The following is a 57671-nucleotide window of genomic DNA, read 5'->3' on the forward strand; positions in this document are numbered from 1 at the left end:
TGAACACCGAAGGGCAGGACTGCGGCCAAAACGGAGGCGAAATGTCGCTGTCACTGGCAGATCGCTGGATTCTGGCAGAGTTCAACCAGACCGTTAAAACCTATCGTGAAGCGCTGGATACTTACCGTTTCGACATCGCCGCGAACATTCTTTACGAATTCACGTGGAACCAATTCTGTGACTGGTATCTGGAATTGTCCAAACCCGCTATCAATAAAGGTTCGGAAGCGGAAGTCCGCGCAGCCCGCCATACTTTAGTTGAAGTTTTGGAAGGTTTGCTGCGTCTGGCACACCCCATCATTCCATTCATCACCGAAACTATCTGGCAGCGCGTGAAAGTCGTCAAAGGCATTGATGCGGATACCATCATGCTGCAATCTTTCCCTGAATTCGATCAGGAGAAAGTAGATGAACTGACACTGAACGATCTGGAATGGATCAAAGAGGCAATTATTGCAGTACGCAACATTCGTGCAGAAATGAACATCGCGCCAAGTAAACCGCTGGAAGTTCTGCTGCGTGATGCCAATGACGATGCACAACGCCGCGTCACTGAAAACCTCAACTTCATTCAGGCAATGGGCCGTCTTTCTTCTGTTATCATATTGGCGGCAGGAGAAGACGCCCCTGTTTCTGTCACCAAATTGATCAATGGTGCAGAAGTGCTGATCCCAATGGCAGGCTTGGTAGATAAAGAGGCAGAACTGGCGCGTCTGGATAAAGAAATCGAGAAGCTGGATAAAGAGATCAGCAGCATTGAAGGCAAACTGGCTAACGAAGGCTTTGTCAGCCGTGCGCCAGAAGCTGTTGTTGCAAAAGAGCGTGAGCGTCTGGTAACTAACAACGCCGCGAAAGAAAAATTATTGGCGCAGAAAGAAACTATCGCTGCCCTGTAATTTTGTTTAATTGATATTTATTACATAAGCCACTGCACTAGCAGTGGCTTTTTTCATGCGATATTTTGCATGCCACATAATTGTCAGCTTAACAGCCAGCATATCAAAATAAAAAATGTCAAAGAAAACCCCAAGCTTTTCAACATGGAATGAGTATATTTACTGATAAAATAAGCCAATACGACAGTGGACAATGCGAGTGCATATTGAATATCAAATTGCTCTATTAATTCACTCAGGGATAAATTATTCAGGGAAATATTGACGATAATGGTTCCCAGAATAAAACAGATGGCATAATCCAGCGCAGTGATCAGTAAACTCTTTTCCTTAAATAATCGGTTATTTATCAGAAAAGGAGCGACCCTTAATACAAAACTGATCAATCCCATTAATACGATCAGCAACATCATGGCTTATAATCCTTTCTGGTTTTCTGCTCCATAAGTGCAATCACGAACCCACATAAAACAGGAATAATCAATTCCATGAGTGTCATATTTATTTCATTCAATAACGGTGCACATACTCCTCCTATTATGGTAGCCAATACAGACATATTCTTACCGGAACTCTTGGCAGTCAAAGAAGCGAAGTGTATGGGAACCAGCATCACTAAAAACAGCGAAACAGATTTATAATTCAGATGTTCTGCTGAAATATATCCTAACAACGTAGCACAAAAAGTAATGAAAAAACAGGGTATTGCGACACCCAGATAAAAATGGAACTGGGATTTCCCATCTGTGATACTTTCCGCAGAGATATGTGAATGCGTCACCGTATAAGTACTGGTACAGAATCCCAACATCGACAGCAAAACATTTCGTTTTGGAATACCATGAAAATATTGCGACATTACCATTGCCATTAGAAAAAAACGAAAATTGATCAGCAAGGCCAGAATAATAACAGAAAGTACCGCACCATCAGCCAGATAACCTACCGCAGCCACTTGTAACGGTGCAGCATAGATTAACAATGAGCCAACCAATGTTTCCATTAATGGAACACCATGACTCTGATAAAGTGCACCAATCGAAGTGAAAATAAGGAAAAACGAGATACAGACAGGTAAAGAATGAACCATGCCTTTTCTAAAGAACGGATTCAACACTTGGCTCCTATATTTAGCGTTATATTTTAAATTGCGTAACAATAAATAGAATATCGGGCGCTCATACAGAAAAAATGAAGATATAACAGACCCTATATCATAGCAATGACTTCAAGAATATTTATGGAGTATTTCTCTTGGTTAATATGACTTGATTAATAATAAATATAATTTATGGTAATCAATTGTATGTAATAGTTCCAATATGATATAACTTTATTTTATATATAAGGTTTTTGATATTCTCGTATAGTGAGAGTCATTTTAAATATAAGCATTTCCTCTCGGAGAAATAGAATGAAAACCATACTAACAATCTTATTAGCAGGTATTGTGCAGTTTGGTCTCCCTTATCCCGCATATGCACGATCTACTCTTGATAAGATCCAATCCACAGGAATATTCAAAATTGGAACAGAAGGTGCTTATGCTCCATTCAGTTATCATGATGCTTCCGGAAAATTGACCGGATTCGACGTAGAAATCGGCCGTGAAATCACACTGCGCATGAAAGTGAAGCCTGAATTTATTGAAGGTAAATGGGATGGTTTGATTGGTGGCCTTGATGCCGGACGTTCCGATGCGGTAGTGAACCAAATCGCCATTACGCCGGAGCGTGAAAAAAAGTACAGCTTCTCCCTGCCCTATGTTATTTCAGAAGCGGTACTGATTACCCGCACAGATAACAACGATATTAAAAGGTTCAGCGATCTAAAAGGGAAAAGATCAGCGCACACCCTGACCAATAATTTTGCCCAGATCGCCAGACATTACGGTGCAGACATTATTGGCACCAATGGTTTTAATCAGGAAGTCGATCTGGTGAGCACAGGCCGTGCAGATGCAACAATCAACGATAAACTTTCTTATCTCGATTACAAAAAACATCGTCCGGATGCGCCGGTAAAAATTGTTGCCGTTGATACTCAGGCATCACAAACCGCTGTACTGCTCCGTAAAAATGATACTGAATTAAAAGCCGCAGTAGATAAAGCTATTACTGAAATAAAAGCAGATGGGACTTATCAGAAAATTTGGGATAGATATTTCTCTGAAGAAAATGCTGAATAATTAGAAAAAGAGCCTTACAGAGCAGGCTCTTAGATTATATTCTGAAAGCACAATCTTGCTGTTTTCTCGCCTGTTCATAAAACCTATCAATAACACCACAAAAACCGAACATATTTGTTATTACTGAATTTAAAAACAAACCATCAGTTATACAAATATAAAAAATAATTACAATATTATAAACAAATAAAACAGTGAAACCCTCTCTATTCTTTTATTTATTAGAATGGAACATACCAACAAACTGTGATAATAAAGTAATATTTATAGTGAAAATCAGCAACCGAACCCATTATTAACAGTATGAAATAACTGGATTTTATTGGAAGTAATACGAGATAAAAAAGAATCTCATAACATATTTAGTAGACAAAACAGCACTCAAAAAAATGATTAAATAATCATTTAATTTCTCCATATTCAATATATGAATGACTGGATATTGATATGGGAAATGATTGTTATATTCACAATATAGGAAATATTATTAATGAAAATTAACTTAATTACTTTAAGTATTATTGGATTGACTGCCACCCAAGCAGCAAATGCCAGCCCGATTAATTTTAACTCAAGCAGTATATCAGCCAATGCTTCATTGGGTGTACTTTCAGGTCAGTCAGATGAATATATCTATGATCCAAACACAGGGCATAGGAACAGTGAATTGAATTGGAAAATTAAGCATACTGCAATTATTAAAGGTGAGCTATTCTGGGACGCTCTGCCATATTTAACCCTGAACACACGCGGCTGGTTCGCATCACCATCCAACAGCGGAAAAATGGACGATTATGATTGGACAAACCCCAATCAATCTAAATGGACTCACTACTCGCATCACGAAAACACCAAACTGAACAGTGCCAGCGAATTTGATATTAATTTAAAAGGTTGGATACTGAAACAGCCAAATTACAAGCTCGGTGGTGTTCTTGGTTATCAACAAACTAAATTCAGTTGGGTGGCAAAAGGAGGACGAGCAATTTATCAAAATAAATCCTCTGAATTCGAAAACAAACCCGTAATCACTTACAAACAGAAATTCAGCACACCCTATATGGGGCTGGCCGGACAATATCGTTATCAGAACTTTGAGTTTAATGCGTTGCTGAAATTCAGCCCATGGATTCAGGCAAGAGACACTGATGAACATATCCTGCGTAATGAAACTTACAAAGCAAAAATCAACAAATCACGTTATTATTCTATTGCCGTTGATGCCGGATATTATATTACTCCGAGTGTAAAAGTATTCGGTGAACTGAGTTGGAATAAATTTGCCAATAATAAAAAGGGAGATTTAAACGTTACTGATCATAGCAACCGTCGTTCCGATACCTATAACAATGTCGGAGGTATGAGCAATACTAGCTATACTATTTCGGCCGGCGTTCAATATCGCTTTTAATCAGGCAAAAAAATCAGGCGCCATCGGCGCCTGCTCAGTGGTTATCTTACATGTATATTACCAACCAACTGCAACCCCTGCCCCCATTACCGCACCTTCAGCATTATTCCAGCTTGTAGAAGCCTTAATATTTACATTTTCAGTTAGTTTAGCCTGAGCACCAACTGCAATCGCACTCCCATTATGATATTGTCCCAATCCAACACCAACACTAAAACGATTGGAATTACTGAAAGGGATATTGGTCATTGCGGCAACACTGGCAATACCGGCATTAGCGCGTTTCTCTACCCGATTAATTTTAATATCTAATTGATGAACACTTTGACGAATTTCAGCTTCCAATGCGTTAAAGCGTTTTTCAGAGTTAATATAGTAACCTTCAGATTTTGCGTCTAAATCCTTAGCGTATTTATACAATTCATTGGCTTTATTATCGATTTTCTTTTCTACCTGCTTTGTCTTCTCTTCTACTTTTTTATCTAATTGTTCCATTTTTTCTTTTACGTCTTTAACTGACTCTTTGCTTGCTTTTTGCGCAGATAAGTTAATTTTTTTATCCATCTCTGTTGCGGTTTTTTCAGCTCTATCTGCTGCATTTTCAGCTATATTTGCATTTTTTTCTGCGGTTGTTGCTGAATTGTCTGCTACTGTTGCAGATATCTTCGCTGATTGTGCGGATGTCACTGCCTCCTGTTTTGCTGTCTTAGCTTCTTGAGCTGACTTTGCGGCCGTCAGTTGCGATGCTTTCGCATCTGTCGCTGACTGCGCTGCCGCCCGTTGCGAGACCTTGGCATCTGTCGCTGACTGCGTTGCCGCCTGTTGCGAGACCTTGGCATCTGTCGCAGATTGCACTGCCGCCCGTTGCGAGACCTTCGCATCTGTCGCTGACTGTGATGCCGCCAATTCCGACGCTTTAGCATTTATCACTGAACTTGTAGCCGCTGCTTTTATTGATTTCATTGCCAATTGAGTTGAAGTTTCCAGATTCTTCAGCTGGCCATAAGTGGCCGCATCCTGATCTTTAGTACCATTCGCAATATTTGTTAGCTGTTTATTTTTATCTGGGTCATTCTCATCACCAAATGAGACACTATCTTCTCTGTCTGTTTTGGCATATGCTCCTATAGCAGCCGCATTCTCATGTTCAGATTTAGAATCAAGACCTATTGCAATACCTTGTTTTTTAGTCACTCTACCTTTTGCCAGAGCAACACTAAATGCTGCATTATAAGAAATATGAGATTCGCCCATAGCAATACTGTGAGGAGAATTCCTTCCAATAAATGATTTCCCCATAGCAATACTGTGATTAGTATTTTTTTCAATCACTGAACGACCCAACGCGACACTATTAGAGGCAAAAAGCCCTATAGTTGATGTCCCGAGAGCTAAAGAATTGAGAGTCTTACAACCCCCCGGTTCATTTGTAAAGCAAATATTTGAAGACCCTATTGGTTCAAGAGTGTATATTTTTGAATCTGACGAAGAAATATTTGTACCTTCTAATGTTATTGTATTATCACTATTTAAATTCGCCAAAGCCACTGATATATTATTAATTAATACTACCAAGATAGTTATTTTAAAAAACAAAATTTTCATTTTCTCACCACAATATAAAAACATAAATTCATTTACCAAGAAAATCATCCAAACAAAATAAAAAAGATATATTTACTTCAAGGAGATTGTTTTCTACGGATATGAGTCGTTATAAATAAAGATTAAAAATCCTCCATTCATTTACAGATTTATTGATTATATAAATAAATTAAATAGATATTATTTATAATTTTAAAAACCCAAAAATTAATCTCATACAGCACAATAACTGATATTATCCCATGGATTAATAAGTAGTCTTTATAGATGTTGACATTTAAGTAATAAAGCTCAGATGATCACATCATGGTTTCTTTAAAAGAAAGGAGTTTAGGAAGTAAATATTAAATTAAAATAGAAGGCAATATTTTTTATATATAGATTTTATATTCCAATGAGTTTATCAAATTAGCCCTATCATTATATCTTCTCTGTCATCTCTAATTTTCTGATTTTACTAACCATTTATAATATATTTAAGATTACTCCGATAAAATGCCCTAAATTAACAATTAGACATACCATTATAACTCACGTTGATTTATCAATTTACTTCTATAATGAAACTTATTAAGAGATAATTAAAAGATAATAAATAAATAAATAAATTTATTTATTTATTTATTTATTTATTTATTTATTTATTTATTTATTTATTTATTTATTTTAAATATACATTTAGAATAAAAATAACATTGTTATTTATTATAATTCTATTTCTTACCACATTTATCAATATAACCAAATCTACCTAAAGTTCTAAGCTATAACTTTCTTGTATATAGCGTTCACCTTTTCTTGCCATATCATCATTAAAACAACCCAATAAAAAATAAACATATTCTTGATATCAATCGATTAGGAAGGTTCTATGATCCCATCATGGCTCAGTTTAGCGCTGGATTCCCTGTGGCCGATGCTTTACGCTGGCCTGACATTCACCATTCCCCTCACTCTAATTACATTCGCACTTGGGATCTCGTTGGGGTTTATCGTTGCTTTAATCAGGCTATATGGTCCTAAGCCTCTGGTTGCAGTAGTGCGGTTTTATGTCTGGCTGGTTCGCGGCACACCGTTGTTGGTGCAACTATTTTTGATTTTCTACGCCCTGCCCAGCGTGGGCATTACTTTAGAAGCATTCACCTCTGCCGTTATCGGTTTTACCCTGAATGTCGGTGCTTATACTTCCGAAGTGATCCGCGCCGCGTTGATTTCTGTTCCCAAAGGACAATGGGAAGCCTCCCACTCTATCGGCATGAGTTGGTGGCAATCACTGCGTCGGATTGTTCTGCCACAAGCAGCTCGGGTTTCTATTCCTCCTTTGTCCAATACCTTTATTTCGCTGGTCAAAGATACTTCTCTGGCTTCCGTCATTACCGTGCCAGAAATGTTTCTGGCGGCACAGCGCATTGCCGCTGTCACTTATCAACCACTTATTTTGTATACCGAAGCGGCTATTCTCTATCTGCTCCTGAGTTCGGTGTTGTCCGCGCTGCAAGTCCGGTTGGAAAAGAAATTCGCCCAGCAAAATAACAATAAGGAAGTCAAAGATGATTCAGCTCACCAACATTGAAAAAAGTTTCGACGGGCAAAAAGTGCTGAAAAACATCAGACTGACAATTAAGGAAGGCAGTCTGACAGCACTGATTGGTCCTTCCGGTAGTGGTAAAAGTACTTTGCTGCGTTGCATTAATCTGTTGGAAATCCCGCAGGCGGGTAAGCTGGAGCTTGGCAAAGAAAAAATTATGTTTAATGGTAAGGAGCGGCTGCCACATCGTGAAATCCAGCGCTTTAGCCTGCAAACGGGCATGGTATTCCAGAACTTCCAGCTTTTCCCGCATCTAACAGTAATTGAAAACATTATGGAAGGGCTGATTTGGGTACAGAAATGGCCACGTGAACACGCCAGGGTGCGCGCTATGGAATTGCTGAAAAAAGTCGATATGTCCCACAAAACCGATGTTTGGCCAAGCACACTATCGGGCGGTCAGCAACAACGCGTGGCCATCGCCAGAGCAATGGCGCCATCACCCAAGGTACTGTTATGTGATGAACCGACTTCAGCACTTGATCCTGAATTATCCAAAGAAGTGGTTTCGGTTTTGAAACATTTGGCCGAAGAAGGCACAACCATGTTAATGGCAACGCATGATTTACGATTGGCGGCTAATCTTGCCCATGATGTCGTCTTTCTGGAATCCGGTGAGATTATTGAATCCGGCCCGGCAAAAACTATCTTCACTCGTCCCAATAAGGTGCGTACTGTCGAATTTATCTCAACCCTGACAGAAACCTTACCGGATTGGGAAATATAGCAAGCAGTCACGTTTAATATCAGCAACATTATTTATGCGGAGAAACACAATTTATGCGGAAAAACATAGCGAAAAAACTTTTAAGTCTGTTACTCGCAGGCGCGACTGCCCTGGCTATTTCTACTCCAAGCTATGCCGGCAAGGATTTTGACGCTATAAAAGCCTCCGGCGTCTTTAAGATTGGTACGGAAGGGACTTACCCTCCTTTTACCTATCACGATACCAGTAACAAACTGACCGGCTTTGATGTGGATATTGCACAGGAGATCGCTAAGCGTCTGAACGTCAAACCTGTATTTATGGAAGTAAAATGGGATGGATTAATCGCAGGGCTGGATGCAAAACGTTTTGATGCTGTGATCAACCAAGTAGGCGTAACCCCGGAACGCGCGGCGAAATACAGTTTTTCTATTCCTTACACAACCTCTCAAGTGGCGTTGATCACCCGTAATAATAACGATGCGATTAAGACCTTCGCGGATATTAAAGGGAAACGCTCAGCCCAATCCCTGACCAGTAACTACGGACAATTGGCAACTTCTTACGGCGCTAATTTAGTCAGTACAGATGGGTTTAATCAAGCAATTGATCTGGTCGTTACCGGACGCGCTGACGCCACATTGAATGATCGCCTGTCATTCCTCGACTTCAAAAAACAGCGCCCTGATGCCCCCGTGAAAATCGTCGCTCAGCAAGCAGATGCCAGTAAATCGGCTGTACTGGTGCGCAAAGGAGATGCTGAATTGGTAGAGGCTATCAATAAAGCCCTGCAAGAAATGAAAGATGACGGCACCTATGCCCGCATCTCCGAGAAGTATTTTGGCGTGGATATTTCTAAGTAAAAACAACTTTCAATTTATAATATATAGACTACATATCTATAGATTGTAGTCTATATACTCGAACAATCCGGGCATTTTTCTCATTTGATCCAGAACGTCAGGCTTTTGTTTTTTGTGCAGGAAATAAAGCAGGGAGAAATCAAAAGTCATTCTATCGGGATATGATTGAGGTTGCTGACAAACAATTCAGAATCCATCTAAACAATTTGGATAAATGACATGGCTACTTTAAAAGAACTGATAGCAAAACGTAGCCCAGAAAGTCAAGCCAAAATAGAAGAAAAAGCAGCCAAAATGTTGCTTGTGAACATCCCCGACTTTATTTACTTCAGTAAGTAGCTAAACAATACCTTTATAAATCTATTTATTTGAAATAAATAGATTTAATTGAGAAATCATCTTATAAAGTAATTACGACACAGAAAAAACAAAATACTTTCAGCATTGATAATCCATTAATATAACAATAGAATTCAACTAGCCTATTAATTTTAAATAACGTTGTTTTTATCCAGTTATTTTAAGAATAAAACCCGACGAACTAATAATTATTTTTTATTTAGTTAAAATTATATTTTATGGATATAATATCCCCACCTTAAATAATGATATGATATGAATAAAATAATAGAAATTGATGTAAAATCCTTAAAATGTCATCATTTTCATGCACTCTGCACTGGTGATTCATTAGCTATAATAATACCTAATTTTGTTCAACATGAAGCTATCGATAGAGCAAAAGGAATTAGCGAATGAGTGAATCTGTAACGACAACTCGAAAATATGCTGGATTAGCCGGAATATGTATCGCAAGTTTCCTTGGGTGTATAGATCTCACTGTGGTGAATACGATTATTCCTGCCATTGGGCGTGAATTTAATACCCCGTTGAGAGAAACACAGTGGGTGACTTCTGTATTTATGATTGCTCTCTCGGCTTTTATGGTTCCCGCAGGAACATTAGCTGACAGCCGTGGACGTAAAAAAATATTGATGTGGGGATTACTTCTATTTGGAGCCGCATCATTATTTGTTGGCCTTGCAACAAACTTTACCGCTATGACAGCGTTTAGATTCATCCAAGGTATTGGTTGTGCCATTCTCTATACTGTTTCAGGTGCCATTATTTCCTATTTACTTGATGAAAATGAACAAGGAAAAGCACTTGGTATCCTATTTGGCATCAATGGGCTTGGTCTGGCAATAGGACCAATTATTGGTGGGTTATTTGCAGGTATTGTAAATTGGCGCTACGCCTTCTTGATAAATATTCCGTTTATCATAATTAGTATTATTCTATGTTCTTGGTCTGTGCCAGAATATAAAGCCCCAAAAGCGAAAAAATTGGATGTACTCGGTTGTATTTTCCTAATCATTTTTCTGATGAGTTTAGTCAGCTATTTCTCTTTGGATGGAAATACCAAGCAACAATGGAGTTTATTATCCATTTCAATGATCGCTTTATTTCTCTTCATAAAGTATGAGCTGAAAACACCAGAGCCAATCGTTGAATTCCATTTTTTCCGCAACACACATTTTGTTTCAGCACTACTGGCAACATTCTTCCTTGCTTTTTTCTATTGCATCGTTCTGTTGACATTACCTATATTTTTCGCCGGTCAATTGGAAAAGAATGATATTGAGATACCTCATGGACAATTCATAATGTAGGAGTCGCTTGCGGTATTGCGTTTGCTGTCTTCTTGTTAGCGCGTTTTAATACATTGGTGCAAGGTTATCAAACTCTGACGTTATTCTTGTCTGGGTTTGCATTAATCTTTACCTTCATCTGCTATTTTCTCAATCGGAAATAACCTCTATGGCTTGCTATGAAAATAGCAAGCCATCAGATTTATGATAAAGCGGTGCGGCTTTCTGCAAAATGACACTGATGAGTCCAATCCACCAGCCACTTTTATTCTTTAATCACAAATCAAGTACCAGTCGTTTTCCTTTCGCTCTGGAGCAACAAATCAGCATTGATGTCTGACTCTGCTTTTCTTCATCACTAAAATATTGATCACGGTGATCCGCTTCTCCTTCCAAGATCATGGTTTCACACGTCCCGCATACGCCTTCACGGCACATACATTCAACATGTGCGGCTTTATTTCTTTCAATAACCTGAAGAATTGTCGATTCACTATCAACTTCCAGTTCAATGCCAGATTTCGCCAGAACAACAGTAAACGCATCACCCGTTTTATCTTCAACCGTAAATTGCTCAAAATGCAATTGGCTCTCAGGAAATCCGGCATTTTGTGCAGCTTGTTTTACCCCATTATTCAATGCGCTTGAACCACAGGTATAAACGTAGCTTCCTTCCGGTAATCGGGAAATAAGTGTATCAAGTTCAAGACGAGTCCCTTCAGATGAAATATGACAATCGATTTTCGCCTTAAATCCCGCGGCCATTAACTCCTGCATAAACGCATTGTCATCGGAATTACGGTAGCAATAATGCAGTTCATACTCAGCATCCTGATGTTTCAATTCATGCAGATGAGACATAAAAGGTGTTATCCCGATCCCACCCGCTATTAATATATGTTTTTTCGCTTCAGGCACTAATGCAAATAAATTATTTGGTTCAGAGATAATGAGTGTATTGCCAATAGCCACTTTATCGTGCATAAACGCAGAACCACCGCGGGACTGTTCTTCTCGCTTGATGGCAATCTGGTAGCTATGTTTATCAAAAGGCGAACTTAATAAAGAATACGCATTACTGTAACGTTTATCACCATCCTGCATCTGGACAAAAATGTGACTTCCGCCAGTAAACGAGGGCAATTGCGTGTTTTCAGCCGGTATTAATGTAAATCGCTTAATATTCGGCGTGATAGCCTCAATATTACTGACAATCACACTAATCGTCTGATATATAGACATAAGCCATTCCTGATTATGATTGCCTCTGCCGTCTTTCAAGTTGCTACTTTATTGGCGGCAACTTGAAATTCATGGGGATCGTTAAAGCCCCTGACAGAGATATTTAAGCTCTAAATAATCTTCAATACCGTAGATCGAACCTTCACGCTCCAGACCCGATTGTTTTATTCCGCCAAATGGCGCGACTTCATTGGAAATAAGCCCCGTATTAATACCTACCATGCCATAGTCTAATTTTTCTGAAACACGCCAAATACGTTGTGGATTTTCAGTATAAAAATAAGCAGCAAGCCCATAAATAGTGTTGTTGGCAGAGGCGATAACACTCTCTTCATCATCAAAAATAACCAAAGGTGCAATAGATCCGAATATTTCTTCTTCTAATACCCGGCTATTTTCAGCAACATGACCAAGTACAGTAGGTATAAAGAAATTATCTCCTAAAGCATGGCGCTTACCGCCATATAATAAATATGCTCCCTTATTTAGTGCATCATCTAAAAGGGACTGGGCTTTATCCGCTGATTCAGCATTAATCAGCGGGCCTATTTGTGTTCCTTGATCAAAACCATTACCCACTTTCAGTTTTTGCACTTCTTCCACAAAACGCTGACTGAATGCCGGATAAATATCTCTGTGAATATACAAACGATTTGCACAAACGCAGGTCTGTCCCGCATTACGAAATTTGGCAGCAATCGCCCCCTCTACCGCTTTTTCAATATCAGCATCTTCAAAGACAATAAAAGGTGCATTTCCTCCCAATTCTAAAGAGACTTTTTTTATGCTGTCCGAGCATTGCCGCATTAATAAACGCCCGACCTCAGTGGAACCCGTAAAACTCAGTTTACGTACAGTCGCTTTCTTACCCAATTTCATCTTATTCGTGGTACGTCTGAGCAATAAGGTGGTGAAAATAAGCAATTCCGTGCTCGCTAATTCCACTTCCTGTACTATCCGCCATGATGCGTCCCTGACCACGATAGCCACGTGATTTCAGCCCCTTTTGAACACTTTCAACCAAACGCAGGTCTTCCGGACGAAAAACGTCACGATACCATTCGATCAAAGATTTCTGTTCTTCTGTAATATCTTCATTCGTAAAGTAAATATCGTAATATTGCAGTGTTGTCTCAGCATCCACGGGAAATTCATAGATAACCGTCATCATGCCTTCAACAGGCGTAACGTTATACATAGTACAAGGCCATAACCAAAAGCCATGAAATGAAGATTCGCCTTCAAACTTGAAAGATTGATCGGAAGGAATTGCATAACCAAATTGCAATGACCATTTCTCATACATGGTATGCCAATAGCGATCGACCTGAACAGAAGTTGAAAACCCCGGATGTGCCGGGCCGCAGTGGTAGCATTCCAGATAGTTATCAACAATGCTTTTCCAGTTAGCCAGTGTCGCTGTCGTGAAACGCGCTGCCAATTTTAAATCATAAACGTCAGGGCAGGCTTCTAATACTTTGGTGCTTAATCCCGGTAATTGCGCTTCGACCGTTCCTGCATTCATGTCCATATTGATAAAAACAAACCCGGCATATTCTTCTAATTTCACAGGCGTTAATTGCGCTAATCCTTTGTCGAAATTAGCCACATTCTCACAGTTACGCGCATGGGCTAAAGAACCATCAAGTTTGAATGTCCAGGCATGATAGGGGCAAGTGATGACGTTTTTCGCTTTGCCTTCACCCTTCAATAGCTGGTGACCACGATGAGGACAGACATTAAAAAAGGCACGTAATACGTTGTCGCGCCCACGGACAATCACAACACTCTCACCAATAATTTCACGCGTGACATAATCATTGGGATTGGCAAGCTCACTTCTGTGCGCAACACAAATCCAACTCTTGGCAAAAATTGCTTCTTTTTCGTAATCAAAGACGTCCTGAGAAGTATAGAAACGTGCGGGCATGGTGTACGCTTCTGCGGGATTCGCACAAAAATTTCTGGGCAGCGTAAAATAAGGGTCTTGGATGCTCATATCAATTCCTTAATCATTCGGTGAAATGGGTGTCTTGGATAAGATGTGCAGGAACCTGTGCATAGTCTTGTTTTATCCAACAGATAAAACCGTATGTCTTAATTAATAAGATGACTAAAAAAGGCAGTGCAGTAAGCACTACGCTGGTTTTCATCGTTTCCAGCGAGGCTTGCGTAAAGAGAATGGAAAGCGGGATCAGTGTGATCACGACACACCAGAAAAGGCGCAATTTCCGGCAAGGATCTTGGCCTTCCTGTAAATTACGCGTACTGGTTGCCGCCATGGTATAGGCCACCGCATCCATATGCGAAGCCAAGAAAATCACCATGATAAAAAGATAAGCTGCAAGGAAGAATTGACCTAATGGCAGCGCACTCAATAGCTGGTGAACTGCTGTTTCTCCGCCCAATGTATTCAATATCTCAGGCACATTGATAACACCGGTAATAAATTGGTGCATTGCGTAGCTCTCCAATACCCCAAAGAAGAACCAGCAACCAAACGTACTCCCCAATAATAATGCCCAAATAACTTCCTTAATTTTGCGCCCATGAGAAACCCGGGTCACAAACATCGCGACACCGGGTGTGTAGGAAACCCACCATAACCAGTAGAACACCGTCCAGCTACGTGTGAATTGACCGTCACCCATCGGATCGGTAAATAAGCTCATTTGCAGAAAATTCTGGGTTGTCAGGCCAACTGCATTAATCATATTGTTAATGGTAAATTCCGTCGGCCCGACGATCAGTACCAGCAACGCAAAACCCAATGCTCCCCATCCCACCATTTGGCTTAAACGCTGCATACCTTTATCAATGCCGATATAAGAACTCAGGCAAAAGATCACAGCGGCCAATAGGGTAATTCCAGCCTGAACAGTAAAATTATTAGGCGTACCGATGAGTGAAGAAAGCCCGCCACTTAATGTGGCCGCAGTCACCACTAAAGAAATAGTTAATGCTCCCACCGTCGCGATTAAGTACGTCATATCAATCAGGCGTCCCCAAAAACCATAGGGATTAATTTTTATAATCGCGGAAATAATCCCTGATAAGCTCAGTCCTTTATTTTTTCTGACATGAAAATGGTAAGCCATAATCAGTGAAGCGAGTGCATAAGTTGCCCAGGCACTTAAACCCCAATGAAAAAAAGAGTAACTGATACTATATTCCAACGCCTTGGGCGTTTTAGGGGAAATATTCAGGCCCGGCATTTGATAATAATATGCCCACTCCATGACTCCCCAGTATAAGGTCGAGGAACCCAGACCTGCACAAATAAACATAAATAACCAGGGTACTGTGGCATATTTTGGTTTCCCTTCACCCAATCGAATATTGCCGTATTTACTTATCGCCAAATAAAGTACAAACATCAAAGCGATAAGAACTAATATTTGAATTGTTGATCCCAGTAAACGAGTCAGCCCATTAAAAATTGAATTAGCAATAACACTGGTTTCTTCAGGAAATAAACTGAGTGTTATTGCTATCACAACGATACAAGCCAGACTTATTGTAATTAAAGAAATATCTTTCTTTGTATTGCTCAACATGACCCCTCCATTTCATCACTTTGTATCTATACCCGTTTTGCGCTTGGGCGATAAAAGCAAAGTGCCTGTTATCGTTGTTATGATGACGTTGGTATAGACACAACCAAGAGGAAAACATGCAATAAGGGAGAATGGCACTTATTGCGTCTTTTTATTAACAATTCAAATATAGTGTTGATACATAATTTAAACAATTGACCAAATAGTAAATAGATAAAACACATATCGTAATGAATGTTTTGTGATGTTCGTTAAGAATTATGCAGATGAGAGTTCAGAAAGAAATTAAATCGTTTCGTTAATTCTCCTCATTTTTTGAGTTAGAATCACAATAAAAGTGAATAGGGCATAATTCGATGAATTATGCCCTTAGTTTGAATTATCAAATTATGACAAAGACCTTATTCAAGCGTCCGGTCTTCAACTCTTAATCCATCCACCCGGTGAAACTGTGGCAACAGTGACTCTGGACGTTTCTTGAGAAGATACACAACTCACGACAAATGCCGAATAATGGCGTCTCCGACCTGCTGTGTTGATGCGTTGCCTTTCATGTCAGGCGTCACTGTTCCTTCTGCTATCACAGCTTCAATGGCAGATAAAATATCATCATGAGCATGTTGGTAACGTTCATCATTTTCGCCCAAAAACTGGAGCATCATGGCACCAGACCAAATCATGGCGATTGGGTTGGCAATATTTCTGCCATAAATATCGGGGGCTGATCCATGGACAGGTTCAAATAAGGAAGGGAAATTTCTTTCCGGATTCAAATTGGCAGACGGTGAAAGCCCGATGGTTCCTGTACAGGCAGGACCAAGATCAGACAGAATATCGCCGAATAAGTTGGAAGCGACAACGACATCAAACCGTTCCGGATCCAACACAAATCGCGCACAAAGAATATCAATATGCTGCTTATCCCATTTAATCTCCGGATATTGTTTTGCCATCACCTCAACCCGCTCATCCCAGTAAGGCATACTGATCGCAATACCATTTGATTTAGTCGCGGATGTCAGTCGCTTACGAGGGCGGCTTTGCGCAAATTCAAATGCATATTTCAATATACGATCAACACCACGGCGGGTAAAAACCGATTCCTGGATCACCACTTCATGCTCCGTCCCTTCATGCAGACGGCCACCAATCGCTGAATATTCCCCTTCGGTATTCTCCCTGACGACATAAAAATCGATATCTTCCGGTTTTTTATTGGCTAACGGACAAGGCACTCCCGGTAAGAGACGTACCGGACGTAAATTGACATACTGCTGAAATTCACGGCGGAATTTAAGTAGTGCTCCCCAAAGCGAAATATGATCAGGCACTTTTTCAGGCCAACCTACAGCACCAAAATAGATCGCGTCAAACGCCATTAACTGATTAAACCAATCATCAGGCATCATGGTTCCATGCTTAAGGTAATAGTCACAGCTGGCCCATTCGAAATAGTCAAACGATAAACGGAGATCCCACTTTTCAGCCACAGTTTGTAATACTCTAATTCCTTCCGGAAGCACTTCATGACCAATTCCATCCCCGGGGATCGCCGCAATCTTGAACGGTTGTTTCATTAGATATCTCTCATTTATCAGGATACAAAATTGACTTTTCAGCTATCTTATAATTGACTGAATTGTATTCAATCCAAAAAATGTAGAAACATAATTTACGATATATGAATAATCTGCCTATTTTACAGGATCTCCGTGTTTTCCTTTTAGTCGCCAAGAGAGCAAGCTTTGCCGCTGCTGCGGAAGAAATGGGGGTTTCTCCGGCTTTTATCAGTAAACGCATCGCAATATTAGAAAGTGTATTGAATGTTACCCTATTGCACAGAACGACACGCAGGGTATCCATTACGGAGGATGGTGAGCGGATATACGAATGGGCACAACGTATTCTGAATGATGTCAATCAGATGCTTGATGAGCTTTCTGAACTTCGGCAAGAACCTCAAGGAACAATCAGGATTGTCAGTAGTTTTGGCTTTGGACGACAATTCGTGGCCCCTGCGCTATCTGCACTCCTCCGAACCTATCCCCAATTAGAGATCCGGTTTGATGTGGAAGATCGTATTATTGATTTAGTCACAGAAGGCATTGATTTGGATATTCGTGTTGGCGATGATATTGATAATAATCTTATCGCACGAAAGCTCGCATCCAATCGTCGCATTCTATGCGCAGCGCCCTCTTATCTCGCTCGTCATCCGGTGCCAAAATCACTGAATGAGTTGCCCTCTCACGCCTGTCTGGTCATCAAAGAGCGGGATCATCCTTTTGGCATCTGGCAGTTACAAAGTAGTGCGGGATACCAATCCGTGAAAGTTACCGGGCCTATGTCGTCCAACCATGGTGAAATTATCCACCAGTGGTGCCTTGATGGGCATGGTATTACTTTACGTTCCTATTGGGATGTCAGGGAAAATATCAAATCAGGCGCATTAGTTCATATTCTGCCTGAATATTATCAATCCGCGAACATCTGGGCGGTTTATGTCACTCGTCTGGCGATGTCTGCTCGCATCAGAGTCACCATTGAGTTTTTAGAACATTATTTTCAGCTTCACTATTCAGATCAAATTGAAGTCAAATCAGGTTAATGCACCAGACAGCCAGGTTATCAATGTATCGAGTTCGATCACGCACTTTTTTATTGCCTGTTATCTGGAAACAACGGAAAATTTGAAAGCAGCTATTGCCCTATATGAAAAATTGGGCTTCAGCTATCTTGATGAGGCACTTGCAATACTGTTCACAGCGATTGTGAAGTAAAAATGATAAAACCACTATAACAAACCATTACCTTCAATAAATCAGCCCCACAGTTCAAGTGGGGCATTCGGTCTTAATGTGATGTTAGAAACATCTTAGTGAAGTCTCGGCTGATCTTCTTCCGGTGGGAAGAGATCACCGTTATCATCTTCATCATCCGATGCATTGGGATCTTCAAAATACGTTCCCCAACCATCGTAATTCACACCCATTTTTTCAACCAGATCCAGCAGTTGTTCAACCTGCGTATTGATCAAGTCAGCCTCCAGTCGGCTTTCGCTGATCACATCACAACACATCAGAACAACACCATCTTCTGTTTCCAGCTCTTCCGCATCCGTCACTTCATAACCTAACTTAAATGCTTCGAGTGCTGCTTTTTCCAGTTGATCGAAGTTTTCCGCCGAAAAGTGGTGTTCAATAATATAAAGCGCTTCAGGATCGCTGCCATCTTCCAATAATTCTTCGATGATCAAACGAGTTTCTTCGCGCTGTTCTTCTAAAGCATGTGGGTCTGCCATGCCAATCCCCTCCGTCAGTTGGCTGTCCTGCTTTGCATTCTCCCATCTTTTCTAAACAAAGGATATATCTATCCCCTTTTGTCCAAAGAGAAATACAAACCATAATCTACTGATTCATCAGCCGTCTTAATACCATCACTATTACAAACACCAAAGTCAGGGCTTGCAATTGAATTTTTAATCGGTATATATTGAATATAAATTCAATATTGCGCTCATGGAGTCCATGCATAATGAATCCGTTTTTTCAACGATCAATACTAAGATTGCTCGATATTACTCCTGTAGAAATTAATACTCTTTTAACACTTGCCAAAAAATTAAAAACGAATAAAAAATCAGGACAAGAGCTTCCTTTACTTGCAGGAAAAAATATAGCCCTTATTTTTGAAAAAGACTCAACCCGTACACGCTGTGCATTTGAAGTCGCTGCTCATGATCAAGGAGCCAGTGTTACCTATTTAGGCACAAGTGGCAGCCAAATCGGGCACAAAGAATCCATCAAAGATACTGCGCGGGTGCTTGGCCGTCTATATGACGGAATACAATATCGTGGCTATGGGCAACAAATCGTCGAAACGCTGGCGCAATACGCAGGTGTTCCGGTTTGGAATGGATTGACCGATGAATTCCACCCGACCCAACTTCTGGCTGATTTACTCACAATGCAGGAGCACAGCCAAAAACTGCTATCTGAAATCAAATTTGCCTATTTAGGCGATGCCCATAACAACATGGGCAATACTATGCTTGAAGCAGCTGCATTAACAGGTATGGATCTCCGCTTAATCGCTCCAAAAGCGTGCTGGCCAGACGCAGATTTGGTTGAAGGATGCCAAAAACTGGCAGAAAAAACTGGCGGTCAGATCACTCTGACAGAAGATATTGCACAAGGTGTAAAAGAAGCTGATTTTCTGTATACCGATGTCTGGGTATCAATGGGAGAGCCTAAATCAGTCTGGCAAGAACGCATTACATTGCTGAAACCCTATCAGGTCAATATGGGTGTTGTGGAAATGACAGGTAATCCAGAGGTGAAATTCCTGCATTGCCTGCCTGCTTTTCATGATGAAGCAACCACGCTCGGCAAGCAACTGGCAGAAGAATTCAATTTATATGGCGGGTTGGAAGTGACCAATGGCGTGTTTGAATCGAAACACAGCATTGTGTTTGATCAGGCTGAGAACCGTATGCATACCATTAAGGCGGTAATGGTGGCGACAATGGTGCAAAATCTAGTTTTATAATTGTTGATTCATATTGTGCCCGTTCATACTGCAAAAATTAAATGCAAATATCTCCAACTCACTTGAATCCTGTATTCTTAAGCGAATTGGAGATATCTCCCACTTACTTCCGGTCAAAAACCAGAAAGTGACTCTGCCGCCTTTATCACCATGCACAATTTTTCAATAAGTTGATAATCATCACATTAAACCATATACGCATAACCATTTGATTTATATGAAAAATTAAAAATTTTAGAAAAAATATTCTCTTAATTAAACAAATATAGTTATTTTTTGGAAAAATTTTTTTATCTGCCTATGCCATATTCTTTTTCAATAGTGCAATATTTATCCCTGAAGAACATTGATAATTAATTTATAGGACTGCAAAAATGATAAAAAATATAGCTACGGCATTAATCCACGGTGGAAAACAGCAAGACAAAGAAAACCACGCTATTTTTCCACCCATTACAACAGCCAGTACTTTTGTACAGAAAAATTTATCTGAACACGGTGAGTATTGTTATTCCCGTTGCAGTAACCCGACTCGCCATGCCTATGAAACATTATTAGCCGAAATAGAGAGTGGTATTTACGCAACTGCAACTGCGTCTGGTGTAGCAGCTGCTGCCTTAGTTTTAAACTTATTACCCAAAGAATCCCATATTATTGCGATGAAAGGGGTTTATGGTGGCACATTTCGTTTATTTGAACAGGTAGCAATTGAAAATAATGGTCATCAATTTGATTATATCGACTTAAATAATCTCACTGAAGTTGAAGCCAAAATAAAAGATAATACTCGTTTAATTTGGATAGAAAGCCCAACCAATCCATTATTAGAATTAGTTGATATCAAACGTATTTGTTCATTCGCGAAAAATTACAATATATTAACTTGTGTTGACAATACATTTGCAACCGCATGGAATCAAAAACCTCTCGAATTAGGTGCAGATATCGCTATGTTATCTACAAGTAAATATATTGGCGGTCATTCAGATCTTATTGGAGGAGCGGTTATTACACACCGAAATGATCTAGCCAATAGATTAGATCTCTTAAAAACAACTATCGGTGCCATTGCATCTCCCTTTGATGCTTATTTAGCACTACGTGGATTAAAAACATTAGCGTTACGAATGTCAGTGCAATGTGCTAATGCACTTGAAGTCGCCAATTTTCTTAAATCTCATTCAAAAATTGAGCAAGTCTATTATCCTGGCTTAAACACTCACCCACACTATTCCATTTGTCAGGAGCAAATGCGTGCAGGCGGTGCCGTCGTCACAGTCAAACTAAAAGGTGATCTGGAGGATACAAAGAACTTTTTAAGTAAATTGCGCTATTTTGTTTTGGCAGAATCTCTCGGTGGCGTAGAAAGTATGATTAACCATTCTGCAACTATGTCACATGGCTCAATGACAAAAAAAGCGCGGGAAGAGATTGGTATTTATGATACGGTATTACGTTTATCAGTAGGAATTGAAGATATTCACGATTTATTAGCTGACCTCAAAAAAGCATTAGAGTGAATTTACTTAATATAAAGAATAAAAAAAGCAAGGTAAGTAAAAATGAATGATTACGGAATTTGGACTATCATCACTCCTGTTGTTACAATTATTTTAGCTATATTTACACGCCAGGTGATTTTATCATTACTACTCGGAATATTAGTCGGATTTACTGTTATTAATGACCATAATTTTATTTTAGGTATACAAGGAACCATTGAAGGTATTATTGATACATTCACCTCTCCCAGTAATACCAAAACTATCATCTTTATGTTAATGATTGGTGGAATAATGCGGCTTGTGGTGGTGACAGGCGGCGTACGATCCTTAGTCCGGTTATTAACGGAAAAGACGCAACTGATTGAAAATAAGAAATCTGTTCAATTTTTGGCAATGATTATTACATCATTAATCTTTATTGAAAGCTCAATTAACCAATTAATCGCTGGAGCATCAACAAAAAAACTAGCCAAAAATTATGGTATACCACCAGAAAAAATGTCTTACATTATTCAAACATCCTGTGTTTCTGTTTGTTCTTCTGCCATGATTAATGGTTGGGGAGCCGCAATGATGGGTGTCATCGGTGTACAGGTTTCTAGAGGGTTAATCAACGGTGAGCCATTTGATATTCTAGCTGGTTCTATGATTTATAATATTATGGCTTGGTTATCGCTAGCTTCCGTCTTATTTTATATTTTTTCTAGTGTGTCCTGGGGACCAATGAGAACTGCGGAAATGCAGGCCTTGCATGAACATTTAAATAATGAGACTGAAAACAAGCACAGTGAAGATAGTGATGATATTATTGAACACCCCAAATGCCATACTTCATTAAACTTTTTTATTCCTATTTTATCGACTGTATTCATGCTCCCCATTGCTCTCTATATCACAGGTGATGGTGATTTTAGTAAGGGCAGCGGTTCAACCTCTATCTACTGGAGTGTTATGTTTGGAACCACAGTGTCTTTCTTTTGGTTCTTAACACACCGTATTTTAACTATCGAAACCTTTTTTAAAGAGCTTTATATTGGTTATGCCAGCATGATAAAAATAAGCTCTGTCATGATATTGGCATTCTTAATGGGTAGTGTTTCTGCTGATTTAAATACCGGTGCTTATATTGCACAAATTACTTCTGGTATTATTCCAGCAGGTTTTTCCATAGGTTTTATTTTCCTGATTAGTGCCATTATGTCATTAGCAACGGGCACCTCATGGGGTACATTCGCAATTATGATCCCAATTGGAGTACAGTTAGGTATTTCAGTTGGTATGCCCCCTGAATATATGATTGGTGCGGCAATTTCTGGATCTATCTTTGGTGATATGACATCGCCAATTTCCAGCGATGCTATCGTTGCATCAATGGCAACAGATTGTAACCATATTGAACATATTCGAACTCAAATGCCATATGCGTTGGTTACCGCAAGTTTCGCCCTCGTAATCTATTTTTACTTAGGCTTTACTTATTAACTCACAATCCGTCGGGGATAATATGTCTTTACAAAAAAACTTAGCAAAATTTGATCGTATTGATTTACTAAAAACTGAGACCATGATGGATAAATTGGAAAATTTATCTCACTATTTAGGGCGCGATGTTTATATTAAGAGAGATGATTTAACCCCCTTAGCGATGGGTGGGAATAAATTACGTAAATTGGAATATCTTATTGCTGACGCATTACAAAAAAAGGCTAAAGTTATTGTTACCGCTGGAGCAATTCAATCAAATCATGTACGGCAAACAGCTGCTATTGCTGCAAAGTACGGACTAAAGTGTGTTGCCTTATTAGAAAATCCCATTCAAAGCCAAGATAGTAACTTCCTGAATAATGGTAATAAACTGCTGACAGAATTATTCAACACCCAATGTGTCATGTGTGATGAGTTGATCGATCCCAATGTGCAAATGAAGGAATTGATTGACCAGCTCAATCTCGAAGATACTTATATTATTCCCGTCGGCGGTTCCAATGCCCTTGGTTCATTGGGTTATGTGCGTTGCGCATTAGAAATTGCCGAACAGCGCCCAAAAGATGTCGAATTTGCTGCCGTTATTGTCGCCTCCGGAAGCGCAGGAACACATGCAGGATTGGCTGTTGGATTACAATCCGTACTACCACAAACACCTGTTATTGGTGTTACCGTCTCGCGTGTTACAGCCGAGCAAGCACCGAAAGTCAGTCAGTTGCAGCAAGAAATAAGCTCGCTTTTAGGTCAAACAACCTGCCCAGATATCCTTTTGTGGGATAATTATTTTGCTCCCATGTATGGCATGCCGAATAAAAAAGGGTCTGATGCCATTACGCTATTGGCACAAAAAGAGGGCATTTTATTAGATCCCGTCTATACCGGAAAAGCTATGGCCGGATTAATTGATAATGTCCTGAATAATACCATTGAAAGTCAGAAACCATTGCTCTTTGTTCATACAGGTGGAGCTCCCGCACTATTTTCCTATTCTGGAATCGACTCAATAATAGATTGATGTATGAATCATTACATACAGGATCTTAAGAATTAAGCTTTTCAAGACACCCATACAATATATTATTTTTCCTTAATTTTCTCTGTGGTGTCTTGAAAGCGTTTCGGGATAAATATTCCCTCGTCTCATCCCGACAGAAAACGAGCTATGACCATGCATCTTATATTAACCCGCACTTACCAAATCATCTTCGACTGCTCAGCACCAATTTAAACGCAAAAAGCAAAAACAACCCACCTGTTGCGCGATTCATCCATTTAATGACATTTTCACGGCGTAATATATGGGAAAGAGAGCGTGTGGCACAAATCAGTGACAATGACCATAACGTGCCAAGCAATACGTGGATCGCCACTAAACTGAATGTCCATAAAATGGGTGAGTGCCCTTGTGGAATAAACTGCGGCAAAAATGAAACATAAAACACGCCCATTTTCGGATTCAGTACATTACCCAACATACCTTTGATAAACCAATTCTGGTCTTTAACAGAAGAAGATGTTTCTCCCCCAAGATCTTTTTTAGGATGCCAAATCATTTGAATGCCCAGCCAGCATAAATACAATGCACCACACCATTTTAATATGTTGAATGCCAGCTCTGATACGGCGATCAATGTACCAAGACCAAAAGCCACCATTGCTCCCCAAATAAAGCACCCCGCATTAATTCCAAGAGCGGCTTGAAAGGCTTTTTTACCCCCTTCTGCCGTTGCAGTTCTCAAAACTAATGCGGTATCTAATCCGGGTGTCAATGTGAGAAATGTAGCCGCCAGAGTAAATGCAAGCAGGGAATCCATAGCAGTCATGTTTATATCCAAAAAACAAAAGCAGAGTCAAAACTCGATTATCGAGAATGCTAAATGACACTTATATATCCAACTGGCACGGTTTTTGTCAACCAAACTCCGTTATCCGCCTGATGGAATTTGAAGCTATGCTCATACATCAACTGGGCTTCAATTGTCAGAATAACTACTTTACCATGACGCTGACCCACTTTGGTTGCCGTGGATTTATCCGCCGATAAATGAACGTAATGCCGCGTTCCTGCTCGTAATCCCTGTTTAAAGATGGGATCCAGAAAATGGGTGGCAGTGCCGTGAAATAGAAAAAATAAACCTGAGAGATAAAAATGAACTACGCCAAAGTTTCACCTAAAATTATTAATCCGTTATACAAAAGCTATGAAGAAGTTCACTCCTCTGCACTGGATCAATCCCTTATTCTTTTAGTAGAAACACGGATATCCCAAATTAACGGTTGTGCTTATTGTTGCCGCCTTCATGCCGAAGCAATCCGCAAAGATCATGGTATCGAGCAAGTAAAATTAGATAAATTACCCGCGTGGTTCAATTCCAGTATATATAGCCCAAAAGAAAAGCTAGCGTTAGAGTGGGCTGAAGCCCTGACGACTAATCCCAGGCAAAATGTGCTGGACGGGATCAAAGCCCGCCTTGATGATGTCTTTACCGAAAAAGAAATCGTTGACCTGACGGCTGCTATTTCCCTGATGAATGCCCTCAACAGGATGGCAGTCAGTTTGGGTGACAGAAACGAATAATCTCAATCATTAAGGCCAGCAAAAAGTTAAAACAAAAATTTCTTCCGGCAAACCTTGCGATGAATGCTATCGTGAGTATAATTCGCGACGATTTGCCGGGAGAAAACATGAAAGATTTCGCTGTAGAAGTCGTAAAACATCAAGCTAACCAAAACCTGCCTGCTGGCAGCGTAAGCGTATTGTTTTTCCCATTGCTTAACAGAACATTCATTTAAAAAGCCCCTCAATTGAGGGGCTTTTTTTTACCTGCCCAGTCAGACTAAAAATCATAAAAGAGGAACGTAAACATGGCTAATCCGTTATATCGCAAACATATCATTTCAATTAATGATCTGAACCGCACAGATCTGGAATTGGTATTGCAGACGGCAGCTGCATTGAAAGCCAAACCACAGACTGAGCTACTGAAACACAAGGTGATCGCAAGCTGCTTCTTTGAAGCCTCTACACGTACCCGTCTCTCTTTTGAAACCGCCATTCAGCGACTCGGCGCTTCCGTCGTTGGCTTTGCCGACAGCAGCAATACTTCATTGGGTAAAAAGGGAGAAACGCTGGCTGACACCATTTCTATCATCAGCCAATATGCCGATGCGATTGTTATGCGTCATCCACAAGAGGGGGCGGCGCGACTGGCATCTGAATTTTCCGGCAATATCCCTGTCATTAATGCCGGCGATGGCGCAAACCAGCATCCAACCCAGACATTACTCGACCTGTTCACTATTCAGGAAACTCAGGGCAGACTGGAAAACCTGAAAATCGCCATGGTCGGTGATTTGAAATATGGTCGCACCGTACACTCGCTGACCCAAGCCCTGGCGAAATTTAATGGCAACCATTTCTGCTTTATCGCTCCGGATGCTCTGGCAATGCCAAGCTATATCCTGCATATGCTGGAAGAAAAACAGGTAAGCTACAGCCTCCACAACAACTTTGAAGATGTGATGCCTGAACTGGATATTCTGTACATGACCCGCGTTCAGAAAGAGCGTCTTGATCCTTCCGAGTATGCCAATATCAAAGCTCAGTTCGTCCTGCGCGCGGCAGATCTGGTCAATGTAAAAGAGAACCTGAAAGTTCTGCATCCTCTGCCACGTATTGACGAAATCACGGTAGATGTTGATAAAACCCCGTATGCTTACTATTTTCAGCAGGCGGGTAACGGAATTTTCGCCCGTCAGGCATTGTTGTCTTTGGTTTTGAATGAAGAAGTTATTATAGAACGTTAAGAAAAACAGATAGCCATTAATATTATGATTAAGGCATTTTCTCCTTGATCATAGTATTATTTTCTTCAATAAGGATTTCTATTTTTCTTATCCGATATTATCCGGATAATTTCTTTAGCTAATAATTATAAAGGATTGTATTCACCATGATCATCCGTCCAAATCAACTTTGGTTTTTCGCTTGTTTGACTGGCATGGCCCAGTATTATCGAAAATAACTTTCCGCTTAACACTGAACCTACTGCTAAGTGACTACTCCTCTCCGTAAAGAGGTTCACGGCGGATTTTGCTAAATCTAAACACCTTAGACGAGGCGTTGAGGTTCCGGCTGCCTCTGTTCTGTGAGGGATAATTTCACTGGCACAGATTTCGAAGTCGGCGTGCCTGTGCCTTCCCCAATGCTTTCCATTGGAACCAGTGGATTGGTTTCTGGGTAGTAAGCTGCCAGATTTCCCCGTGGAATGGTATAAGGAACCAATTTGAAACCGGAGACTTTACGCATAATGCCGTCATTCCATACCGTTTCAATATCAACCAGATCACCAGCCTGATAGCCCGATTGTACGATATCTTCTGGATTCATGAACAACACTTCCCTCTGGCCATAAACCCCACGATACCGATCATCCAGACCATAAATAGTGGTGTTGTATTGGTCATGAGAACGTAAGGTCTGCAACGTGAAAGGAACTTCTGCCCCCTCAATTTGCGGAAACAGGGTTTTCGGCAGTGGTACGTGGCAGAACTCAGCTTTTTTACTCGGTGTAGTAAAGCGTAATTCAGCCGCAAAATTGCCGAGGTAGAAGCCACCGGGGTGTTCGCATTTTTTATTGAAACCATCAAACCCCGGTATAGTCGCCGCAATATGATCGCGGATTTTGTTGTAATCACCCGCTAACTCAAGCCAGTTAATTGTCTCTGTATTGCCGACTGTCGCGTTGGCAATTCCTGCAATAATTGCTGTTTCAGAACGTTGAGTATCAAATAGCGGTTTATTCACACCTTCTGACGCATGAACCATGCTGAATGAGTCTTCTACCGTCACAAACTGCGAACCTGTAGCCTGAATATCCCGTTCGGTACGCCCCAGCGTCGGCAGAATAAGTGCGCCTTTCTTACCGGTAACTAGATGGCTCCGGTTTAATTTTGTGCTGATGTGTACGGTTAAATCACAATGTTTAAGGGCTTCTTCTGTACGTGGACTATCCGGAGCCGCCGCCGCAAGGTTTCCTCCTAACGCAATCAGAACCTTGGCTTCATCACGCAACATGGCTCTCAGTGCTTCCACAACATTATGCCCGTGGGCACGAGGCGGTTCGAATCCAAAGTGGGCAGCCATGCTATCCAGAAAAAGCTTACTGGGTTTCTCATTAATTCCCATCGTCCGGTTGCCCTGTACATTACTGTGACCACGTACCGGACAAAGCCCAGCACCGGATTTACCCAACTGACCAAACAATAATTGAAGATTGACGATTTCACGGACGGTAACCAAAGAGTGTTTATGTTGGGTTATGCCCATTGCCCAAGTGCATATAACGCGCTCTGCGCTCTGGTAAATTGCCGCCGCTTCGCGCAATTGTGTTTCAGTCAATCCAGATTGATTCTCAATAAATGACCATTCAGTCACGGCCACTTCTTGTAAATAGGCATCCACGCCATCGGTATGGGCCGAAATGAATTCCAGATCAAAAATACCCGATTTACCCTCAACTAATAGGGCGTTATGCGTCTCCAGAAGCGCCTTCACAATTCCCCGAACTGCCGCCATATCGCCACCCAGTTTTGGCTGGTAGTAACGATGGCTAATTTCTCCCGCCATTGGCGTTATCACTTCAAGCGGTTTTTGCGGATCAGCGAAACGTTCCAATCCGCGCTCTCGCAGAGTATTAAAGGTAACAATGCGTGCCCCACGCTCAGCAGCATGTCTCAGGCTATGCAACATTCGTGGATGGTTCGTTCCGGGGTTCTGACCGAATACAAAAATAGCATCCGCGTGATCAAAATCTTGCAGCCGAATAGTGCCTTTCCCAACCCCCAGACTTTGCAACATGCCGTAACCGCTGGCTTCATGGCACATATTGGAACAATCAGGGAAGTTATTTGTTCCCAATACACGACCGAACAGCTGATAAAGCCATGATGCCTCATTACTGGCTCGACCGGAGGTATAAAGTTCAAGTTGATTGGGATTACCCATTGCCTTAATGTGGCTGGAAATCAGGGTAAAAGCCTCATGCCAGCTAATCGGTTCATAATGGTCTGTCTGCGGGTTGTAACTCATCGGCTCAACAACCCTGCCTTGATATTCAAGGAAGTAATCACTTTGTTGATAGAGTTTACTGACACTATGAGTCGCGAAAAACGCCCGATCAACATGACGACGAGTCGCTTCCCAAGTCACTGCTTTAGCACCATTCTCGCAGAAACTGAACAAACTTTTATTGTCATCGCCCCATGCGCATCCGGGACAATCAAAACCTCTGGGCTTATTCATGCGCATCAGGTTAACCATATTCTTCAGTGCTTGCTTGCTATCAAAAACAAAGCGAGTGGTTGCCTCCAATGAACCCCAACCACCCGCAGCCGAGTGGTAAGGTTTTATTTTTGATTTGAATTTCATAAAAATCTCGATTTTTTATGTCGTGGTCAACACAAGTTGGCCACAGATTTACAGGTGAACCAATAACGCCGATTTCATTCATTGGCGGGTTACCACCGATGTAATCATAGGGGCGAACCCAAGTAGTCAGGCTTCGTGATAAAACTAAAAATCAGGCGATAACCACTTCTTTATAATCATACTCTTATTCATTTATTGTTGTAGTTATTCCGTTGTTACATCACGAAAAAACCGAATGATAATAATACTGTCACTCTTGTATCAATATAATATTTCTTGACGTCTTTTTATTTAAGTAAATTTATTTAATGTATTTTTATTGATAATTATCAACCATAAAATTAATGATGGTTTCATAAAGCAGGGCATTACCAAGATCAATAGCAAGATTTACGGCATATGTAGGTAAATGAGAGTCATGTTTTATGACAATAACAGCATTGATGGGTATAAAATATACTATATTAGGCGTTAGGAGAATTAATTGAGTGCACGAAATGATTTTTAAAATCAGTTAATTTATTATCAGGTTAATAATTATCATTAAATTAATAAAACACCTCAAATAAATCACTACAAAACAATAATTATAAATTAATAGTTTAAGCGGGTTTTATATAGAAAAAACCTCACAATACTCCATATTATGATGAACATTATTGTTATCTGCCCGTTACGCTCAACCTGTAACAAATTGAGACATAACGGGCATAAATCTTACAATTAAACCAATCATGATTCCTTATTTTATCCTCCTTCCTTGGTGTACCACACAAACTATAGAGGATTTCCCTGATGCTAAGCCCTTGTATTACAAAACACCAACAGATAACATAAGATTATGAATTCAGGTTAATGACAATATATTATCAAATGGATTATATAATGCAAGAATCGAATAATATAAAAGCAAGCAATCCTGATGATTTGTTGATAAAAATCTCACAAAACATTGATTTTCTGATGAAAAAAAATAACATAGATTCTCAATCCCTAAGTAAATTAACAGGACTGGGAATTGCCACTATCAACAGTCTCAGGCGTGGTGTCGGCAACCCGACTATTGCTACTATTTCATCTATCGCAGAGGTGTTTGGTGTGAATGTTGGTGAAATTACAGACAACAAATTATCTGAATCAAAAGAAAATGAAGAGGTTATTTCATCAGTCCCTCTAATCCGTTATGATGAATTAGATAGTTATATCTCAGGGAAAATAACCAATATAAATTTATATAAGTTAAGCATTCATCATGAACAAGAAAATTCTCTTATCGCCATTGAATTTTCCAATAACCTCTTATCTCCATATTTCGACAGCAACACTGTTGCAATAGTTTCCAAAGCTGAAAGTTTTTGTGACAGCGATGTGGTTCTCGTAAAAATTAAAGATGCACCTATCTGTTTTAGACAAGTATTTGTTGGTGAAAATGGCATTTATTTTTCAATATTAGGCATTGAAAATGAAAGGAAAATGATATTAACTCAAAATTATACAATAATTGGGGTTGTGATTAAATCAATTAAAAAATTAAAATAGGGAATTACAAATGGGAAAGATAATTGATTTCTTCAAGAAAACATTCAAACCTCGTTATATATATAGCTTGCAGAAATTCGAACCCATAAAAGAAAATGGATTTTACATATTAAAAGAACTGGGTACTCACACATGTTTAAAAGTAACAGCAAAAGATATTTTTGAAAGTGATTTATTATACAACATCAATCCTGCCGACATTATATTTATAACGTTATTTGAAGAAAATGACATGAAAGAAAAGCAAAAATTTGAAATAGTAGAGGAAAGGAGAGATCTGTTATTCACAATACAAAATGCTTACTCACGCAGACAAGTAAATGGAAAAGAGATACTTGTCGATAAGAATATAGTAGAAAAATTAGATCCAACCAGCCTCGTAAAAATTGCTTATATGTCGGGATTAAAAGATGGCCGTAAAATTTCCGATGAAATATCGAAGGCAGAAAAAATAAAATCATCTAAATCTGCAAAATTAAAGGTAATAAAGTGACTCACTCGTATCCGAATAGTACAAAGTTTAAATATGATTCCTTATTTATTTCTTTATCAGTCACAATAATGATAACTTGTGATGTTCTTGTATATAAGACCCTAGATTTTGATGGCTTTAAAATCACATTCAGTGGAATTTTGTTCTCATTTTACTTTCTTATATCTACGATTCAGACTGAGGTTTATGGATACAGGCAAGGAGTAAAAACGGTCTGGATAATGGTTCTATGCCAATCAATTTTCGTGATGGTCATCTTTGCTGCATCACATGCACAGCCAGAGAACAATGAAATATCAATGAATTTCAGATCATTATTTGGTGAATTCTGGCGTGTTATGGTAGGAACCTGGATTTCAGTTCCAATTTCATACTTTATAAATGGATTCGTTATATCCTCCCTAAAAAAAGTTTTTCTTGGGCGATTTTTTTTCATCAGATATATTATTGCCTCAATGATCACTCAAGCATCACTTCTATTGTCAGCCTATCCTATAAGCCTTTCATCAAAATATAGCTTTGATGAATTAATCATAATAATTTTCACAACATGGTCTTATAAAGTAATAATGTCTATCATTCTCCTTCCTATAGGGATAATTTTGGCTAATAAAGTAAAAAAATTAGAACAAACTGATATATATGATTGGAATATCTCATATAATCCATTTATTTTTAGAGGTAATAAAAGATGAAAGTCATTCATTTATCAGATATACATTTGACTAAAAACAGAAATGAAAAAATGTTTGATGTGAACCCTTATAAAAATTTTGATTTTGTTTGTCAGGAAATATGTAGAATAAAAAATCTGACTAAAATTGAATTAATCGTTGTATCTGGTGATATCTCAGACAATGGTGATATTGAATCCTATAGATATTTTTTAACCAAAATGGATTCATTAAAAACACCTTATATTGCTATCCTTGGAAATCATGACCTCAAAGATAATTTTGAAATAGCATTTAACGAAAAAAAATCAGGATACATTATCACTTCTGGTGATTATCAAAATGAAAACTGGCATATTATTTCCGTTGATACTGTTGTTGAAAAAGAAGATTATGGTTTTATCACGGAAAACAATCTTATAGAATTAGAAAGAAAAATAATTAACAGCAACGGAATAAATACAGCTGTGTTTATGCATCACCATGCCATACCCGTTAATACACCGATTGTTGATAGTTGCATGTTGAATAACGCCAATTCACTATTAACAATATGTGAAAAATATAAAGTTAAATTTATTGGCAGTGGGCATGCTCACACTTTACGTATTTGGCATAATAATAATATGACAATAAGTGTTGCTCCTGCCGTTGTATTCCAGTGGATATTAGGTACAGAGATAGTCAAAATATCAAAAGGCTTCGGTTTTAATATTATAGACTTTTCAAAGAATTTATCTTTAACATCATGCCTTTACTAGCACATACCTAATGGATTTCAAAATGCAGTTTTATTCATTACTCTAAAGTTGGAAAGCTGAACTACCGATAGGCATGTATTCAACAGTGATGACCTTCACTTTTTGAATACATGCCCCAAAATAAGCTATCCAATCTATGACTGCCCTACTAAAAAATAAACAAACGTTCCTACGTAATTACCAATCACATAACCAACAGTTCCTATCACCATTATCGGCCCGACCAGATTAACCCAACCTCGGCTGATTGCCATTGCAGCTGCGGTCGTCGGCCCGCCGATATTAGCATTGCAGGCGAGTATGTTTTCTTCAAGGCTGAATTTGAATATTTTTCCTGCTGTAAAGGTCAATATCAGATTAATTATGGCAATCACAAACACGAACGCAAATAACAACATAGCATGGCTGATAATGGCCTGTATGGATGCCGGTATACCAATCACGACAAAGAACATATAAATGGCATAAGTTCCCAGTTCTTGGGTACCGTTCAGTTTGCTGAATGTCTCTTTAAATATTGAAACGATAATAAAAGTGACGGTAGTCAGAAGCAGGTATTTATCAGAAATCAGGCTAAAAATGAGTTCCTGATAAATATTATTTGGCTTTCCGAGCAGTTCTTTTAGCCATGATGAAAGATGAAACGATAAGGCGACAATGAAAATAGACCATGCCAGCGACAATGCAATGTCTTTTAGGGCTATGTCTTTTGGTTTCCAATAAGCAGCAGCTAAAGTTTGGGATTTATCCAGCTTGGGAGCGTTTTCTACCGAATCAATATATGGACTTCCCCAGAATTTCCTCGCTGCTGTCCAGCCGGACAAAGCCATCAGGATAATAAAATAGCCCGCCATCATAAAATTATCAGCAACAATCGCTGATGCTACCATATATTGGGTGGTTTCCAGCTTGGCAGCCATTGCAACAAAATTAACACCGCCTCCCGTATAAGACGCTGCCATCATGCCACTGATTTTATCCAGCTCAGGAATGTATGCTTTGAAAATGTGGAAAGAAATTATCGCTCCAATCATGGTGGCGATGGACGAAATTAAAAACAGTATCAGCAATCGTCCACTCTCTTTAACAATGCGGTGTAAATTGATTTTAAATAACAGTAAGGGGATCGCCAGCGGCAGGATATATCCCCACACGGCATCATAAACAGGGGCTTCAGTGGGAATAATATTCAGGTTGGAAGCTAAAACAGCAATAATCAATGCAATAACAGAGCCGGGTATTTTGGATGCCCACTTAACTCGTTGTTCCGCCATAATCGCAGCAGCAACGACAATCATAATAAAAGCCCAGAGCATTAATGAATTGTCAGCGGTAATGAAGGTATTTTTCATTATTCCCCCTGTTATTTTATAAAAATAGGTTGTGCACGTTCTATTCCATTAATTTATACACAATGGATTTCGAGATGCAGCACGACGGCAAAAGAGCAAATCCCCGGAAGCATAAATTAACCGTATGTTTACAAAAACGGTGACTGGGGTGAAGCAAGTGCAGCCAACAAAGCTGCAACTTGAAAGACGACACAGGTATATCTAAATTAAAATTTGGCTAGGTCTATCGCACCATAAATGGCAGCCTTGCTTTTATAAAATGCCCACAAGGAATTACCGTAATCATAATGCCACCATTCAGTCGGTAAACTGCTAAACCCGGCTTGAGTCATGGCCTGATAAAGTAATCGGCGATATAAGGTGGCAGGCATATTTTGTTCCGGGGCTTTTTCTAATGCTGCGGTGTAAGAGATTTCACTGACTTCATCAAACTCAGTCCCCAAAAACAGGGTCTGACCAGACACCATATCAAAGAGTGTCACATCCACAGAACCACCCGTCAAATGAGGGCTGACCTGATGTTCCTCCACCGGAGCCGGAGCCACGAACTGCTGTAACAATCGCCTCTGTTCGTCAGCGGATAAACCATTATATTTAGCTGCAATTTCTGCCTGCATTTTATCTTGCAGTGCCTGCTGAGTTTCCCGTGAGCGCCAGCCATCCAATACCAGGAGTCCTAAATGGGAAGGAAGTAATTGTGATGCCATTGTGAGTTTTTCAATGACACTTTTTCTCACCATGCAATATTCAATGGTGCCTTTTATTCCTGCCAGAAAATAAACAGATTTTTGTTTTAATTTATCTGTATCAATAACTTTCTCTAAAGTCTCATGACATTCATAAATAGGGATTTTATTAATTGCCGGCCAGTCAAAGTTTTTGTCTACTACAATTTTTTCCACAGTATTTTTCTCCTTGAGAGACGACAGAAATAGATAATTTACACTACAGTATAAATAACAATATCCTTACACATTAACAACAAAAATACATGCCATTAAATTTAAATACTTTCTATCAACAACTTAAATAATCTTTAAAATTAATGAGTTAATCAGATGAAATGCTAAATCGTATATGACAAAATAGGCTGTTTTTCCCTTGATCCCCTAATATTTGGAGGAGGAATACCAGAACGGTATTCATGACATAACATGACCCAAGACCATCAATTACAAGTAGAAGCCATTAAATGTGGCACGGTTATCGATCACATCCCAGCTCATGTCGGCTTTAAGTTATTGTCACTGTTTAAGCTTACCGAAACCTATCAGCGTATTACCATCGGCTTGAACTTACCTTCTAACCATCTGGGCAAAAAAGATCTGATCAAGATTGAAAATACCTTCCTGACAGAACAGCAAGCAAATCAGCTCGCCATGTATGCGCCACATGCCACTATCAATAACATTGAAAATTATGCCGTGGTCAAGAAGATGCACATCAATTTGCCAGAGCGGATCGACGGCATTCTTATCTGCCCAAATAGCAATTGCATCAGCCACAATGAGCCGGTCAAAAGCAGTTTTCATGTGATAACTGCTGAAGATGATGTAGTATTACGTTGTAAATACTGTGAAAAAGAGTTTGACCGTCAGGCTGTCATCAATAACTGTTGACCATCAACTCTAGCGCCCAATAACCAATGGATTTCAAGTTGCAACGCTAATCAATAAAACTACAGCTTGAAAGGCGAAGAGTAAGAATGTCCTGTATCAATTGATGCAAAGCGGGGGATCACTATAATGACGATCTCACAATATTTTATTTTCGACGTTAAACAGGAGTTTCTAATGTCACGTTCTATTCATACCGAAAATGCACCAGCAGCAATCGGCCCTTATGTACAGGGTGTTGATCTGGGCAGCATGGTCATCACTTCCGGCCAGATCCCTGTTGATCCGAAAACCGGTACTATCCCTGAAGATGTTACAGCTCAAGCCCGTCAGTCTTTAGAAAACGTTAAAGCTATCATTGAGCAATCTGGCCTGAAAGTATCTGATATCGTAAAAACGACTGTGTTTGTCAAAGACCTGAATGATTTTACAACCGTCAATGCGGCTTATGAAGCGTTCTTCAATGAGCATAAAGCACCATTCCCTGCTCGCTCATGTGTTGAAGTTGCCCGTTTACCAAAAGATGTAAAAATAGAAATCGAAGCGATCGCTGTCCGTAGCTAATTGACTATATTGCTATACATGCAGTTCGATAAATTCCAACCCTGATCACTTCGGTATCAGGGTTTTTCTTTTTACCCCGTCCTTCTCTGTCCCTTTCAATCTTTCCTTGTCTTAGATCAACTTTACAGGTTGTATGTTAGCTTAAATAAGCTATATATTGTGATTTAATAACAAATAAATACTACATATGGTATTTGTACACAAAATTATCCACACCTAACAAAAGAGAGTACTCATGTCATTTTCACCTGTGGATAATATATCGAGGAACCCTATCGTGAATTCTCATAAATGGCATGATCAACTAGATCAGGAAATTCGTGGCCTGATCGAGCAAAATAATTTCTCCCTGCTTAATGAAAATGCGAATAAAGACAGTAAAGTGATCCCAACCCAACGTGATTTATTGGCAGGGATCGTCGCCAGACAGTACGCCAAACAGTATATGTTGCCTCATGATGTGGTTGCTGCGCATGAAAAGGGAGAAATACACTATCATGATCTGGATTACTCCCCATTTTTCCCCATGTTCAATTGTATGCTGATCGATTTACAGGGCATGCTGACTAATGGCTTTAAAATGGGTAACGCGGAAATTGAGCCGCCTAAATCCATATCCACAGCTACGGCAGTCACCGCGCAGATCATCGCACAAGTTGCCAGCCATATTTATGGTGGCACGACCATTAATCGCATTGATGAAGTTCTCGCGCCTTTCGTGAAAGCCAGTTATGACAAGCATCTGGCAGTTGCCAAAGAGTGGAAGATTGCAGATCAGGTCGCCTATGCAGAAGCACGCACTGAAAAAGAGTGTTATGACGCGTTCCAATCTCTGGAATATGAGGTGAATACGCTGCATACCGCTAATGGGCAAACACCATTTGTCACGTTCGGGTTTGGATTAGGTATGTCAAAAGAATCACGTTTGATTCAAATTTCTGTCCTGCGTAACCGCATTGCAGGCTTGGGGAAAAACCGCAAGACCGCCGTCTTTCCCAAACTGGTTTTTGCCATTCGTGATGGATTGAATCATCGGTTTGGTGATCCCAATTATGATATTAAATTATTGGCTCTGGAATGTGCCAGCAAACGGATGTATCCCGATATTCTCAATTATGATCAAGTTGTTAAAGTGACAGGCTCGTTTAAAACGCCAATGGGATGCCGTAGTTTTCTCAGTGTTTATGAGGAAAGTGGGCAGCAAATCCATGAGGGGCGCAATAACTTGGGGGTTATTAGCCTGAATCTGCCCCGCATTGCACTCGAAGCCAAAGGTGATGAGGCAGTTTTCTGGCGGTTGCTGGATAGACGTCTGCTGCTCGCGAAAAAAGCCCTGATGACCCGCATTGAGCGACTCGAAAACACTAAGGCGCGTGTGGCTCCAATCCTCTATATGGAAGGAGCCTGTGGTATGCGTCTGAAAGCCGATGATAATATTGCTGAGATTTTCAAACACGGGCGGGCATCCATCTCGTTAGGCTATATCGGTATCCATGAAACAATAAATGCGTTGTATGGTACGCAAATTCATCTCTTTGATAATCAACAACACCAGCAAAAAGCGATCTCCATCGTGAAACACCTACGTGAAGCTGTCGACGGGTGGAAGCTGGAAACAGGCTATGGATTCAGCCTGTATAGCACGCCAAGTGAGAATTTATGCGATCGTTTTTGTCGTCTGGATACAAAAGAATTTGGTGTAATCCAAGAGGTTACTGATAAAGGCTATTACACCAATAGCTTCCATCTGGATGTGGAGAAGAGGGTCAACCCCTACGATAAGCTGGATTTTGAAGCTCCCTACCTACCGCTGGTGAATGGGGGTTTTATCTGTTACGGCGAGTACCCCAATCTACAACATAATTTAAAAGCGTTGGAAGATGTCTGGGATTACAGCTATTCGAGAGTTCCGTACTATGGTACCAATACGCCCATTGATGAATGTTACCAATGTGGTTTTACCGGTGAATTTGCCTGTACCAGCAAAGGCTTTACCTGTCCTCAGTGTGGTAATCATGACTCTGCCCATGTTTCTGTTATCCGGCGTGTCTGTGGTTATCTCGGCAGCCCCGATGCCCGTCCATTCAACGCTGGGAAACAAGAAGAAGTCAAACGCCGTGTGAAACATCTCGGCAATGGCCAAATCGGTTAATGCCATGAATTATCATCAATATTACCCGGTTGATGTCGTGAATGGCCCAGGAACCCGTTGTACGCTGTTTGTATCAGGTTGTCTGCATCAATGCCGTGGTTGCTACAACAAAAGTACGTGGCGGGCGGATTCAGGTCTGCCGTTTACTCAAGTTATGGAAGATCGGATAGTCGCAGATCTGAAAGATCACCGCATTAAGCGGCAGGGATTGTCATTATCCGGTGGCGATCCCCTGCATCCCCAGAATGTACCCGCCATACTGCAATTGGTTAAACGTGTCAGGGAAGAGTGCCCTGATCAAGATATTTGGTTATGGACGGGCTATGTACTTAATGAATTAAGTGAGATTCAGCACGAAGTTACCGACTATATTCATGTATTGGTGGATGGAAAGTTTGAGCAGTTGTTGTACGATCCCACACTAATTTGGCGGGGCAGTAATAATCAGGTTATCCACTATTTACGATAATACTCATTGTCAGAAGCACTGAACCACCGGATATTAGCGTTGCCAATGCAGTTTTTTGCCGAAACCGAGAGTGTTGTCCACCATTTTGATTTCATTCAGATTGAGCTGCCAGATAGGGGATTTGGCCACTGACGCGATAGGAAAACGGCGGCAGTAACGTGTTCTGGCTAGGGTTTCAGCTTCACCTGTCAGCCGGAGTACTTCTCCACGAAATTGTATGCCTTTGATTTGAGAGATATTACGGGTTTGTCCCGCGATAGTACCTGCAACAACAGGATTTTTCTGCATAAGCTGACCATGACGGGTATCAGGTTCAGTCATAAACCAGAATGCCACGCTATCAGCATCAAAGACATAAAAGCAGCTCGCACACCATAAATCTTGGGTTGAGGAAGTACAAAGTGTGAATACGTGTTGTTTGGCAAGATATCGGCTGATAGTTAAAATTTCTTTATTTAAATACATATATTTCCATGCTGTTATTTTGCTTGTTTGTAACAGAACACGACTGGATTTTTGTCCAGTTTCGTGTTCTGTACTCAACTAGATATACCGAGAGGTTTGCATGGGAACACTATAAATTATTTATAGATTTCGGCAACTCCATTGAGTTGATTCTGACCATTTGCAAAAACAACGCGGAAATAACTCGCTCCAGCTTTGTCAGCTTTTTTGGATAACTCTTCGGTTAAGTTATCCAGGGTAGATGCGCCAGTTACTGAAACAACACCAATCTTATCATCTTTAGCATTTTTCACTTCAGTAGCCGCAAATGAACCAAATGAAATAGCACTTAATGCTAAAATAGCCATGATGTTTTTTACAGACTTCATCTTTAGATCCTCTATTCACTCTTAAAATAGGTTTCATCCTTTTGTGATACGACCTATGTTATACCTCTGTTTCGAAAATGATAATTAGCAATTCCTGCTATAGTTGTTCAATTATTTTGAATTACAATACTGACATTGCATATCAATCTATATATATTTAAAATAATTCATTATGTTAACTTGATGAAATACTAAAAATTTGGCCTATACCCAAATAACACATTAATTCCATAGGGTAATATACCTATAGAAATTATTAAAAATAAGCAATGAATATTAAAGAATCTAATTGGTATATTTACCTGATCAGAACACAAAGTGGCTCCTTGTATACCGGGATCACTACCGATATATCCCGACGATTGATGCAACATACATCTGGAAAAGGTGCCAAGGCCTTAAGGGGAAAAGGTCCTTTGATCTTGGTCTATCAGAGTTTAGTAAAAGATCGGGGAACAGCGTTGAAAGTGGAATATCGCGTGAAGAAACTCAGTAAACGACAAAAAGAGAGGCTGATTATGCTCCAGCCCCTCTGTATAACGACTTATTTAGTAACATTCGGGTTATCTGAAAAGTTTTTCACTCAATCAGTGAACCCTCAAGAAGTGATCATTCAGACTGCGACCATAGGTTATCAAAATGGGCAGGATAAGTAACCAGACCTTGACAACCCTCCAACGAGACATCAGTCAGAGGATAAATCAGGAAATAATCCTCACAATCAGGCCATGGACAATACAATTGATATGCGTTGGCAAGCTGGAAACCGAAGCGGCAGTAATACCCCGAATCCCCCAGAGCCACAACCGCTCTATATCCGAACTCATTCAGGCTGTCCAGACCTTCATAAACCAATTTTTCACTAAGCCCATGATGACGGTATTGTTCCGAAACTGCCAATGGCCCCAGACTGACCCACTGACGATCTTCGCCATTGATATCAACTGGCGTGAAACCGACATAGCCAATCACATGGCCTTCATCATTAGTCGCAACAATACCCAGTGTCAACAAACCATCTTCTCTTAGTTGATTAACGACTTCAGCTTCAGCCGATGTCTCAAAAGATTGACGCAGCAAGCTATCAATCCCCATCGCATCGACAGGAATTTCGACCCTGATTAACATGACGATAACGCGCGATCGTGTTGATCGGCGCCCTCTTTATGTCCCGCTTTGATAAATCCAGCCAGACGCAATAAACCAAAGCGAAGAATGGATGGCATAGATTCCGGCTCAATGGAATCCATCAAATTTTCTACATTCAGTCCCAATTCTGTGTTTCCTTCAATCCGTAAACGACGCTGAAAAAACAGTGTAAACCCAAGATCCCGCACTTCAATTTTTAACCGACGGGAATCCAAAAACGCCAGCCCCCTTCTGCCTGTGCTCTCGGAACTGCCAGCCAGGAAGCTGTTCCAGCACCTGACGCTGTAAGACAAAAGGAGTTGTTTTAAATGGGAAACGCAGTAGTACAGTTCCTTGATTTACCAAGTAAGAATGGATTTTACTTAACACAGTTCAGACTCCTCTTCGCACAACGTGACGTGTTATTCTGCCAAAATCCTGCTGCATTTCCCGATCCTACATCAAGAATCGATAATAAATCTCCCATCACAAAACGTCTACAGAACAAACATCAAAAACAAAGTGAAAGCCATTTTTGGATATGTGAATTTATACATGACAGTTTTACACCATCGTCATACACGGCAATATGCCCTTGTGACATTTGCATGGAAACTTCCTCAAATCAATACATTTCGTTATCTGTCTCACTACAAGGCGCAGTCATGATTAATTTGCTCAGGTATGGTGCAATGTATGGATCTTCTTTGTTCCGACGGACATGAACGCTGACAGCGTACAGTGGATACCGCCGACCACGATGTGTAACAACGCTTCCTCTGGATAAGTGGGAAGTTAAGCTTATCTGTGAAGTTGACGAGAGGTGGTTTTTTTGTTGGCAATAAAAAGCGTCAATGTGGCTTTCTGGTGTACATATAATTTAAAATATTACAAGATGTTACTTAAGAATAAGCACCTAATCGGAAAAAGTTCCACACAACGTGTCGAACGTGAAAATCTCATCTTACGTAACCGAAAAGCGATTGAGCCTTAAAATATTCGGTTATTCAAAATCGCCGGAAATGCATGACAAAATTATCGGTACTTTTATCGAAAAAGAATATTATATTTAGAGTCAAACAATAAATTGAATACGCGACCGATTTATGGCTATAAATATCATTATAAGAAATATTTTTACCATAAAACAAAGGTGTTAAAATAATAAAATATTAATCCCATCACTATATTTTTATTTACTCAAGTAAGTAATATCTCATCATGCAAATAAAAATAGCAAATAATAAAACAATTAGTTAACCAATAGAATTATCTTATATTTTTAAATTTTAATCAACTTAAATACCTCAAGATAATATAAAAAATATAACCGTTTGTTTTTAACAATTTAATTAAACAAAACAGATTTTAATAATAAGATTAATGTCTGATTTCGCCAAACTAATTCTTTTCCTCGATTATCTGTTTTTATTTAGAATGATTGATAACAAAAGTTTTATTGATCAACAAATGATTTTATGTTGGAATAAAAAATCCAGTAAACAAAAAATAACAGATCAATAATCTATAATTCAATAAATAAACAGATTTTTTAACCATTTTATGGTGCCTCTGATCAGGCAATACAGTGTTGTCATCTTTTATTCCATCATTATCTGACGTTTTTCTGCCTGATTATACAACTTATGGCTAGCAGTAAATAACAGTTAATATCCTGAAATGGATAGATTTAATGTTGGCTGTCACTTGATGTTTTTCATTGTTATAGGTTTATAGATATGAACACAAAACACGATAATCCGTGGTTACAAAATAAGCCAGGACTGCTGAAACATGTAGCTTGGATAAACATTATCACCCAACTTTCGTTTCCGGTTATTGGTGCATTTACACCCGCTATAGCAACTGCCAGAACATATACCGATTTTCAAAAAGAAAAATGGGTAATACCAACAGAGCCTTATATTCTGAAATCAGGGGAAACCGTCAATACCGTCGCTGAGCGCTATGATCTAACAGTTAATGATCTGAAAAAAATTAACCAACTACGTACCTTTAATAAGCCTTTCGCAGCCCTTGGAACTGGTAACGAAATTGATATACCAAAACCTCGAAATAATAAATTTCTCTCTTTTAATTATTCTGAATTAGACAAAACATCCACTACAGATGACCCTCCTCTCCATCTGGCTGAAATTTCCTCCCGGATTGGTAACCTTTTATCCAGTGACAACGTTGAAAATAATGCTGTGAGCCAATTAAGAAACCTGGCAGTAGGAGAGGCCAACCAAGAAATTCAGGACTGGTTGGGACACTACGGTACAGCACGAGTGCAAGCCAATGTAGACAGTCATGGCCACCTGAACGGCAGCCAATTTGATATGCTGCTGCCTCTGTCTGATACCACCAGCCAGATATCTTTTACCCAGTTTGGTTTGCGCCGTTTCAATAAACGCAATACTGCCAACCTCGGAGTTGGGCAACGTTATTTTTTTGACGGCTGGATGCTGGGATACAACGCCTTTATTGATCATGATTTCACTGGCGAAAATACTCGATTTGGCTTAGGGGCAGAATACGCCCGTAATTACCTAAAATTCGGCGCAAACGGCTATTTTCGTTTAAGTAACTGGAAAGAATCCCGTCTTCTGACAGATTATGATGAGCGTCCAGCCAATGGATTCGATCTGAAGGCACAAGGTTACTTGCCCGCTTTGCCACAACTCGGTGGAAAGTTGGTATATGAGCAATACTTCGGGGATGAAGTCGGGCTGATAGATAAAGATCATCGCCAAAAAAAACCTTCTGCCTTTACGCTAGGGGTTAATTATACTCCTGTGCCATTGCTGACGTTCGATATTGACCGAAGACAAGATATGTCCGGTGATGGAGAGACCCAGTTCAATATGGAACTGAATTATGTAATCGGCACATCATGGTCAAAACAGCTCGATCCAGATGCAGTAGCCACCCAACGTACCTTGCAAGGCAGCCGCTATGATTTGGTTGACCGCAACAATCAAATCGTTTTGGAGTACCGTAAACGTGAAGTGATCTCTCTGGCAATAGAGAATCTCGTTATCGGTCATGCCGGTGAGACTAAACCCCTGAATATCAGTATTAACAGCAAGTATGGGTTTAAAGATATCCAATGGGAAGCAGAAAACCTGCGTGCCAATGGCGGTGAAATGAAACATCAAGGCGGTACACACTATCTCCTGACCCTGCCGAGATACCAATCTCAGGGCAATAATACTTATACCGTGGGGGCCATTGCTTATGACGAGCAGGGTAATGCTTCTAAACGAGTGGAAATTCAGATGCAAGTCCTCCCCGCAGAAGTCAATACCAATAAAACCACTTTCACCACAAAAGATAAAGAGCTAGCGGCTGATGGTCATTCCATCACAATCCTGACGTTAACCTTAAAAAATAAGGATGATAAACCAATTAGCGGTGTTGCTTCAGATATCAAGTTGGTCACCAGACAAATGAGTACAGAAGGGAAGGGAAAAGGCAGTATACCAAAGATTGAAAAAATGAAAGAAACCCAACCAGGTATCTATGAATCTCAGCTCACTGCGGGCAAAAAGATCGGAATACTGCGAATTACACCAAAATTGTATGGCATCACCATCAATCCCGTAGAGATCATGTTTGTACGTCCTAACATCCCTATTATCAAAGATCTGGCAATCTTTGGCAAGTTGGAGATGGGGCAGAAATTGAGTGCAACCTATACCTTCAAGGCCAATCAGGGCGATACTACAGATAAGTCCCTCTATGCGTGGGGTAACAAAGGCAGTACAGATCTCATCAAAGCTCATACAGTTACCGAATCAGGCAAGATCCCTGATTACACATTGACTCGGGAAGATGCAGGTACAGTGAAAGAACTTGCAGTACAAGCACACAATGGTCTTGGTTTTATCGGGAATAGCCAGTTTATTGATACCAGTATGAGCGCAGAGCAAGGAAACCATACTCATGATGGTGGAAAAGTTGGGACGGTAAGGGGACTCGCTGATGCTATGACAACATCAATTAGCGTTGATAAGGTTAAAAAAGGTGAATCAATCATTCTGAAAATAAAAACGCTCAATCATGGGAAAATAGTCAGAAATGTGGCTGTCAGAGTTAAAGCTATCAAGACGCTGAATCGGAAAGAGGTTTCTGAGAAACCCACTGTATTATTCAATGGGCAATCGGGAATATACCGGGATTTCACCGATAACCAAGGCATGTTGTCCATTCCTGTGACCGATCCGAATGGACTCGGTGTAAAAACTACATTCTCTATCAGCGTGGATGGTACTGCGTCTCCCCAAACTCAAGATGTTATTTTTACCGTCGCAACCAGCCCGGATGTCTCCGCAGCAAACTTCTGGGGACATATGGCGAAAACCGTGGACGGAATAAATGGCGCTAAGTTTACCCGGCCTCTATTACAAGTAGAGTTAATAAACGAAAATCCCCATCTAAAAGGAATGACAACCTATCTTGAAAATGGTGAAGTATGGCCACGCCGTATTTACGCAGGTGCTAACTGGTACTGTAACAAAACTCATGCCACATTGCCGACTCGAGACGATTTACTGAGCTTATATCAGGCCCATCCTGCCAATCAAATTCATGATGTGTACGGTTGGCCAGAACACCGTTCATACCGCTCTTCAACACCAGGAATAGATAAAGATGGAAAAGATGGACATTTTTCGGTGAATATAGATGATGGTACACCTCATGTAATCACTGAATCAGTGACCGATTACGTCATCTGTAAGCAATAATACATCCATTTCGATATTATCTTATGAGAGAGAAAATCCGCCCCAATTCGGGGCGGTAATCTATCCCATCCCCTTTACCTATCAACTATTCCTGCCAATGCCCTATTGACGGACTCAAATTCAACCTCTGATAATAACATTTAAAATTTATTTATCGTTATTAATCACACCATGAAAAAATATGTACGAATTTAACCTCGTGTTGTTAGTGCTTCAGCAAATGTGTGTCTATCTGGTGATTGCCTGGCTGCTGAGCAAAACACCTCTCTTTATTCCCCTACTGCAAGTTACCGTCCGTTTACCACATAAGATGATGTGTTACGTGATTTTTTCCGTCTTTTGTATTATGGGCACATACTTTGGACTGAATGTTAATGATTCCATTGCCAATACCCGCGCTATCGGGGCCGTATTGGGTGGTTTTCTCGGAGGGCCAACGGTAGGGGCAATGGTGGGATTCACGGGTGGATTACATCGCTATTCTCTCGGTGGAATGACCGCCTTCAGTTGTATGGTATCCACAATTGTGGAAGGGATATTGGGTGGCCTGATACATATTTACCTGATGAAGCGAGGACAGATTAATAAGTTACTGAATCCGTGGACAGCTGCTATTGTCACTTTCTTCGCCGAATGTACCCAAATGGGCATTATTTTACTGCTTGCCAATCCTTTCAATGAGGCACTGAGTTTGGTGAAAAATATCGCCGCTCCGATGATCATCGCCAATAGTATCGGAGCCGCCATGTTTATCCGTATTCTATTGGACAGACGCGCCATTTTCGAGAAATATACCAGCGCCTTTTCTGCCCAAGCCCTAAAAATTACTGTCTGCACAGAAGGAATTTTACGCAAAGGCTTCAATCAAGATAACAGTATGAGAGTGGCAAAAGTTATCTATCAGGAGCTGGAAATTGGCGCTGTCGCCATCACTGATAGAGAAAAGTTACTTGCATTTATTGGTATTGGCTCTGATCATCATTTGCCCGGTACGCCGATTGCTTCCGAGCAATCACGCAGTGCAATTGAAAATAATGAAGTCGTGTATGCCGATGGTAATGAAACGCCCTATTGCTGTTCTCTAAATCCTGCTTGTAAGCTTGGTTCTGCTCTGGTAATCCCTCTGCGGGGAGAAAATCAGCAGGTGATTGGCACCATCAAACTTTACGAAGCTAAAAATCGTTTATTCAGTTCTATCAATCGTACATTGGGTGAGGGGATTGCCAGCTTGCTCTCTGCCCAGATCCTTGCCGGGCAATATGAAAGGAATAAGCAGTCTTTGCTGCAATCAGAAGTGAAGCTGCTTCACGCGCAAGTGAATCCTCACTTTTTATTTAATGCCCTGAATACATTACAAGCTGTGATCCGTCGGGATAGCCAGCAAGCAAGTCAACTTGTGCAGTATCTTTCGACATTTTTCCGTAACAATTTGAAGCGTCCCGAAGAAATTGCCACGTTGGAAAATGAAATGGAGCATGTGAATGCTTACTTACAAATAGAGAAAGCTCGCTTTCAGGAACGGCTTCAGATTGCCATAGAGATACCGGAATTCCTGCGCGATGCAAAATTACCCGCATTCTCCCTACAACCAATGGTAGAAAATGCAATTAAACATGGCACGTCGCAGTTACTTGATACAGGGAGAATTACGATTAAGGCCCATCAGGAAGATGATTTGCTATTGGTCGAGATTGAAGATAATGCAGGACTTTATAGCCCAAAGCAGACAAGAGATGGACTTGGGATGAGTCTGGTAGATAAACGTCTCCAGCTTCGTTATGGTAAACAGTATGGCGTAAGTGTTGATCACCAGACAGAAGAATTTACCCGTGTCATTTTATGTTTACCATTGGAAAAAGAGGCTAAAAAAGCGGCGTAAATATGAATGTATTAATTGTTGATGATGAACCATTGGCACGTGAGAATCTACGTTGTCTGCTGGAAAAGGAAACGGATATCCAAATCATCGGTGAATGTGCCAACGCAGTGGAAGCGATTGGTGCCATCCACCGTTTAAAACCCGATGTCGTCTTCCTTGATATTCAAATGCCCCGCATTACTGGGCTGGAGATGGTAGGAATGCTCGATCCTGAGCATCGTCCTTATATTGTTTTTTTGACTGCGTTTGATGAATATGCAGTGCAAGCCTTTGAAGAACATGCTTTCGATTATTTATTGAAGCCACTGGAAAAAGAGCGTTTGGGTAAAACATTGCAACGCCTGCGTTCTGGCTATCAAAAGCAAAATCTCACTGAACTGCAACGCGAAAATGAGCAACTGAAATATATTCCTTGTACAGGGCATAGCCGGATCTGGCTGATGCCATTGGATGATGTACTGTATGTAACTTCCCGGCTGAGTGGTGTTTATGTCATGAGTGCCAGCGGGCAGGAAGGTTTTACCGAACTGACTCTACGAACGCTGGAAACCCGAACTTCATTGACTCGCTATCATCGTCAGTATCTGGTCAATATGAGCCATTTGCGACAAATTGTTTTTGGGGAAAACGGACAAGCAGAATTAGTTCTGAGCAATGATAAACGCATTCCGGTTAGCCGTCGTTATTTGAAACCACTAAAAGAAAAATTGGGATTAAATTAACCATTGTTTAGGGCATAATCATCGAACCCTACAGGAAAATTAAACAAAGGAAATGTCCTTGGCTGATTTTTATCTCAAAATAAAAACAAACCGAATGATTCTGAAAAACCTCAATAATAAAAAAGAACTGGAGATTGAAGGTAATTTCAGCTCTCCACGTTTATTGATCGGTGAATTTTATGACGCAATATCTCAATTACAGTCTCTTCTCAATCAACATGGTGTCATGAAAGGAATAGCTCGTTTATTTGGACGCAAACATCGGGTGCTGGTTCATCCACTAGCCCAAAGCGAAGGTGGCCTGTGCTCTGTGGAAGAACGAATTTTGCAGGAAGTCGTTCAAGGCGGTTTCAGGGGCTATACAAGAAAAGTCATGATTCATCAAAGTGAACGCTTATTTTCAGATGTTGAAGCTAAAGCCGAATTGAATAAACGTATTTCAAAAAACTAGCCCAGACCTGATTCAAATCTTATCTTTTCGGTATTTTACTTTTCCAATATAGTCAAAGCCCTTTTTCCGTTAAGAAAAAGGGCTTTATTATCAAAACAATGCTTGAACTAATAAAATCAAGTCAATAAGACGTTGACGTATGTTTATACGTTACCATTGCTTTGTTGCTGACGGCGACGAGGCGCACCACCATTGAAATCATCGTTGCTGCGGCCACGGAAAGAACTTCTCTCGCCACCACCGCTACGACGTTCGTTGTTAAAACGACGACCACCATTATTGCCATTGCCAGCATTATCACGATCACGACGTTGGCCATTGCCACCGTTACCGCCATTACCGTTTCCACTACGACCACCACCACGACGCTCACGGCGTTCGAATGGTTGCGCATCCCCCATCAACTGCATATTCAAAGGCTTGTTCAGGATGCGAGTGCGGGTAAAGTGAGACAGTAATTCCCCTGGCATTCCTTTTGGCAGCTCAATCGTAGAGTGAGTAGCGAACAGTTTGATATTACCGATATAACGGCTGCTGATATCGCCTTCGTTTGCAATTGCGCCCACAATGTGACGAACTTCGACGCCATCATCACGACCCACTTCAATGCGGTACAGTTCCATATCACCCACGTCACGACGTTCACGACGAGGACGATCACCTCGGTCACCTCTATCGCCGCGGTCACCTCTGTCGCCTCTGTCGCCGCGGTCACGCTCACCAAAGCTACTGCTATTGCGACGACGGTCATCACGGTCGTTGAATTCACGACGAGGACGACGAACTGGATCTGGTGGCAGAATAAGTGGGCGCTCACCTTGTGCCATTTTCAGCAGGGCTGAGGCCAATGTTTCCATATCCAGTTCTTCATTAGTACCCAGCTTAGATAACAGCGCACGATATTGATCCAAATCGCTGCTTTCCAGTTGCTGCTGAACGCTAGCTGCGAATTTCTCCAGACGACGCTGACTCAGAAGGTCTGCATTTGGCAGTTCAACTTCTGGGATAGTCAGTTTCATAGTGCGTTCAATGTTACGCAGCAGACGACGTTCGCGGTTTTCAACAAACAACAGAGCACGACCCGCACGACCCGCACGGCCAGTACGACCGATACGGTGTACATAAGACTCAGCGTCCATTGGAATATCGTAGTTAACAACCAGGCTGATACGCTCAACATCCAAGCCACGAGCAGCAACATCGGTCGCAATCAGAATGTCCAAGCGGCCGTCTTTCAAACGCTCAAGAGTCTGCTCACGCAGCGCCTGATTCATGTCACCATTCAGTGCCGCAGAATTGTAACCATTGCGTTCCAGCGCTTCTGCAACTTCCAGAGTTGCATTTTTGGTGCGCACAAAAATAATCGCAGCATCAAAATCTTCAGCTTCAAGGAAACGCACCAGTGCTTCATTTTTGCGCACACCGTAGACAGACCAATAGCTTTGGCTGATGTCAGGACGGTTTGTCACACTGCTCTGAATGCGAACTTCCTGAGGATCTTTCATGAAGCGACGGGTAATACGACGAATCGCTTCCGGCATAGTCGCAGAGAACAACGCAGTTTGATGCTCAGCAGGGATCTGGCTCATGATGTTTTCAACATCTTCGATAAAGCCCATACGCAACATTTCGTCGGCTTCATCCAGTACCAAACCTTTCAGGTTGGACAGGTCCAAAGTTCCACGTTTCAGATGGTCAAGCAGACGACCCGGCGTTCCTACCACAACTTGTGGTCCTTGGCGCAATGCGCGTAATTGAACGTCGTAACGTTGTCCACCATAGAGCGCAACTACATTCACATTGCGCATATGTTTGGAAAAATCTGAACATGCTTCAGCAACCTGTACCGCCAGTTCACGGGTTGGTGCCAACACAAGGATCTGTGGAGCTTTTAGATCCGCGTCAATGTTGTTCAGCAAAGGCAAGCTGAATGCCGCAGTTTTACCACTGCCAGTCTGTGCCATTCCCAGCACATCTCGACCGTTCAGTAGGTGAGGAATACATTGTTGTTGAATAGGAGAAGGCTTTTCATAGCCCATGTCTCCCAGTGCAGAAAGAATAGGTGCCGATAAACCTAAATCAGCAAAAGAGATTTCAGTCTCAGTGGTCATGTAATGGTGCCTCATTAATCGTGGCGGCCAGTCTACATAACACAGTGAAAAGAATTTCTGTCATTTTCATTTAAAATGTGAACTGGCTCAAATTATGTTATTAAACGAACAAACAAGTCCCCACCTCTCAAGATGTGGACTTTAAAATCTGTCGTGAAAATGTTCGTCAGCTATTGTTGGTTCGATTCCGATAAATCATCTTGTCTTTGGCCTAGTAGCGCCAATTCCAACAATGCGTAGCGGTGTTCAACAAAGTTATGGACATTGTTAGCTACCGTCAGCTTGAATAACGCAGCTGCGCTATCCTCATCCCCCAGACTTAGGTAATATTTACCTAAATAGAAGTCAGTTTCACTGAGATGCTCAGCGAGCGAAGTGTTATCCGCTGAATTCTGTTGCAAACGCTCCATCAATGTCTTTTCACTGATTTTGCCCAAATAGAATTCAACGATATTCCAGCCCCATAGCCCCCGGTTCGCTTTGTCAAAACAGTTCGACAAATTAGTCATTGCAACCTTAGGATCAATTTTCTCTTCCACAAGGTACAACCACAACGAACGGAAGGGATCATTTGGATCGTCTTGATAAAACGCCTGCAGATCATCCTGCGCCAATCGATAGCGGCCACCGTAATACAGTGCAATTCCGCGATTCATTCGCGCGTAGTTGTAAGTTGGATCAAGCTCTAAAACAGAATCAAACGCTTCATAGGCAGAATCAAAATTACCTGCCTGCGTAAAATAAATTCCCAGATAATTAAAAATTTCAGGAATATCAGGGCGGATAGACAAAGCAACTGAAAAATCATTCTGTGCCAGTGCCCTCAGCCCGAGGCTATCATACAGCACACCTCGTTCATATAAAAGCTGTGCATACTCATCTTCCGTAAATGACCGGCTTGCAAGGATTTGTTCCATGCGAGCCAGAATAACCTCTTGTTGCAATGTTGGTTGTAATGGAATAGCAATAACTTCATTTTTACGCCACCCAGTACTGCTGCATCCCATAAGGAGAAAAATAGCTGCAACATAGCACCAGCGCAGAAAAGAATTCATTTTCCACTCCCGAAGTCAGACATTAATCAGAATGCCCTGTTACTCCACCCACATTGTATATTTCAGGCCTCCTGCCTAAAACTCTATTGTCCCAATATATTTCAAGTTGCAACATTATTGGCCACAACTTGAAATATATTGGGATAAACGGCGCCCTTTTTACAGTACGCCGCTCTTTACGTCAAATTTATTCTACTGATGATTCCGATGATTGTTGCGCTTCAGTAGTAGTTACTGCTTCTTTCATGCTGAGGCGAATACGACCCTGACGGTCAATTTCCAGCACTTTCACAGGAACTTCTTGCCCGATTTGCAGATAATCAGTGACTTTCTCTACACGTTTGTCCGCGATCTGAGAAATATGTACCAGGCCTTCTTTACCACCACCGATGGCAACAAATGCACCAAAATCAACAATACGAGTCACTTTACCAGAATAAATACGGCCAACTTCAACTTCAGCGGTGATCTCTTCGATGCGTCTGATAGCATGATGCGCTTTGTCACCATCAGTTGCCGCAATCTTCACGGTACCATCATCTTCAATTTCAATAGTGGTGCCAGTTTCTTCTGTTAATGCACGGATAACAGAACCGCCTTTACCAATTACATCTTTGATCTTGTCTGGATTGATCTTGATGGTATGAATACGTGGTGCAAACTCAGAGATGTCATTGCGTGGACCCTCGATTGCCTGCTCCATCACGTTAAGAATGTGCAAACGCGCGCCTTTAGCCTGATTCAGAGCAACCTGCATGATCTCACGGGTAATACCTTCAATTTTGATGTCCATTTGCAATGCGCTGATACCATCACGGCTACCCGCAACTTTAAAGTCCATATCGCCCAGATGATCTTCATCACCCAGAATATCAGACAGAACAACAAAGTTTTCTCCTTCTTTCACCAGACCCATCGCGATGCCTGCAACAGCTGCCTTAATTGGCACACCTGCATCCATCAGTGCCAATGAAGCACCACAGACAGAAGCCATAGAAGAAGAACCGTTGGATTCAGTGATTTCAGACACTACGCGAACGGTATATGGGAATTCATTGGCACTTGGCATCACAGCCAATACGCCACGTTTCGCCAGACGACCGTGACCAATTTCACGACGTTTTGGTGAACCAACCATACCTGTTTCACCTACAGAATATGGAGGGAAGTTATAATGGAACAGGAAGCGGTCTGTGCGCTCACCCATCAGTTCATCAATAATTTGGGCATCACGCTCTGTACCCAGTGTCGCTGCAACCAGTGCCTGCGTTTCACCACGGGTGAACAGGGATGAACCATGAGTACGTGGCAACACGCCAGTACGAACATCCAGAGCACGGACCATATCTTTTTCACGACCGTCAATACGTGGCTCACCACGCAGGACACGGCCACGAACAACGTTTTTCTCCAGAATAGCGAGTACGTCAAGAATTTCTGATTCTTCCAGTTCAACGCCTTTTTCCGCAGATTCAGCTAAGATGATTGCAGAAACGTCTTCTTTGATGGTATTAACCTGAGCGTAACGTTCTTGTTTCTCAGTAATGCGGTAGGCATCACCCAGACGGCTCTCAGCCAACTCTACTACGCGCTCATGCAGAGGCTGGTTGGTAGGCTCTGGAGCCCAATCCCATTTTTCTTTACCAACTTCAGCGACCATTGCATTGATGTTATCAATAACAATCTGCTGCTGCTCATGACCAAATACAACTGCACCCAGCATTTGCTCTTCGGTCAGTAAATCCGCTTCGGATTCAACCATCAATACTGCGCTTTCTGTACCCGCAACAACCAGATCCAGACTACTGCCTTTCAATTCGTCGCTAGTTGGGTTCAATACATACTGACCATTGGTATAACCAACGCGCGCAGCACCAATTGGGCCATTGAATGGAATGCCAGACAGTGCCAGTGCAGCAGATGCACCAATCATTGCAACGATATCAGGGTTAACCTGTGGGTTAACGGAAACTACGGTCGCGATGATTTGGACTTCGTTCAGGAAACCTTCTGGAAACAGAGGACGCAGAGGGCGGTCAATCAGGCGGGCAACCAAAGTCTCACCTTCGCCCGGACGACCTTCACGACGGAAGAAACTTCCTGGGATACGACCAGCAGCATAAGTACGCTCCTGATAGTTGACAGTCAGGGGGAAGAAATCCTGCCCTGCTTTGACTTTTTTCTGGCCAACAACGGTAACGAATACCGCAGTGTCATCCATATTTACCATAACAGCTGCCGTCGCCTGACGAGCCATCATGCCGGTTTCGATGGTCACACTGTGCTGACCATACTGGAATTTACGAACAATCGGATTCAGCAAAATAATTTTCCTTTGTTAGTGTTGCCAAGCTTTAAGCTAGCAACAATGGATTGTCTCTTCTTGCTACACCCTCACGACTAATGACAGTGCTTACTCTTTTAAGGACTCTCATTAGCCGCGCGAGTCACTGCAGCGGAAGAGGTTCAAACTTTAGAAACGAATATGACGTCTCTTAATTCGGTTTCCTAGAAGAAAAGGGGCCCGATTAGGCCCCTTTTCTCTGAAACTCATCGATTAGCGACGCAGACCCAGACGCTCAATCAGCGCTGTATAGCGAGCCAAATCTTTACGCTTCAGGTAGTTCAGTAGCTTACGACGCTGTGCAACCTTTCTCAGCAGACCACGACGGCTGTGGTGATCTTTTTTGTGCTCGGAAAAGTGACCTTGCAGATGGTTGATATCTGTAGTCAGCAGTGCGATCTGAACTTCGCTGGAACCACTGTCGTTAGCGCCACGGCCAAATTCAGCGATAATTTGCGCTTTTGCAGCAGTACTTAGAGACATAGTATAACTCCAAATGTGTAATTTAAAATGACAAGTGCCGATCTCTAATTCAGCAACTCATATATAGACGCGGTATTCTACGCTGCAAATAGGTGAAGCGCAAGACAGCACAATCATTGCCATCCATTACTTTTACACAATTTACCTGCTTTAAATTCCTTGTCAGTTACGATCATTATTCAATTTCAGCTTCAGTTTCAACAACCAGACGGCGCGGGGCTATCAGCCCATCATCATCAATCACCGCAATGCCGATGAATTTATTTTCATCTCCTTCAGTGATACGCACCCAGTCACCCGAAGCCAAATTGTGTTTGCTTCGAACGGGCTGCCCCTGCTTGAAATAAGATGCAACCACAGATGCTAAATGGATCACCGGAAAATGAGCAACTGCGGTATCCATTGGCAGCAGCAATGGATCAAGTAATTTCCCAGCTTCAATTTCTTGATCTTCAGCTTGTTGTTTCAACTCATATAACTGTTCCAGCGTTACCATTCTCTGATTAGGGTAATTAGCAACCTGCAAACGACGCAGATAAATCACATGAGCGCCACAGCCCAAAAGTTCACCTAAATCATCAGTGATGGTACGGATGTATGTTCCTTTGGAACAGTGTATTTCTAATTCCAACTCATTCTCTTCCCAGCGAATGAATTGCAATTCATAAACAGTAATAGGACGCGCTTCCCGTTCAACTTCAATTCCCTGACGGGCATATTCGTACAGCGGTTTTCCCTGATGCTTCAATGCAGAATACATGGAAGGAACCTGCATGGTATCACCGCGGAACGTATCCAATGCAGCATCAAGCTGAGATTGGGTGATATGCACTGCACGCTCACTAATGATGGTGCCATGTGAATCCGAAGTATCCGTACGCTGCCCCAAGCGGGCAACCACACGATAGCGTTTGTCAGAATCCAGCAAGAATTGGGAAAATTTGGTCGCTTCGCCAAGGCAAATCGGCAGCATACCTGTTGCCAGCGGATCCAGTGCACCAGTGTGCCCTGCCTTGCTGGCATTGAAAATCCGCCTTACTTTCTGTAACGCATCATTGGAGGAAATATCCTGTGGCTTATCCAGCAACAGTACACCGTGTATTGCACGGCCTCTACGACGGCGGCCCATTACTTTTCCTCGTTGTGATCCGTAGATGCACGACGTTGTTCATCATTTTTCACAACGTTGCTGACCAAGTTCGACATGCGCATCCCTTCCACCAGAGAACTGTCATAAGAAAAAGTCAATTCAGGGATGACCCGCAGGCGCATTGCCTTACCCAGCAAAGAACGAATAAAACCAGAAGCTTCGTTCAACGCTTTGATACCCTCTTTGACTCGATCTGAATCATGTCCATCTACCAATACATTCAGAAAGGTCACAAATACTTTGGCATAAGCCAGATCACGGGAAACTTCAACACCAGAAACGGTTGCCATTCCGATACGGGGATCTTTGACTTCGCGCTGTAAAATGATGGCAATCTCTTTTTGCATTTCCTGTGCAACGCGCTGAGTACGACTGAATTCTCTTGCCATGGTTATATCTCCTGACATTTTGGGGGGCATTAAGCCCCCCAAGAATGGAATGAATCTATTGGGTATAGATAACGGTATTAATCGATGGAGCGTTTTACTTCAATCACTTCAAAGACTTCAATCATGTCACCAACGCGGACATCATTGTAGTTCTTCACGCCAATACCACATTCCATACCATTACGGACTTCGTTAACGTCATCCTTAAAGCGACGCAGGGATTCCAACTCACCTTCGTAAATCACCACGTTGTCACGCAGGACACGGATCGGGTTATTACGTTTGATGATACCTTCGGTCACCATACAACCAGCGATTGCACCAAATTTCGGTGACTTAAATACGTCACGAACTTCGGCAAGACCCATGATCTGCTGTTTGAATTCTGGAGCCAGCATACCGCTCATCGCCTGTTTGATTTCATCAATCAAACTATAGATAACGGAGTAATAACGCAGATCCAAGCTTTCATTTTCAATAATACGACGTGCAGAAGCATCAGCACGAACGTTGAAGCCCAGAATAATTGCATTAGAAGCTGCTGCCAGAGTTGCATCAGTTTCAGTAATGCCGCCCACGCCAGAACCGATGATTCTCACTTTCACTTCATCAGTAGACAGTTTCAGCAATGAGTCACAAATTGCTTCGCATGTACCCTGAACGTCAGTTTTCAGAACGATATTCAGTTCAGATGCCTTGCCTTCTTCCATGTTAGCAAACATGTTTTCCAGCTTGGATTTCTGCTGACGAGCCAATTTCACTTCACGGAATTTACCCTGACGGTACAGAGCCACTTCACGTGCTTTTTTCTCGTCACGAACAACAGTCGCTTCATCACCCGCAGACGGAACATTGGACAAGCCCAAGATTTCCACTGGCATAGATGGGCCAGCAGATGTCACTTCACGACCAAGTTCGTTACGCATCGCGCGGATACGGCCATATTCGAAGCCGCACAAGACGATGTCACCCTTGTTCAGGGTACCAGACTGAACCAGAATGGTCGCAACTGGGCCACGGCCTTTATCCAAGAAGGATTCGATAACCACACCATTTGCCATACCGGTACGTACGGCTTG

General features: G+C 41.1%; 53 protein-coding genes and 5 pseudogenes (2 of these 58 only partly in view). 32 read left to right on the forward strand and 26 right to left on the reverse strand.

The genetic code is table 11. From position 1 onward, the window contains the following. Positions 1–896, forward strand: partial view of a valine--tRNA ligase gene (locus tag AC5JQI_RS17135; protein WP_493913042.1) — the 3' portion only. It extends 2002 nt beyond the left edge of the window; the window shows 896 of its 2898 coding nt (coding positions 2003–2898); its start codon lies beyond the left edge, outside the window; it ends in the stop codon at positions 894–896. A gap of 83 nt (positions 897–979) precedes the next feature. On the opposite strand, the gene AC5JQI_RS17140 is transcribed toward AC5JQI_RS17135, so the two are convergent. Beyond that, the gene (locus AC5JQI_RS17140; RefSeq protein ID WP_493913043.1) at positions 980–1309 is read right to left on the reverse strand and encodes an AzlD domain-containing protein; all 330 of its coding nucleotides are present in this window, start codon (positions 1307–1309) and stop codon (positions 980–982) included. Further along, a complete protein-coding gene (locus AC5JQI_RS17145) occupies positions 1306–2010 on the reverse strand; it encodes an AzlC family ABC transporter permease (RefSeq protein WP_493913044.1) in 705 nt (234 codons plus the stop codon). Before AC5JQI_RS17145 ends, AC5JQI_RS17140 begins: the two co-directional genes overlap by 4 nt. A gap of 300 nt (positions 2011–2310) precedes the next feature. On the opposite strand from AC5JQI_RS17145, the gene AC5JQI_RS17150 reads away from it, so the two are divergent. Then, positions 2311–3084, forward strand: a complete 774-nt coding sequence (locus AC5JQI_RS17150) for an amino acid ABC transporter substrate-binding protein (protein ID WP_493913045.1) — start codon at positions 2311–2313, stop codon at positions 3082–3084. A gap of 490 nt (positions 3085–3574) precedes the next feature. Further along, entirely contained in the window at positions 3575–4495 is a 921-nt protein-coding gene (locus AC5JQI_RS17155) for an omptin family outer membrane protease (RefSeq protein ID WP_493913046.1), read from the forward strand. Between the two features lie 57 nt (positions 4496–4552). On the opposite strand, the gene AC5JQI_RS17160 is transcribed toward AC5JQI_RS17155, so the two are convergent. Then, on the reverse strand, positions 4553–6100 hold the full coding sequence (locus AC5JQI_RS17160) for a YadA C-terminal domain-containing protein (protein ID WP_493913047.1): 1548 nt from the start codon (positions 6098–6100) through the stop codon (positions 4553–4555). A gap of 874 nt (positions 6101–6974) precedes the next feature. Between AC5JQI_RS17160 and AC5JQI_RS17165 the strand changes: the two genes are divergently transcribed. The 6 genes from AC5JQI_RS17165 (at position 6975) to AC5JQI_RS17190 (ending at position 10930) form a co-directional block, all read left to right on the forward strand. Next, positions 6975–7673 (forward strand): amino acid ABC transporter permease, encoded by a 699-nt coding sequence (locus tag AC5JQI_RS17165; protein WP_493914724.1) that lies wholly within the window; start codon positions 6975–6977, stop codon positions 7671–7673. After that, complete coding sequence (locus tag AC5JQI_RS17170) at positions 7651–8415, forward strand: amino acid ABC transporter ATP-binding protein (RefSeq protein WP_493913048.1); 765 nt, start codon at positions 7651–7653, stop codon at positions 8413–8415. The genes AC5JQI_RS17165 and AC5JQI_RS17170 overlap by 23 nt, the downstream gene beginning before the upstream one ends. 53 nt (positions 8416–8468) lie before the next feature. Continuing rightward, the gene (locus tag AC5JQI_RS17175; RefSeq protein WP_493913049.1) at positions 8469–9257 is read left to right on the forward strand and encodes an amino acid ABC transporter substrate-binding protein; all 789 of its coding nucleotides are present in this window, start codon (positions 8469–8471) and stop codon (positions 9255–9257) included. 65 nt (positions 9258–9322) lie between these two features. Beyond that, positions 9323–9475 carry a hypothetical protein gene (locus AC5JQI_RS17180; protein ID WP_493914725.1) on the forward strand — a complete coding sequence of 51 codons (153 nt, stop codon included), beginning with the start codon at positions 9323–9325 and terminating at the stop codon, positions 9473–9475. Between the two features lie 397 nt (positions 9476–9872). Then, positions 9873–10016, forward strand: coding sequence for a hypothetical protein (locus AC5JQI_RS17185; protein WP_493913050.1), 144 nt, complete (start codon positions 9873–9875; stop codon positions 10014–10016). Continuing rightward, entirely contained in the window at positions 10013–10930 is a 918-nt protein-coding gene (locus AC5JQI_RS17190; protein WP_493913051.1) for an MFS transporter, read from the forward strand. The genes AC5JQI_RS17185 and AC5JQI_RS17190 overlap by 4 nt, the downstream gene beginning before the upstream one ends. A 255-nt stretch (positions 10931–11185) precedes the next feature. Here AC5JQI_RS17190 and AC5JQI_RS17195 read toward each other — a convergent pair whose 3' ends face one another. From AC5JQI_RS17195 to AC5JQI_RS17215, 5 genes and pseudogenes are all read right to left on the reverse strand, one after another. After that, entirely contained in the window at positions 11186–12151 is a 966-nt protein-coding gene (locus AC5JQI_RS17195; RefSeq protein WP_493913052.1) for a PDR/VanB family oxidoreductase, read from the reverse strand. 81 nt (positions 12152–12232) lie between these two features. After that, a pseudogene (locus AC5JQI_RS17200) lies at positions 12233–13042 on the reverse strand (aldehyde dehydrogenase family protein); the annotation flags it as partial. Next, positions 13032–14150: an aromatic ring-hydroxylating oxygenase subunit alpha gene (locus AC5JQI_RS17205; protein ID WP_493913053.1), complete on the reverse strand. Its 1119-nt coding sequence runs from the start codon at positions 14148–14150 to the stop codon at positions 13032–13034. The gene AC5JQI_RS17205 and the pseudogene AC5JQI_RS17200, both read right to left, overlap by 11 nt. Positions 14151–14163: 13 nt before the next feature. After that, positions 14164–15708, reverse strand: coding sequence for a BCCT family transporter (locus tag AC5JQI_RS17210; protein WP_493913054.1), 1545 nt, complete (start codon positions 15706–15708; stop codon positions 14164–14166). 494 nt (positions 15709–16202) lie between these two features. Then, positions 16203–17285 (reverse strand): tartrate dehydrogenase, encoded by a 1083-nt coding sequence (locus AC5JQI_RS17215; protein ID WP_493913055.1) that lies wholly within the window; start codon positions 17283–17285, stop codon positions 16203–16205. 104 nt (positions 17286–17389) lie between these two features. On the opposite strand from AC5JQI_RS17215, the gene AC5JQI_RS17220 reads away from it, so the two are divergent. Further along, positions 17390–18316 carry a LysR substrate-binding domain-containing protein gene (locus tag AC5JQI_RS17220; protein WP_493913056.1) on the forward strand — a complete coding sequence of 309 codons (927 nt, stop codon included), beginning with the start codon at positions 17390–17392 and terminating at the stop codon, positions 18314–18316. Positions 18317–18583: 267 nt separating this feature from the next. Here the strand turns inward: AC5JQI_RS17220 and rraB are convergent, their stop codons facing one another. After that, positions 18584–19009 carry a ribonuclease E inhibitor RraB gene (rraB, locus tag AC5JQI_RS17225; protein ID WP_493913057.1) on the reverse strand — a complete coding sequence of 142 codons (426 nt, stop codon included), beginning with the start codon at positions 19007–19009 and terminating at the stop codon, positions 18584–18586. 233 nt (positions 19010–19242) lie between these two features. On the opposite strand from rraB, the gene argF reads away from it, so the two are divergent. From argF to AC5JQI_RS17245, 4 genes are all read left to right on the forward strand, one after another. Beyond that, a complete protein-coding gene (gene argF, locus AC5JQI_RS17230) occupies positions 19243–20256 on the forward strand; it encodes an ornithine carbamoyltransferase (protein ID WP_493913058.1) in 1014 nt (337 codons plus the stop codon). 374 nt (positions 20257–20630) lie between these two features. After that, complete coding sequence (locus tag AC5JQI_RS17235) at positions 20631–21776, forward strand: trans-sulfuration enzyme family protein (RefSeq protein WP_493913059.1); 1146 nt, start codon at positions 20631–20633, stop codon at positions 21774–21776. 42 nt (positions 21777–21818) lie between these two features. Continuing rightward, positions 21819–23243, forward strand: coding sequence for a Na+/H+ antiporter NhaC family protein (locus tag AC5JQI_RS17240; RefSeq protein WP_493913060.1), 1425 nt, complete (start codon positions 21819–21821; stop codon positions 23241–23243). 22 nt (positions 23244–23265) lie between these two features. Further along, on the forward strand, positions 23266–24261 hold the full coding sequence (locus tag AC5JQI_RS17245) for a D-cysteine desulfhydrase (RefSeq protein ID WP_493913061.1): 996 nt from the start codon (positions 23266–23268) through the stop codon (positions 24259–24261). 184 nt (positions 24262–24445) lie between these two features. On the opposite strand, the gene AC5JQI_RS17250 is transcribed toward AC5JQI_RS17245, so the two are convergent. Both AC5JQI_RS17250 and AC5JQI_RS17255 read right to left on the reverse strand, forming a co-directional pair. Next, positions 24446–25069, reverse strand: coding sequence for a LysE family translocator (locus AC5JQI_RS17250; protein WP_237387743.1), 624 nt, complete (start codon positions 25067–25069; stop codon positions 24446–24448). A gap of 50 nt (positions 25070–25119) precedes the next feature. Then, positions 25120–25374 (reverse strand): annotated as a pseudogene (locus tag AC5JQI_RS17255) (RNA 2'-phosphotransferase); the annotation flags it as partial. 21 nt (positions 25375–25395) lie between these two features. Here AC5JQI_RS17255 and AC5JQI_RS17260 point away from each other — a divergent pair. From AC5JQI_RS17260 to AC5JQI_RS17275, 4 genes and pseudogenes are all read left to right on the forward strand, one after another. Beyond that, on the forward strand, positions 25396–25824 hold the full coding sequence (locus tag AC5JQI_RS17260) for a carboxymuconolactone decarboxylase family protein (protein ID WP_493913062.1): 429 nt from the start codon (positions 25396–25398) through the stop codon (positions 25822–25824). A gap of 71 nt (positions 25825–25895) precedes the next feature. Continuing rightward, positions 25896–26039 (forward strand): hypothetical protein, encoded by a 144-nt coding sequence (locus AC5JQI_RS17265; protein ID WP_493913063.1) that lies wholly within the window; start codon positions 25896–25898, stop codon positions 26037–26039. A gap of 72 nt (positions 26040–26111) precedes the next feature. Continuing rightward, positions 26112–27053, forward strand: a complete 942-nt coding sequence (gene pyrB / locus AC5JQI_RS17270; protein ID WP_493913064.1) for an aspartate carbamoyltransferase — start codon at positions 26112–26114, stop codon at positions 27051–27053. A 146-nt stretch (positions 27054–27199) separates the two neighbouring features. Continuing rightward, a pseudogene (locus AC5JQI_RS17275) lies at positions 27200–27303 on the forward strand (bestrophin family protein); the annotation flags it as partial. 54 nt (positions 27304–27357) lie between these two features. Here the strand turns inward: AC5JQI_RS17275 and AC5JQI_RS17280 are convergent. Further along, positions 27358–29676 carry an FdhF/YdeP family oxidoreductase gene (locus AC5JQI_RS17280; protein ID WP_493913065.1) on the reverse strand — a complete coding sequence of 773 codons (2319 nt, stop codon included), beginning with the start codon at positions 29674–29676 and terminating at the stop codon, positions 27358–27360. A gap of 885 nt (positions 29677–30561) precedes the next feature. Between AC5JQI_RS17280 and AC5JQI_RS17285 the strand changes: the two genes are divergently transcribed. The 4 genes from AC5JQI_RS17285 (at position 30562) to AC5JQI_RS17300 (ending at position 33143) form a co-directional block, all read left to right on the forward strand. After that, entirely contained in the window at positions 30562–31215 is a 654-nt protein-coding gene (locus tag AC5JQI_RS17285) for a helix-turn-helix domain-containing protein (RefSeq protein ID WP_493913066.1), read from the forward strand. A 10-nt stretch (positions 31216–31225) separates the two neighbouring features. Beyond that, a complete protein-coding gene (locus AC5JQI_RS17290; RefSeq protein WP_237387224.1) occupies positions 31226–31708 on the forward strand; it encodes a hypothetical protein in 483 nt (160 codons plus the stop codon). A 68-nt stretch (positions 31709–31776) separates the two neighbouring features. Further along, a complete protein-coding gene (locus AC5JQI_RS17295; protein ID WP_493913067.1) occupies positions 31777–32403 on the forward strand; it encodes a VUT family protein in 627 nt (208 codons plus the stop codon). After that, positions 32400–33143: a metallophosphoesterase family protein gene (locus AC5JQI_RS17300; protein WP_493913068.1), complete on the forward strand. Its 744-nt coding sequence runs from the start codon at positions 32400–32402 to the stop codon at positions 33141–33143. The genes AC5JQI_RS17295 and AC5JQI_RS17300 overlap by 4 nt, the downstream gene beginning before the upstream one ends. 134 nt (positions 33144–33277) lie before the next feature. On the opposite strand, the gene AC5JQI_RS17305 is transcribed toward AC5JQI_RS17300, so the two are convergent. Together AC5JQI_RS17305 and AC5JQI_RS17310 are read right to left on the reverse strand one after the other, a co-directional pair. Then, a complete protein-coding gene (locus AC5JQI_RS17305; RefSeq protein ID WP_493913069.1) occupies positions 33278–34495 on the reverse strand; it encodes a DUF819 family protein in 1218 nt (405 codons plus the stop codon). 206 nt (positions 34496–34701) lie between these two features. Continuing rightward, on the reverse strand, positions 34702–35397 hold the full coding sequence (locus AC5JQI_RS17310; RefSeq protein WP_493913070.1) for a M15 family metallopeptidase: 696 nt from the start codon (positions 35395–35397) through the stop codon (positions 34702–34704). A gap of 252 nt (positions 35398–35649) precedes the next feature. On the opposite strand from AC5JQI_RS17310, the gene pyrI reads away from it, so the two are divergent. From pyrI to nrdG, 4 genes are all read left to right on the forward strand, one after another. Beyond that, positions 35650–36114, forward strand: a complete 465-nt coding sequence (gene pyrI / locus AC5JQI_RS17315; RefSeq protein ID WP_237387229.1) for an aspartate carbamoyltransferase regulatory subunit — start codon at positions 35650–35652, stop codon at positions 36112–36114. A 174-nt stretch (positions 36115–36288) separates the two neighbouring features. After that, the gene (gene ridA, locus AC5JQI_RS17320) at positions 36289–36675 is read left to right on the forward strand and encodes a 2-iminobutanoate/2-iminopropanoate deaminase (protein WP_493913071.1); all 387 of its coding nucleotides are present in this window, start codon (positions 36289–36291) and stop codon (positions 36673–36675) included. Positions 36676–36910: 235 nt separating this feature from the next. Then, a complete protein-coding gene (gene nrdD, locus AC5JQI_RS17325) occupies positions 36911–38827 on the forward strand; it encodes an anaerobic ribonucleoside-triphosphate reductase (protein ID WP_493913072.1) in 1917 nt (638 codons plus the stop codon). A 4-nt stretch (positions 38828–38831) separates the two neighbouring features. Further along, positions 38832–39296 carry an anaerobic ribonucleoside-triphosphate reductase-activating protein gene (gene nrdG, locus AC5JQI_RS17330; protein ID WP_493913073.1) on the forward strand — a complete coding sequence of 155 codons (465 nt, stop codon included), beginning with the start codon at positions 38832–38834 and terminating at the stop codon, positions 39294–39296. A gap of 33 nt (positions 39297–39329) precedes the next feature. Here the strand turns inward: nrdG and AC5JQI_RS17335 are convergent, their stop codons facing one another. Next, entirely contained in the window at positions 39330–39761 is a 432-nt protein-coding gene (locus AC5JQI_RS17335) for a YhbP family protein (protein WP_493913074.1), read from the reverse strand. A gap of 116 nt (positions 39762–39877) precedes the next feature. After that, positions 39878–40129 (reverse strand): multiple stress resistance protein BhsA, encoded by a 252-nt coding sequence (bhsA, locus tag AC5JQI_RS17340; RefSeq protein ID WP_323853631.1) that lies wholly within the window; start codon positions 40127–40129, stop codon positions 39878–39880. Between the two features lie 269 nt (positions 40130–40398). Here bhsA and AC5JQI_RS17345 point away from each other — a divergent pair, with 269 nt between their 5' ends. Further along, the gene (locus AC5JQI_RS17345) at positions 40399–40785 is read left to right on the forward strand and encodes a GIY-YIG nuclease family protein (RefSeq protein WP_493913075.1); all 387 of its coding nucleotides are present in this window, start codon (positions 40399–40401) and stop codon (positions 40783–40785) included. On the opposite strand, the gene AC5JQI_RS17350 is transcribed toward AC5JQI_RS17345, so the two are convergent. Then, positions 40739–41257 carry a GNAT family N-acetyltransferase gene (locus AC5JQI_RS17350; protein WP_493913076.1) on the reverse strand — a complete coding sequence of 173 codons (519 nt, stop codon included), beginning with the start codon at positions 41255–41257 and terminating at the stop codon, positions 40739–40741. The two genes, AC5JQI_RS17345 and AC5JQI_RS17350, sit on opposite strands and share 47 nt — an antisense overlap. After that, a pseudogene (locus tag AC5JQI_RS17355) lies at positions 41251–41647 on the reverse strand (SCP2 sterol-binding domain-containing protein). The gene AC5JQI_RS17350 and the pseudogene AC5JQI_RS17355 overlap by 7 nt, the downstream one beginning before the upstream one ends. A 365-nt stretch (positions 41648–42012) precedes the next feature. On the opposite strand from AC5JQI_RS17355, the pseudogene AC5JQI_RS17360 reads away from it, so the two are divergent. The 5 genes and pseudogenes from AC5JQI_RS17360 to AC5JQI_RS17380 all read left to right on the forward strand — a co-directional run. Next, a pseudogene (locus AC5JQI_RS17360) lies at positions 42013–42330 on the forward strand (IS1 family transposase); the annotation flags it as partial. A 666-nt stretch (positions 42331–42996) separates the two neighbouring features. Next, positions 42997–46008 carry an inverse autotransporter beta domain-containing protein gene (locus AC5JQI_RS17365; RefSeq protein ID WP_493913077.1) on the forward strand — a complete coding sequence of 1004 codons (3012 nt, stop codon included), beginning with the start codon at positions 42997–42999 and terminating at the stop codon, positions 46006–46008. Positions 46009–46189: 181 nt separating this feature from the next. After that, positions 46190–47887, forward strand: a complete 1698-nt coding sequence (locus AC5JQI_RS17370) for a LytS/YhcK type 5TM receptor domain-containing protein (protein WP_493913078.1) — start codon at positions 46190–46192, stop codon at positions 47885–47887. Between the two features lie 2 nt (positions 47888–47889). Next, positions 47890–48609 (forward strand): two-component system response regulator BtsR, encoded by a 720-nt coding sequence (gene btsR, locus AC5JQI_RS17375; protein WP_493913079.1) that lies wholly within the window; start codon positions 47890–47892, stop codon positions 48607–48609. A 58-nt stretch (positions 48610–48667) separates the two neighbouring features. Beyond that, positions 48668–49060: a YjaA family stress response protein gene (locus tag AC5JQI_RS17380; RefSeq protein ID WP_493913080.1), complete on the forward strand. Its 393-nt coding sequence runs from the start codon at positions 48668–48670 to the stop codon at positions 49058–49060. A gap of 143 nt (positions 49061–49203) precedes the next feature. Here AC5JQI_RS17380 and AC5JQI_RS17385 read toward each other — a convergent pair whose 3' ends face one another. From AC5JQI_RS17385 to infB, 8 genes are all read right to left on the reverse strand, one after another. Continuing rightward, the gene (locus tag AC5JQI_RS17385) at positions 49204–51171 is read right to left on the reverse strand and encodes a DEAD/DEAH family ATP-dependent RNA helicase (protein ID WP_493913081.1); all 1968 of its coding nucleotides are present in this window, start codon (positions 51169–51171) and stop codon (positions 49204–49206) included. Then, a complete protein-coding gene (locus AC5JQI_RS17390) occupies positions 51161–51241 on the reverse strand; it encodes a hypothetical protein (RefSeq protein WP_489981664.1) in 81 nt (26 codons plus the stop codon). The genes AC5JQI_RS17385 and AC5JQI_RS17390 overlap by 11 nt, the downstream gene beginning before the upstream one ends. A 100-nt stretch (positions 51242–51341) precedes the next feature. Beyond that, positions 51342–52226, reverse strand: a complete 885-nt coding sequence (nlpI, locus tag AC5JQI_RS17395; protein ID WP_493913082.1) for a lipoprotein NlpI — start codon at positions 52224–52226, stop codon at positions 51342–51344. Positions 52227–52413: 187 nt separating this feature from the next. Continuing rightward, positions 52414–54549, reverse strand: a complete 2136-nt coding sequence (gene pnp / locus AC5JQI_RS17400; RefSeq protein ID WP_493913083.1) for a polyribonucleotide nucleotidyltransferase — start codon at positions 54547–54549, stop codon at positions 52414–52416. A gap of 234 nt (positions 54550–54783) precedes the next feature. Then, complete coding sequence (gene rpsO, locus AC5JQI_RS17405) at positions 54784–55053, reverse strand: 30S ribosomal protein S15 (RefSeq protein WP_273551934.1); 270 nt, start codon at positions 55051–55053, stop codon at positions 54784–54786. Positions 55054–55228: 175 nt separating this feature from the next. After that, entirely contained in the window at positions 55229–56182 is a 954-nt protein-coding gene (gene truB, locus AC5JQI_RS17410; RefSeq protein ID WP_493913084.1) for a tRNA pseudouridine(55) synthase TruB, read from the reverse strand. Then, complete coding sequence (gene rbfA / locus AC5JQI_RS17415; RefSeq protein WP_092551904.1) at positions 56182–56592, reverse strand: 30S ribosome-binding factor RbfA; 411 nt, start codon at positions 56590–56592, stop codon at positions 56182–56184. Before rbfA ends, truB begins: the two co-directional genes overlap by 1 nt. Before the next feature lie 77 nt (positions 56593–56669). Then, positions 56670–57671, reverse strand: the end of a protein-coding gene (gene infB, locus AC5JQI_RS17420) for a translation initiation factor IF-2 (RefSeq protein ID WP_493913085.1). It continues 1770 nt past the right edge of the window; 1002 of the gene's 2772 nt are visible here — the last part of the coding sequence; the start codon falls outside the window, past its right edge — the gene reads right to left on this strand; the stop codon is at positions 56670–56672.

It is taken from the genome of Xenorhabdus sp. XBWT (assembly GCF_059072735.1).

Coding starts and splice junctions, on each gene's coding strand:
- AC5JQI_RS17190 (WP_493913051.1), top strand. CDS start 10,013: ATGAGTGAATCTGTAACGACAACTCGAAAATATGCTGGATTAGCCGGA.
- AC5JQI_RS17285 (WP_493913066.1), top strand. CDS start 30,562: ATGCAAGAATCGAATAATATAAAAGCAAGCAATCCTGATGATTTGTTG.
- rpsO (WP_273551934.1), bottom strand. CDS start 55,053: ATGTCTCTAAGTACTGCTGCAAAAGCGCAAATTATCGCTGAATTTGGC.
- AC5JQI_RS17350 (WP_493913076.1), bottom strand. CDS start 41,257: ATGTTAATCAGGGTCGAAATTCCTGTCGATGCGATGGGGATTGATAGC.
- pyrB (WP_493913064.1), top strand. CDS start 26,112: ATGGCTAATCCGTTATATCGCAAACATATCATTTCAATTAATGATCTG.
- AC5JQI_RS17220 (WP_493913056.1), top strand. CDS start 17,390: ATGAATAATCTGCCTATTTTACAGGATCTCCGTGTTTTCCTTTTAGTC.
- AC5JQI_RS17235 (WP_493913059.1), top strand. CDS start 20,631: ATGATAAAAAATATAGCTACGGCATTAATCCACGGTGGAAAACAGCAA.
- AC5JQI_RS17370 (WP_493913078.1), top strand. CDS start 46,190: ATGTACGAATTTAACCTCGTGTTGTTAGTGCTTCAGCAAATGTGTGTC.
- AC5JQI_RS17335 (WP_493913074.1), bottom strand. CDS start 39,761: ATGTATTTAAATAAAGAAATTTTAACTATCAGCCGATATCTTGCCAAA.
- ridA (WP_493913071.1), top strand. CDS start 36,289: ATGTCACGTTCTATTCATACCGAAAATGCACCAGCAGCAATCGGCCCT.
- nrdG (WP_493913073.1), top strand. CDS start 38,832: ATGAATTATCATCAATATTACCCGGTTGATGTCGTGAATGGCCCAGGA.
- AC5JQI_RS17215 (WP_493913055.1), bottom strand. CDS start 17,285: ATGAAACAACCGTTCAAGATTGCGGCGATCCCCGGGGATGGAATTGGT.
- bhsA (WP_323853631.1), bottom strand. CDS start 40,129: ATGAAGTCTGTAAAAAACATCATGGCTATTTTAGCATTAAGTGCTATT.
- AC5JQI_RS17205 (WP_493913053.1), bottom strand. CDS start 14,150: ATGAGCATCCAAGACCCTTATTTTACGCTGCCCAGAAATTTTTGTGCG.
- AC5JQI_RS17295 (WP_493913067.1), top strand. CDS start 31,777: ATGATAACTTGTGATGTTCTTGTATATAAGACCCTAGATTTTGATGGC.
- argF (WP_493913058.1), top strand. CDS start 19,243: ATGAATCCGTTTTTTCAACGATCAATACTAAGATTGCTCGATATTACT.
- AC5JQI_RS17140 (WP_493913043.1), bottom strand. CDS start 1,309: ATGATGTTGCTGATCGTATTAATGGGATTGATCAGTTTTGTATTAAGG.
- AC5JQI_RS17195 (WP_493913052.1), bottom strand. CDS start 12,151: ATGTCTATATATCAGACGATTAGTGTGATTGTCAGTAATATTGAGGCT.
- AC5JQI_RS17240 (WP_493913060.1), top strand. CDS start 21,819: ATGAATGATTACGGAATTTGGACTATCATCACTCCTGTTGTTACAATT.
- btsR (WP_493913079.1), top strand. CDS start 47,890: ATGAATGTATTAATTGTTGATGATGAACCATTGGCACGTGAGAATCTA.
- AC5JQI_RS17385 (WP_493913081.1), bottom strand. CDS start 51,171: ATGACCACTGAGACTGAAATCTCTTTTGCTGATTTAGGTTTATCGGCA.
- AC5JQI_RS17300 (WP_493913068.1), top strand. CDS start 32,400: ATGAAAGTCATTCATTTATCAGATATACATTTGACTAAAAACAGAAAT.
- AC5JQI_RS17160 (WP_493913047.1), bottom strand. CDS start 6,100: ATGAAAATTTTGTTTTTTAAAATAACTATCTTGGTAGTATTAATTAAT.
- AC5JQI_RS17290 (WP_237387224.1), top strand. CDS start 31,226: ATGGGAAAGATAATTGATTTCTTCAAGAAAACATTCAAACCTCGTTAT.
- AC5JQI_RS17170 (WP_493913048.1), top strand. CDS start 7,651: ATGATTCAGCTCACCAACATTGAAAAAAGTTTCGACGGGCAAAAAGTG.
- AC5JQI_RS17345 (WP_493913075.1), top strand. CDS start 40,399: ATGAATATTAAAGAATCTAATTGGTATATTTACCTGATCAGAACACAA.
- nlpI (WP_493913082.1), bottom strand. CDS start 52,226: ATGAATTCTTTTCTGCGCTGGTGCTATGTTGCAGCTATTTTTCTCCTT.
- AC5JQI_RS17175 (WP_493913049.1), top strand. CDS start 8,469: ATGCGGAAAAACATAGCGAAAAAACTTTTAAGTCTGTTACTCGCAGGC.
- AC5JQI_RS17155 (WP_493913046.1), top strand. CDS start 3,575: ATGAAAATTAACTTAATTACTTTAAGTATTATTGGATTGACTGCCACC.
- AC5JQI_RS17185 (WP_493913050.1), top strand. CDS start 9,873: ATGAATAAAATAATAGAAATTGATGTAAAATCCTTAAAATGTCATCAT.
- AC5JQI_RS17150 (WP_493913045.1), top strand. CDS start 2,311: ATGAAAACCATACTAACAATCTTATTAGCAGGTATTGTGCAGTTTGGT.
- AC5JQI_RS17260 (WP_493913062.1), top strand. CDS start 25,396: ATGAACTACGCCAAAGTTTCACCTAAAATTATTAATCCGTTATACAAA.
- AC5JQI_RS17250 (WP_237387743.1), bottom strand. CDS start 25,069: ATGACTGCTATGGATTCCCTGCTTGCATTTACTCTGGCGGCTACATTT.
- pyrI (WP_237387229.1), top strand. CDS start 35,650: ATGACCCAAGACCATCAATTACAAGTAGAAGCCATTAAATGTGGCACG.
- AC5JQI_RS17245 (WP_493913061.1), top strand. CDS start 23,266: ATGTCTTTACAAAAAAACTTAGCAAAATTTGATCGTATTGATTTACTA.
- AC5JQI_RS17390 (WP_489981664.1), bottom strand. CDS start 51,241: ATGAAAATGACAGAAATTCTTTTCACTGTGTTATGTAGACTGGCCGCC.
- truB (WP_493913084.1), bottom strand. CDS start 56,182: ATGGGCCGCCGTCGTAGAGGCCGTGCAATACACGGTGTACTGTTGCTG.
- AC5JQI_RS17305 (WP_493913069.1), bottom strand. CDS start 34,495: ATGAAAAATACCTTCATTACCGCTGACAATTCATTAATGCTCTGGGCT.
- AC5JQI_RS17365 (WP_493913077.1), top strand. CDS start 42,997: ATGAACACAAAACACGATAATCCGTGGTTACAAAATAAGCCAGGACTG.
- rbfA (WP_092551904.1), bottom strand. CDS start 56,592: ATGGCAAGAGAATTCAGTCGTACTCAGCGCGTTGCACAGGAAATGCAA.
- rraB (WP_493913057.1), bottom strand. CDS start 19,009: ATGGCAGACCCACATGCTTTAGAAGAACAGCGCGAAGAAACTCGTTTG.
- AC5JQI_RS17280 (WP_493913065.1), bottom strand. CDS start 29,676: ATGAAATTCAAATCAAAAATAAAACCTTACCACTCGGCTGCGGGTGGT.
- nrdD (WP_493913072.1), top strand. CDS start 36,911: ATGTCATTTTCACCTGTGGATAATATATCGAGGAACCCTATCGTGAAT.
- AC5JQI_RS17210 (WP_493913054.1), bottom strand. CDS start 15,708: ATGTTGAGCAATACAAAGAAAGATATTTCTTTAATTACAATAAGTCTG.